General features: G+C 37.5%; 54 protein-coding genes. 34 read left to right on the top strand and 20 right to left on the bottom strand.

Translation table 11 applies throughout. The annotated features are described in order from the left end of the window. Positions 1 to 167, bottom strand: a 167-nt coding sequence (locus SAR02S_RS12740) for a twin-arginine translocation signal domain-containing protein (protein ID WP_041957192.1), incomplete at its 3' end; no start/stop codon positions are given. A gap of 94 nt (positions 168 to 261) precedes the next feature. Then, the gene (mnmG, locus tag SAR02S_RS12735; RefSeq protein ID WP_041960322.1) at positions 262 to 2127 is read right to left on the bottom strand and encodes a tRNA uridine-5-carboxymethylaminomethyl(34) synthesis enzyme MnmG; all 1866 of its coding nucleotides are present in this window, start codon (positions 2125 to 2127) and stop codon (positions 262 to 264) included. 226 nt (positions 2128 to 2353) lie between these two features. Between mnmG and SAR02S_RS12730 the strand changes: the two genes are divergently transcribed. Genes SAR02S_RS12730 through SAR02S_RS12720 form a run of 3 tightly spaced genes read left to right on the top strand, consistent with a single transcriptional unit; the run spans position 2354 to position 4691 of the window. Further along, positions 2354 to 3082, top strand: a complete 729-nt coding sequence (locus SAR02S_RS12730) for a 5-oxoprolinase subunit PxpA (RefSeq protein ID WP_084218520.1) — start codon at positions 2354 to 2356, stop codon at positions 3080 to 3082. Further along, positions 3079 to 3762, top strand: a complete 684-nt coding sequence (gene pxpB / locus SAR02S_RS12725) for a 5-oxoprolinase subunit PxpB (RefSeq protein WP_041960313.1) — start codon at positions 3079 to 3081, stop codon at positions 3760 to 3762. Before SAR02S_RS12730 ends, pxpB begins: the two co-directional genes overlap by 4 nt. Then, positions 3759 to 4691: a 5-oxoprolinase subunit C family protein gene (locus tag SAR02S_RS12720; RefSeq protein ID WP_041960311.1), complete on the top strand. Its 933-nt coding sequence runs from the start codon at positions 3759 to 3761 to the stop codon at positions 4689 to 4691. The genes pxpB and SAR02S_RS12720 overlap by 4 nt, the downstream gene beginning before the upstream one ends. A gap of 23 nt (positions 4692 to 4714) precedes the next feature. Here SAR02S_RS12720 and SAR02S_RS12715 read toward each other — a convergent pair whose 3' ends face one another. Further along, positions 4715 to 6667, bottom strand: a complete 1953-nt coding sequence (locus tag SAR02S_RS12715) for a methyl-accepting chemotaxis protein (protein ID WP_041960309.1) — start codon at positions 6665 to 6667, stop codon at positions 4715 to 4717. Positions 6668 to 6891: 224 nt separating this feature from the next. Between SAR02S_RS12715 and SAR02S_RS12710 the strand changes: the two genes are divergently transcribed. Genes SAR02S_RS12710 through SAR02S_RS12700 form a run of 3 tightly spaced genes read left to right on the top strand, consistent with a single transcriptional unit; the run spans position 6892 to position 8419 of the window. After that, on the top strand, positions 6892 to 7500 hold the full coding sequence (locus tag SAR02S_RS12710) for a riboflavin synthase (RefSeq protein WP_041960307.1): 609 nt from the start codon (positions 6892 to 6894) through the stop codon (positions 7498 to 7500). Then, entirely contained in the window at positions 7500 to 8174 is a 675-nt protein-coding gene (gene pgeF / locus SAR02S_RS12705) for a peptidoglycan editing factor PgeF (RefSeq protein WP_041960305.1), read from the top strand. The genes SAR02S_RS12710 and pgeF overlap by 1 nt, the downstream gene beginning before the upstream one ends. Beyond that, positions 8171 to 8419, top strand: a complete 249-nt coding sequence (locus SAR02S_RS12700; protein WP_041960303.1) for a hypothetical protein — start codon at positions 8171 to 8173, stop codon at positions 8417 to 8419. The genes pgeF and SAR02S_RS12700 overlap by 4 nt, the downstream gene beginning before the upstream one ends. A gap of 1 nt (position 8420) precedes the next feature. Here SAR02S_RS12700 and tpx read toward each other — a convergent pair whose 3' ends face one another. The 3 genes from tpx to SAR02S_RS12685 all read right to left on the bottom strand — a co-directional run bounded on the left by tpx (position 8421) and on the right by SAR02S_RS12685 (position 12808). Continuing rightward, positions 8421 to 8963, bottom strand: coding sequence for a thiol peroxidase (gene tpx, locus SAR02S_RS12695; protein ID WP_041960301.1), 543 nt, complete (start codon positions 8961 to 8963; stop codon positions 8421 to 8423). 70 nt (positions 8964 to 9033) lie between these two features. After that, positions 9034 to 11487, bottom strand: coding sequence for a diguanylate cyclase (locus tag SAR02S_RS12690; protein WP_041960299.1), 2454 nt, complete (start codon positions 11485 to 11487; stop codon positions 9034 to 9036). Positions 11488 to 11569: 82 nt separating this feature from the next. Further along, entirely contained in the window at positions 11570 to 12808 is a 1239-nt protein-coding gene (locus SAR02S_RS12685) for an HD-GYP domain-containing protein (RefSeq protein WP_041960297.1), read from the bottom strand. Between the two features lie 99 nt (positions 12809 to 12907). Here SAR02S_RS12685 and SAR02S_RS12680 point away from each other — a divergent pair, with 99 nt between their 5' ends. Beyond that, positions 12908 to 13804, top strand: coding sequence for a DMT family transporter (locus tag SAR02S_RS12680; protein WP_041960295.1), 897 nt, complete (start codon positions 12908 to 12910; stop codon positions 13802 to 13804). Here the strand turns inward: SAR02S_RS12680 and SAR02S_RS12675 are convergent. Beyond that, positions 13782 to 15212 carry an EAL domain-containing protein gene (locus SAR02S_RS12675; RefSeq protein WP_041960293.1) on the bottom strand — a complete coding sequence of 477 codons (1431 nt, stop codon included), beginning with the start codon at positions 15210 to 15212 and terminating at the stop codon, positions 13782 to 13784. The two genes, SAR02S_RS12680 and SAR02S_RS12675, sit on opposite strands and share 23 nt — an antisense overlap. A 261-nt stretch (positions 15213 to 15473) precedes the next feature. Between SAR02S_RS12675 and SAR02S_RS12670 the strand changes: the two genes are divergently transcribed. Both SAR02S_RS12670 and ccoS read left to right on the top strand, forming a co-directional pair. After that, the gene (locus tag SAR02S_RS12670; RefSeq protein ID WP_041960292.1) at positions 15474 to 17894 is read left to right on the top strand and encodes a heavy metal translocating P-type ATPase; all 2421 of its coding nucleotides are present in this window, start codon (positions 15474 to 15476) and stop codon (positions 17892 to 17894) included. A 2-nt stretch (positions 17895 to 17896) separates the two neighbouring features. Next, complete coding sequence (gene ccoS / locus SAR02S_RS12665) at positions 17897 to 18136, top strand: cbb3-type cytochrome oxidase assembly protein CcoS (protein ID WP_041960290.1); 240 nt, start codon at positions 17897 to 17899, stop codon at positions 18134 to 18136. Between the two features lie 116 nt (positions 18137 to 18252). On the opposite strand, the gene SAR02S_RS12660 is transcribed toward ccoS, so the two are convergent. After that, a complete protein-coding gene (locus SAR02S_RS12660) occupies positions 18253 to 18552 on the bottom strand; it encodes a c-type cytochrome (RefSeq protein ID WP_041960288.1) in 300 nt (99 codons plus the stop codon). Between the two features lie 151 nt (positions 18553 to 18703). Here SAR02S_RS12660 and SAR02S_RS12655 point away from each other — a divergent pair, with 151 nt between their 5' ends. From SAR02S_RS12655 to gmhA, 5 genes are all read left to right on the top strand, one after another. Further along, the gene (locus SAR02S_RS12655) at positions 18704 to 19408 is read left to right on the top strand and encodes a tetratricopeptide repeat protein (protein WP_041960286.1); all 705 of its coding nucleotides are present in this window, start codon (positions 18704 to 18706) and stop codon (positions 19406 to 19408) included. Then, complete coding sequence (gmhB, locus tag SAR02S_RS12650) at positions 19409 to 19918, top strand: D-glycero-beta-D-manno-heptose 1,7-bisphosphate 7-phosphatase (protein ID WP_041960284.1); 510 nt, start codon at positions 19409 to 19411, stop codon at positions 19916 to 19918. It begins immediately after the preceding gene. An 8-nt stretch (positions 19919 to 19926) separates the two neighbouring features. Then, entirely contained in the window at positions 19927 to 20937 is a 1011-nt protein-coding gene (rfaD, locus tag SAR02S_RS12645; RefSeq protein ID WP_041960283.1) for an ADP-glyceromanno-heptose 6-epimerase, read from the top strand. Continuing rightward, complete coding sequence (gene rfaE1 / locus SAR02S_RS12640) at positions 20930 to 22357, top strand: D-glycero-beta-D-manno-heptose-7-phosphate kinase (protein WP_041960281.1); 1428 nt, start codon at positions 20930 to 20932, stop codon at positions 22355 to 22357. The genes rfaD and rfaE1 overlap by 8 nt, the downstream gene beginning before the upstream one ends. 78 nt (positions 22358 to 22435) lie before the next feature. After that, the gene (gene gmhA / locus SAR02S_RS12635; RefSeq protein WP_041960279.1) at positions 22436 to 23008 is read left to right on the top strand and encodes a D-sedoheptulose 7-phosphate isomerase; all 573 of its coding nucleotides are present in this window, start codon (positions 22436 to 22438) and stop codon (positions 23006 to 23008) included. Here the strand turns inward: gmhA and waaF are convergent. From waaF to SAR02S_RS12620, 3 genes are read right to left on the bottom strand one after another with little or no spacing between them, the layout of a single operon-like run. Next, positions 22968 to 23912, bottom strand: a complete 945-nt coding sequence (gene waaF, locus SAR02S_RS12630; RefSeq protein WP_041960277.1) for a lipopolysaccharide heptosyltransferase II — start codon at positions 23910 to 23912, stop codon at positions 22968 to 22970. The two genes, gmhA and waaF, sit on opposite strands and share 41 nt — an antisense overlap. After that, entirely contained in the window at positions 23896 to 24924 is a 1029-nt protein-coding gene (locus tag SAR02S_RS12625) for a glycosyltransferase family 4 protein (RefSeq protein WP_041960275.1), read from the bottom strand. Before SAR02S_RS12625 ends, waaF begins: the two co-directional genes overlap by 17 nt. Next, on the bottom strand, positions 24896 to 26194 hold the full coding sequence (locus SAR02S_RS12620; RefSeq protein ID WP_041960274.1) for an O-antigen ligase family protein: 1299 nt from the start codon (positions 26192 to 26194) through the stop codon (positions 24896 to 24898). Before SAR02S_RS12620 ends, SAR02S_RS12625 begins: the two co-directional genes overlap by 29 nt. A 104-nt stretch (positions 26195 to 26298) precedes the next feature. Between SAR02S_RS12620 and SAR02S_RS12615 the strand changes: the two genes are divergently transcribed. After that, positions 26299 to 27315 (top strand): glycosyltransferase family 9 protein, encoded by a 1017-nt coding sequence (locus SAR02S_RS12615; RefSeq protein WP_052433644.1) that lies wholly within the window; start codon positions 26299 to 26301, stop codon positions 27313 to 27315. On the opposite strand, the gene SAR02S_RS12610 is transcribed toward SAR02S_RS12615, so the two are convergent. Genes SAR02S_RS12610 through waaC form a run of 9 tightly spaced genes read right to left on the bottom strand, consistent with a single transcriptional unit; the run spans position 27260 to position 35838 of the window. Then, the gene (locus SAR02S_RS12610; RefSeq protein ID WP_041960269.1) at positions 27260 to 28366 is read right to left on the bottom strand and encodes a glycosyltransferase family 4 protein; all 1107 of its coding nucleotides are present in this window, start codon (positions 28364 to 28366) and stop codon (positions 27260 to 27262) included. The genes SAR02S_RS12615 and SAR02S_RS12610 overlap by 56 nt on opposite strands. Then, positions 28363 to 29466, bottom strand: coding sequence for a glycosyltransferase family 9 protein (locus tag SAR02S_RS12605; protein WP_052433643.1), 1104 nt, complete (start codon positions 29464 to 29466; stop codon positions 28363 to 28365). The genes SAR02S_RS12610 and SAR02S_RS12605 overlap by 4 nt, the downstream gene beginning before the upstream one ends. Continuing rightward, positions 29463 to 30419: a glycosyltransferase family 9 protein gene (locus SAR02S_RS12600; protein WP_041960268.1), complete on the bottom strand. Its 957-nt coding sequence runs from the start codon at positions 30417 to 30419 to the stop codon at positions 29463 to 29465. Before SAR02S_RS12600 ends, SAR02S_RS12605 begins: the two co-directional genes overlap by 4 nt. Further along, on the bottom strand, positions 30412 to 31173 hold the full coding sequence (locus SAR02S_RS12595) for a polysaccharide deacetylase family protein (protein ID WP_041960266.1): 762 nt from the start codon (positions 31171 to 31173) through the stop codon (positions 30412 to 30414). The genes SAR02S_RS12600 and SAR02S_RS12595 overlap by 8 nt, the downstream gene beginning before the upstream one ends. Beyond that, complete coding sequence (locus tag SAR02S_RS12590; RefSeq protein ID WP_041960264.1) at positions 31170 to 32237, bottom strand: glycosyltransferase family 4 protein; 1068 nt, start codon at positions 32235 to 32237, stop codon at positions 31170 to 31172. Before SAR02S_RS12590 ends, SAR02S_RS12595 begins: the two co-directional genes overlap by 4 nt. Beyond that, complete coding sequence (rfaQ, locus tag SAR02S_RS12585; protein WP_041960262.1) at positions 32230 to 33297, bottom strand: putative lipopolysaccharide heptosyltransferase III; 1068 nt, start codon at positions 33295 to 33297, stop codon at positions 32230 to 32232. The genes SAR02S_RS12590 and rfaQ overlap by 8 nt, the downstream gene beginning before the upstream one ends. Further along, the gene (locus SAR02S_RS12580; RefSeq protein ID WP_041960260.1) at positions 33294 to 33995 is read right to left on the bottom strand and encodes a glycosyltransferase family 2 protein; all 702 of its coding nucleotides are present in this window, start codon (positions 33993 to 33995) and stop codon (positions 33294 to 33296) included. Before SAR02S_RS12580 ends, rfaQ begins: the two co-directional genes overlap by 4 nt. Next, a complete protein-coding gene (locus tag SAR02S_RS12575) occupies positions 33992 to 34882 on the bottom strand; it encodes a lipid A biosynthesis lauroyl acyltransferase (RefSeq protein ID WP_041960258.1) in 891 nt (296 codons plus the stop codon). The genes SAR02S_RS12580 and SAR02S_RS12575 overlap by 4 nt, the downstream gene beginning before the upstream one ends. Then, positions 34876 to 35838, bottom strand: a complete 963-nt coding sequence (waaC, locus tag SAR02S_RS12570; RefSeq protein ID WP_041960256.1) for a lipopolysaccharide heptosyltransferase I — start codon at positions 35836 to 35838, stop codon at positions 34876 to 34878. The genes SAR02S_RS12575 and waaC overlap by 7 nt, the downstream gene beginning before the upstream one ends. Positions 35839 to 35905: 67 nt before the next feature. On the opposite strand from waaC, the gene SAR02S_RS12565 reads away from it, so the two are divergent. The 19 genes from SAR02S_RS12565 to neuB all read left to right on the top strand — a co-directional run bounded on the left by SAR02S_RS12565 (position 35906) and on the right by neuB (position 56825). Beyond that, positions 35906 to 36694: a 3'-5' exonuclease gene (locus SAR02S_RS12565; RefSeq protein ID WP_041960254.1), complete on the top strand. Its 789-nt coding sequence runs from the start codon at positions 35906 to 35908 to the stop codon at positions 36692 to 36694. Beyond that, a complete protein-coding gene (locus SAR02S_RS12560) occupies positions 36691 to 38061 on the top strand; it encodes a phosphomannomutase/phosphoglucomutase (protein ID WP_041960252.1) in 1371 nt (456 codons plus the stop codon). The genes SAR02S_RS12565 and SAR02S_RS12560 overlap by 4 nt, the downstream gene beginning before the upstream one ends. A gap of 1 nt (position 38062) precedes the next feature. Continuing rightward, positions 38063 to 38926, top strand: coding sequence for a glucose-1-phosphate thymidylyltransferase RfbA (gene rfbA / locus SAR02S_RS12555; RefSeq protein WP_041960250.1), 864 nt, complete (start codon positions 38063 to 38065; stop codon positions 38924 to 38926). Beyond that, complete coding sequence (gene rfbB / locus SAR02S_RS12550) at positions 38923 to 39945, top strand: dTDP-glucose 4,6-dehydratase (RefSeq protein ID WP_041960248.1); 1023 nt, start codon at positions 38923 to 38925, stop codon at positions 39943 to 39945. The genes rfbA and rfbB overlap by 4 nt, the downstream gene beginning before the upstream one ends. Beyond that, positions 39946 to 40764 carry a DNA ligase gene (locus SAR02S_RS12545; protein WP_041960246.1) on the top strand — a complete coding sequence of 273 codons (819 nt, stop codon included), beginning with the start codon at positions 39946 to 39948 and terminating at the stop codon, positions 40762 to 40764. It abuts the gene before it with no gap. 12 nt (positions 40765 to 40776) lie between these two features. Then, positions 40777 to 42033, top strand: a complete 1257-nt coding sequence (tviB, locus tag SAR02S_RS12540) for a Vi polysaccharide biosynthesis UDP-N-acetylglucosamine C-6 dehydrogenase TviB (protein ID WP_041960244.1) — start codon at positions 40777 to 40779, stop codon at positions 42031 to 42033. Continuing rightward, on the top strand, positions 42033 to 43202 hold the full coding sequence (locus SAR02S_RS12535) for a nucleotide sugar dehydrogenase (RefSeq protein WP_041960242.1): 1170 nt from the start codon (positions 42033 to 42035) through the stop codon (positions 43200 to 43202). Before tviB ends, SAR02S_RS12535 begins: the two co-directional genes overlap by 1 nt. A 12-nt stretch (positions 43203 to 43214) precedes the next feature. Further along, entirely contained in the window at positions 43215 to 44294 is a 1080-nt protein-coding gene (locus tag SAR02S_RS12530; RefSeq protein WP_041960240.1) for an NAD-dependent epimerase, read from the top strand. Positions 44295 to 44360: 66 nt separating this feature from the next. Further along, a complete protein-coding gene (locus tag SAR02S_RS12525; protein WP_041960238.1) occupies positions 44361 to 46067 on the top strand; it encodes an ABC transporter ATP-binding protein/permease in 1707 nt (568 codons plus the stop codon). Positions 46068 to 46091: 24 nt separating this feature from the next. Further along, a complete protein-coding gene (locus tag SAR02S_RS13310) occupies positions 46092 to 46838 on the top strand; it encodes a CBS domain-containing protein (protein ID WP_052433642.1) in 747 nt (248 codons plus the stop codon). Continuing rightward, the gene (locus SAR02S_RS12515; RefSeq protein ID WP_041960236.1) at positions 46835 to 48739 is read left to right on the top strand and encodes an N-acetylneuraminate synthase family protein; all 1905 of its coding nucleotides are present in this window, start codon (positions 46835 to 46837) and stop codon (positions 48737 to 48739) included. Before SAR02S_RS13310 ends, SAR02S_RS12515 begins: the two co-directional genes overlap by 4 nt. 16 nt (positions 48740 to 48755) lie before the next feature. After that, complete coding sequence (gene gmd / locus SAR02S_RS12510) at positions 48756 to 49790, top strand: GDP-mannose 4,6-dehydratase (RefSeq protein WP_041960234.1); 1035 nt, start codon at positions 48756 to 48758, stop codon at positions 49788 to 49790. A 9-nt stretch (positions 49791 to 49799) separates the two neighbouring features. Beyond that, positions 49800 to 50837 carry a mannose-1-phosphate guanylyltransferase gene (locus SAR02S_RS12505; protein WP_052433641.1) on the top strand — a complete coding sequence of 346 codons (1038 nt, stop codon included), beginning with the start codon at positions 49800 to 49802 and terminating at the stop codon, positions 50835 to 50837. A 92-nt stretch (positions 50838 to 50929) separates the two neighbouring features. Further along, a complete protein-coding gene (locus tag SAR02S_RS12500; RefSeq protein WP_156961482.1) occupies positions 50930 to 51610 on the top strand; it encodes an acylneuraminate cytidylyltransferase family protein in 681 nt (226 codons plus the stop codon). After that, positions 51603 to 53117 carry a hypothetical protein gene (locus SAR02S_RS12495; protein WP_156961481.1) on the top strand — a complete coding sequence of 505 codons (1515 nt, stop codon included), beginning with the start codon at positions 51603 to 51605 and terminating at the stop codon, positions 53115 to 53117. Before SAR02S_RS12500 ends, SAR02S_RS12495 begins: the two co-directional genes overlap by 8 nt. Before the next feature lie 13 nt (positions 53118 to 53130). Beyond that, a complete protein-coding gene (locus tag SAR02S_RS12490) occupies positions 53131 to 54105 on the top strand; it encodes an NAD-dependent epimerase/dehydratase family protein (protein ID WP_041960230.1) in 975 nt (324 codons plus the stop codon). 13 nt (positions 54106 to 54118) lie between these two features. Continuing rightward, positions 54119 to 55258, top strand: a complete 1140-nt coding sequence (locus SAR02S_RS12485) for a LegC family aminotransferase (RefSeq protein WP_041960229.1) — start codon at positions 54119 to 54121, stop codon at positions 55256 to 55258. Beyond that, entirely contained in the window at positions 55255 to 55830 is a 576-nt protein-coding gene (locus SAR02S_RS12480; protein WP_041960228.1) for an acetyltransferase, read from the top strand. Before SAR02S_RS12485 ends, SAR02S_RS12480 begins: the two co-directional genes overlap by 4 nt. Then, complete coding sequence (gene neuB / locus SAR02S_RS12475) at positions 55827 to 56825, top strand: N-acetylneuraminate synthase (RefSeq protein ID WP_041960227.1); 999 nt, start codon at positions 55827 to 55829, stop codon at positions 56823 to 56825. Before SAR02S_RS12480 ends, neuB begins: the two co-directional genes overlap by 4 nt. Positions 56826 to 56887 lie beyond the last annotated feature (62 nt).

Here is a 56887-nt window from a genome sequence, read left to right as displayed (position 1 = left end):
CCCTCTTTCATAGGAGAGAGATCAACGGTGATGAATCCAGCAGATTGTACACTTGGAAGTGGGTCCCAAGTCTTTTTCATAGCGCCAAGGGCTATTACACCACCTGCCGCTGCAAAACCGCCGAATGCCATGCCTATAAAGTCTCTTCTGCTTGTCTCAACAGCCATTCTTTTTCCTTTCGTGTTGTTTAATTTGTGACAATTTTATCGCATCTTATATTAAGAATCTATGACACACGTCAATTATATATTTGTTACAATTTTATTTCTTATTAAAAATTTTAATATACACATGTAAGATATCCAGTGCTGCTGGGGTGATCCCGCTAATTTCACTGGCTGCAAAAAGCGTTGGTGGATTGAAACGTTGTAACTTTTCGACTACTTCGTTACTCAGTCCTGAAATCGAGCTAAAATCCATCATTGGTGGGATTTTAACATTGATCATCTCTTTCATTGTGTCTATTTGGTCTTTTTGCTTTTCAATATAATTTTTATATTTGGCTTCAATCAAAATCTGCTCTTTAGCATCTTCATTAAACGCGCTTACCATAGGTGCTAATTTTTCAAGTTTTTCTACGGTAAATTCTGAACGTGCAACGATCTTTTGAAGCGTGACTTTATCGGTGATCTTCTCTTCACCAATGTTGGCTAAAAAGGCGTTGTTCTCATTCGACGGTGTCAGTGTTGTCGCTTCAAGATAGGCAAGCCCTTCGTTTAAATGCATCTGTTTTTTCACCACGTGTTCATGGGTTTGCTCATCAATTAAACCGATTTTATAACCATATGGCGTGAGTCTTAAATCCGCGTTGTCTTCACGAAGCAATAAACGATACTCGGCACGAGAGGTAAACATACGGTATGGTTCTTTCGTGCCTTTGGTGACCAAATCATCAATCAAAACACCAATATAGGCTTCATCACGTCTTAAAATCAAAGGCTCTTCATCTCTTAAACTCAAAGATGCGTTAATGCCTGCCATCAAACCTTGTGCCGCAGCTTCTTCATAGCCTGTGGTTCCATTGATCTGTCCTGCACAGTAAAGACCTGATATTTTTTTGGTCTCTAATGTATGGTTAAGTTCGGTAGGATCGACATAATCGTACTCAATCGCATAACCAAAGCGAACAATCTTTGCATTTTCCATTCCTTCAACGGAGTGGATCATGCCAAGTTGCGTGTCAGTTGGAAGAGAGGTGCTAAAACCATTGATGTAGTACTCCGTCGCTTCGCGTGTTTGAGGCTCTACAAAGAGATGGTGGCGCTCTTTGTCACGGAAGCGGTTGATTTTATCTTCAATGCTAGGGCAGTAACGTGGCCCAATACCTTCAATTTGCCCTGTAAAAAGAGGAGCACGGTGGAAATTGCTCTCGATGATGGTATGGGTTTCTTCGTTTGTATACGCGATGTAGCAAGGGAGTTGGAATGGTTTAAACGTTGCTCGATCGGTTCTAAAACTAAACGGGATCGGGTTCTCATCTCCTGGTTGTAGCTCCATTTTCGAAAAATCAATTGTTTTTGCATCAATTCTCGCACAGGTACCTGTTTTAAGGCGTCCCATGTTGATGCCCAGTGATTGGATAGAGTCTGAGAGTTTCATGGAAGGAAACTCTCCCACGCGACCTGATTGGTGTTTGTACTCACCAATATGAATCAGACCTTTTAAAAATGTTCCAGTAGTAATAATGATTTTTTGAGCATGGTAGTGGTTACCCATGGCTGTAATAACGCCTGTCACTTTTCCATCTTCCGTAACGATCTCGTCAACAATTTCTTGAGCGACACTGAGATTTTCCGTGTTTAAAACGATGGTACGCATGTAGATGCGGTATCGATCCATATCGATTTGAGCGCGACTGCCTCTAACGGCGGGGCCTTTAGAGAGATTAAGGGTTCGAAATTGAATACCCGCAGCATCGGTTGCAAGTGCCATCTGCCCACCCAGCGCGTCAAGTTCTTTCACCAAATGCCCTTTAGCCAGACCACCAATAGCGGGGTTACAGCTTGCTGCTCCAATTTGCTCTGCTAAAATAGAGATAAGAAGGGTTTTATGCCCAAGTCTTGCGGACGCTAAAGATGCTTCAATACCTGCATGTCCACCACCAATTACAATCACGTCATATTTCATAATACTCATACCTTCATTCATACATAATTCTTATCATTATACTACTAATTGACTGTATATTAAATTGAGAAAATAAAACTAAATGAATGGGTATTGGTGGAAAATAAGGGCACGTTGTATCTTTACATGTAAAGCTTTTTTGCTATTTGGTTATTTATTAGCCTTTTACTTTAATCGAACTGTGATACCATTATTTCAAAATTTTTCTTCCGATTAGGAGAAGGTGATGATCAAATTAAACTGTGATGCAGGTGAGAGTTTTGGTTCATGGAAAATGGGGCTTGATGAAGCCATAATGCCTTATGTGGATATGGCCAATTTTGCGTGTGGGTTTCATGCGGGAGATCCTGTGATTATGGATCGTTCCATTAAGCTTGCACTGAAGCATGGCGTTACCATTGGGGCGCACCCCGCGTATCCTGATTTGGTGGGCTTTGGTAGACGAAGTATGGTTTGCTCTTTGGAAGAGGTTGAGACAATGGTCATTTACCAAATTGGCGCACTTCAAGGCTTTGTGACTGCCAATGGTGCCACACTTTCGTATGTCAAACCGCATGGTGGACTTTACAACGATATGATGAAAGACGAGCGTATTTTTAGAGCCATTGCTTCAGCGGTTGCGCGCTTAAATCCAAAACTTAAATTGATGATTCTCTCGATGGTGGATACTTCCAAGCAAGAAGCTATCGCCAAAGAGCTTGGATTAGAGCTGATCTATGAAGTTTTTGCCGATCGCGCGTATGATGACAGCGGTCTGTTGGTGGCTCGCAGTCAAAAAGGAGCTGTGCTTCACGATGTGGAGGCAGTTATTGAGCGTTTAAAACTGCTTCAAAAAGAGGGCGTTCTTGAGACCATTTCGGGTAAAAAAATCGCACTCAGGGCCGATACCTTGTGTGTACATGGCGATAATGAAGAAGCCGTTAAAATGGTAGAAACCCTTAGGAAAAGCATGTGAGTCGCGTTTATAAAATTGCCTCAGAGTCGTCCGTTATTGTCTATTTTGGAAGCAGTATTGATCCTGCCATTTCGCAAGAGGTACAAAAAGCCTACCTTGCGTTAAAGGCTGAAAAATGTGAAAGTTTTTTTGAAATAATCCCTTCTTATGCATCGTTGATGGTGAGTTATGATCTTATGCAATTTGATTTTGATGGGGTGTGTGCGAAGATCGAGAAGATTATTCATCATGCCGAAGAGATTACAATGAGTGAGCCTAAAATCATTACGATTCCAACGTATTATGGAGTTGAAGTTGGGTTGGATTTACAGCTTTTAGCAGAAGAAAAAAACCTGAGTGTGGAAGAGATTATCGCTTTACATGTAAAAGGGTTGTACAGTGTGTATGCGATTGGTTTTGCTCCTGGCTTTGCATATTTGGGCGAAATTGATGAGCGTTTAGCAACCTCTCGTTTAGCGAGTCCGAGGAAGGCTGTTCCCAAAGGCAGTGTCTCGATTGCTGATCGTCAGACCGCAGTTTATCCAAGCCAAAGCCCTGGTGGTTGGAAAGTTTTAGGGCGTACACCTACGGCGATGTTTGATGCCGCTTATGATGGACTTTCCCTTTTACATGTAGGCGATCACGTGCAATTTGAGCCGATCTCTAAGGCGGAATTTTTAAGACTAGGAGGCGAGCTATGAGTAGAGGCTTTTTAGTCGAAAATGGTGGTGTTCAAAGTTGTATCCAAGATGCGGGACGCAGAGGTTTTAGTGACATCGGTCTTACCCAAAGTGGTGCTATGGATGAGATGGCTTTTGGGTATGCCAACTTTTTAGTCGGTAATGATTTTAATACATCTACCATCGAAATAGCACTGGGAGGCGTAACACTCAAAGCGCAAGAAGAGATGTGCATTGCCATTTGTGGGGCAACGATGCATCCAAAACTGAATGGTCACACCATGAGTTTATGGCAAGTTCATCAGCTCAAAAAGGGCGATGTGCTCTCGTTTGGCTATGCGAGTGAAGGGCAATTTGCGTATCTTGCTGTTGCAGGAGGGTTTCAAACACCTCACCTTTATGGCAGTTTTTCAACGAGTATTAAAGAAGGACTGGGCGGCATTGAAGGAAGAAAGCTCAAAGCGGGTGATCAGCTCCCAACTTCTGGCGCGCGTTGTCCTATGGATAGACGAAAACTTGAAAAACAGCATATACCACACTACCCTGATGAAATAACCCTTCGTTTGGTTAAAGGGTATCAAGAAGAGATGTTCGATAACAAAGCGCAAGAGACATTTTTTAACAGTGTTTACACCTTTAAAGGCGAGGGTGATCGTATGGGGTATCGTTTGAGTGGCGAAAAAGTGGTGCCAAGTACGACGGGCATTTTATCTGAACCAATTTGCTATGGCGCGGTGCAAATTCCAAGTCATGGTGAGCCCATTGTGCTTTTAAAAGAGCGTCAAACCATTGGGGGTTATCCGAAGATTGGTTCCGTGATTGCGGTGGATTGTTTTAAACTAGCGCAGCTTCGAGCAGGTGGACGAGTACGATTTGTCGAGGTGAGTTTAGAGGAAGCTAGAAGAGTCACGCATGCTTTTTATACTTTTTTTGGAGCTAAAGGAGTGTAATAACACTCCTTTAGCAAGGCGTATTAGGTTCTAAAATTTCCTAAGACATGGTTGAGTTTGTCGGTCAAGTCACTGAGGTGTTCGGTTGCACCACTGACTTCTTCCATACTGCGTGTATTGCTAATCGTAATCGTGTTAATCTCTTCGATTTTAGCGACAATGGCATCCACTTTTTTACCCGTTTCTACGTAATCTTTTACCGTGTTTTCACTTGAGACGGTTGCATTGTCCATAATGACGGCTGTTTCATTGATGTTTTTTTCTACCTCAGAAGCAATTTTGGTGAGATTTTCCATACTTCTGGAATTACTGTTCATGTGATCACTAGCATCGTTAATCGCTTGAACGATGACATTGATGGTAGCATTAATCTCTGTTAAACTTTTTTGTGTTCGCTCAGCCAAGTTTCTTACTTCATCGGCGACAACGGCAAAACCTCGTCCATGCTCTCCCGCACGTGCTGCCTCAATGGCGGCATTGAGGGCTAGAAGATTGGTTTGATCTGCGATGTCAGAGATAACCGTTAAAACACCTTTGACTTGGTCAGCGTCATTACTCAGCTGTGAGATTTGACGTGCAAGTTCAACTTCGGTATGTGCGCTTGATTGGACTTGGTCTGCCATTTTGAGAACTTGATTTTTCGCATTGGTCAGTTTAGCGTGTGCTTGTGCGATCTCTTCTTCGGATTTTTTTGCTTTTTGCAATGAATGGGAAAGCTCTTCTTTAATGTTTCGTGACATGGTATTGGTTTCATTGACGATGCTGGATGTCTCTTCGGCTCTTCGTCCCACTTCGAGTGCTGTGGAGTTAAGTTCATTCGCGACAGAAGCATTTTCGTTGCTTGAGGATTTTGCCATACTCACGGTGTTTCGAACTTTTTCGATAAAAAGGTTAAACGCTTTGGATGCAAGTCCTATCTCATCACCACTTAAAACATCCATCTGTTTGGTGAGATCACCATCGCCGCTGGCAAGATTGTCTGCTCGTACTTTAAGTTCTTTTACGGGGTTAATGACAGATTTTTTAAGCGTTAGAACCAGCATGCCCATGATGATCATGGTGATGATACACATAACGATGATCTGTTTGACCAAAACATACTGTGCTTCGTGTACGACTGCTTTAACTGCTTGAATTTCTTTAGCGATTAAGACTTCGCCTGCTCTGGTTCCATCAAATGATTTGAGTTCATCTCTCACAATAAAGTAGGTTGCCGTTGAAAAGCTTTTCCCTTTGGTAGAGAGGTCAAGATCTTTGATCTCGTCAAAGAGTTTCATATCGGTGATCTCTTTCGCTTGTGAAAGAGCGGTGTCTTTCGCTAAAAGTGCATCTTTTGCGCCAGCGCTCAGATTGAGAAGTTTTTTGTCGGTTAAAAAGATAACACTGGCTTTCAAGTCCGTTTTGGCATTTTTAGCAACAGAGTCAAAAGAGTCGATAAATTCAACTGAACCCAAGTAGTCACCCTCTTTGATGATCGGTGCAACACCGCGTAAAGACATGCCAGCTACACCCATTTCAATGGCAGTAAGAGGTTGTTTTGACTCTTTGACTTTTTTGATGGTTTGGCGAAAACTTGAGAGGTCATCACCAAATTTGTTTGGCATCCACTCCCTGAGAAAACTTTTAATATCTTTGGTATGGATGTGGATTTGCGCTTCTTTAAAGTCCGTTTTTTCTTTATAAAGCGTCGTCAGTTCTTTAAGACCTTTAATCGCAATAGCGCGGTCGTTATTCAGTAGAGAGTCTATGACGTAATAGTTGGAAGCAATGGTGATAGCATTGGTGAGTGCTACATCGTATTTTGCCTCTAATTGGTTCTTAACGTAGATCTTTAATGTCTCTTGTTCTTTGCCATAGACATCTTTTTCGATACCTTGAATACTAAGATAGGAGGAAAAAAGAATGAGAATAAACCCTATAATAATGCCTCCAAAAAGAGGAATATAAATTTTCTGTGAAATTGTCCAATGATTCATTATCGCATCTCCCTACACAGTTTTGTATCTGCCTATTATAAGCATTTCAGCTTTAATATGAATACTATCACTAAAAAAAGGGGAAAAAAGGGGGAAAATTGTAAAGTACCCAATGATTCATCTCTTGATGGCTTAAAAAAGAGCGTCAGGATTGCGTATTCACTTATGCAAGATAAACCCTAAAAGCGTTATAATAGAAAAGATAAATAGACAAAAGGTAAAGTATGTTTACAGGGTTGATTCGAGAATTCGCAGAAGTTGCCAGTTATTCCAATAACATTTTGACGCTTCGTGCGACCTATAAACCTAACATTGGCGATAGCATTGCCATCAATGGTGCGTGTTTGACGGTCATAGAGCTTTTTGAGGGTGGTTTTAGTGTGGAACTCTCATTGGAAAGTAGGTCATTACTCGCTGTTGAAAACCTTAAAGGAAAAGTGCATATGGAACCAGCGCTTGCCCTAGGAGATCGCCTTGATGGGCATATGGTGCAAGGGCATGTGGACTGTGTCGGCGTCATAGAGCGTTTCAACCAAAGAGAAAATGGGTTGGATATTGAAGTGAGTATTCCTGAAAAACAGATCACGTTTGTCATTCCTAAAGGCAGCATTACCATTGATGGTGTGAGTTTGACGGTCAATGATGTCAGCAAAAAGAGTTTTCGCTTAACGATTATTCCGCACACGCTTCAAAAAACACTGATCGGAAGTTATAAAGTAGGGCAAAAAGTTAACGTTGAAACCGATATGTTTGCGCGTTATCTCCATCATATGTTTAGCAAAAAAGATGCACTTGATTGGAATAGCGTGGATCGCATTATGGCGACCTATTGATGCAGCATCATTTTACGACACGCTTTGAGGGCGTCAGTCTGGCTCCTTTTGATAGCCTCAATTTAGGATTACATGTAAACGATAATGCTTTACATGTAACGAAAAATCGTGAAATTTTAAAAGAAAAATTGGGTGTTTCCAAACTTGTTTTTATGGATCAAGTGCATAGCGATTGTATTGTGTGTATTGAAACGGGCGATGAAGCACCCACGTGTGACGCGATGATAACCAATGTGCAAGGAATTGGCTTGGCTGTCATGGTCGCAGATTGTATCCCCATACTTTTTTACGATGCCAAACATGAAGCCATTGGCGTTGCGCATGCGGGACGTGTTGGAACGCTTTTACAGGTAGGTCAGAAAACTGCTCTTGCGATGGGTGAGCGTTTTGGTTCACGCATGGAAGAGTTAAAAATTTGGATGGGTCCTTCGATTCATCAATGTTGTTATGAAGTAGGTTTTGAAGCAACAAAAGGGTTTGAAAATTTTTTACATGTAAAAGAGAATAACTACTTTTTGGATTTACAAAGCTACAACCATGCGGCATTTGTAGCACTGGGAATTAAGCCAGAAAATATGGATATATCAGATGTCTGTACATGCTGTGATACGGATTATTTTTCGTACCGAAGAGACAAAATAACAGGACGTTTTGCAGGAGTGATTGCGTTATGATACCTAAAGGATTGTCGCACTACCAAAGTGTGCAAAAAAGTGTTTCAGAGCTTCATAATAGGCATTTTTTAGAAAAAATTATAGATAAAGCCGCACTTTATGATATTGCTTTTTTACAAAACAGAGCTTTGATGGAGATGATTATAGAGCTTCCAGAACAGAATGTTGATGAGGCGACGATGAAAAGAATGCAGAAGCTCCTCTCGTGGCTTTATCAGACACAAGAGGAAGCAAAACTAAGTTAGATTAGCGTGCACCACAGCCACATTTGTGTGATGGAGCGACGGTCTCTTTAAGCGCGCATAATGCCGCTTCGTAATTTGGTTCTTCTGTAATTTCAGGACAGATCTCTTTGTAAACAACTTTACCGCTTTTATCGACGACGAAGATAGCTCTTGCACTGAGTCCTTTAAGTGGACCATCCGCAATTAAAACGCCATAAGCATTTGCTAAAGCTCTTTCTCTAAAATCGCTACCTACTTGAAGGTTTTCAATTCCCTCAGTCGTACAAAAACGTCCCATCGCAAATGGAAGATCCATAGAGGCAACGACAACAGTTGCATCAGGAGTTGCTGCAGCTTTTGTGTTAAATGTACGTGTCTCTTGAGCACAGACTGCTGTGTCTAATGAAGGTACGATAACGATGATTTGAGCTTTATCACTCGCTCCACCGACTTTGATTTCACTTAAGTCTTTTGCTACAAGTGTTACAACGGGTGCGTTATCGCCAACATTTATTTGTGCGCCTGAAAGTGCTACTGGATTACCTTTGAGTTTGGTTGTTGCCATTGTGTGTCCTTTTTAGAAAATATTTGAAAATTATAGCTAACTCGGATAAATAAACTCTTAATTTAAAAAGTTAGAGAATTTGTACTTGATTTCGACCTTTTCGTTTTGCATCATAAAGTGCCTCATCGGAGCGTTTAATGATGTCAAAAACTTCTTTATCACTCTCTTTAAGCGAACTTATACCAATACTGACGGTAATGGCAGGTAAATTTTGAGTATTTCCCGTTGTTCTCTCGATGCACTCACGAATTTTCTCCGCTAAGATTCGAGCACCATCCAGTGAGGTGTTTTGAATGCAAATACAAAACTCTTCGCCGCCAATCCGTCCAAAAATATCGCTTTGTCGAATCATCTCTTTGATGGTTTTACAGAAAAATTTCAACACTTCGTCCCCTTTGGCATGTCCGTAAGTGTCATTAACATGTTTGAAAAAGTCAATGTCTAAGGAAAGAATATGAAGCTCCATAGCGTTGCGTTTTGCCATGTGAAAGTACTGCGTTGCCATGAGTAAAAAATGCCTGCGATTGTCTATTTTTGTGAGTTCATCGGTGTTAGCGAGTTCTTTGAGTTTAGAGTTAAGAAGGCTCAGTTCGTGTGTACGCTGTTGCACTTCTTGTTCGAGTGTTTCATTGAAGTTTTGAATTTCATTGGTACGATCACGGAGCTTTTTATTGAGACGTTGAATGAAAATCATAAAGGCAACGGAGATGAGAAATACGATAAAAAGCCCTAGAAACAGGTATCGGTATTTGAGGATGACGTCAACGAACGTATAGGGTTCTTGCTCATAAGGATAGATGTTAAACTCTTTGAGAATGGCATGTACTTTGGAGTAATCTAGAGGCGTTTTAAGGCGAAACGCTTGCGTTGCTTTAGACGAGGATGAGAGTTTTAAGAGCGTGCTTAGGACTTCATTGGTGAGGTATTCGGAGGTATGCGGTGCTTTGGCTAAAACCCACTCTGGATAGAGCTCGGTACTCGATACAAATGGAAAATTGGGATGTTTTTTGTCCCCTAAAATTTTGACATCACTCAGTTTTAAAATGCCTTCATCTTGCATTTTTTCTAATACATTGGTTCGAATAATTCCTACATCAATACGTCCATCTAAAACAGCTTTGACGACATTGTTATGCGTTTCCCAAAAGGTGGTATTTTGGGTAAGTGAAGGATTATTAAGCTCTTTAATACCTAAAAGATAACCGCCAAAAGAGTGTGGCGAAACCGCCCCTACCTTTTTACCTTTAAGATCACTGTAATTTTCAATCTTGGCATCTGCTTTGCTGAAGATAACACTGCCATACTCACTGTAATAGTGCTCTTTGTAGCGAGGACTAAGTGTTGCAATACGGCTTAATCCATACAACTGTTCAAGTTGGATGGCATTGACAGGGTTGGTGATGACAAATTCTACTTCACCTTTTTCTAGACTTGTTTTCATCTCGTCAAAATTTAAAGGCACAATGCTAAATTGATGGGAAGGAAAGAGGGTGCTTAAGTATTGCGCACTATCACTCCATGTTTTTGGAAACGTATCACTTCCTTCTCGGCTAGATAAAATGCCAATTTTAACTATATCTTTTGCAAAATGAAGAGGATCTACAAAGCCTTGTAAGTCATAGCGATTTTGTAGAATACCACTGATTTTATAGACATTGGCGATCTCTTCAAATTTTTTAGTTTCAATCATCCCAAAAGGTTTATCCTCATCAAAAGCAAGTTTTTTAAGCGTTTCGCCCTCGTAAATGAGAGCTTCAAGGCTTTTATGTTGCGTGTTGTATTTTTCGTAAATAAGCTGAGCCGTTTGCGGGATATGCTCAAAGGCCCATTCCCACCCTTGTTTGGTCGCTGTATAAAAGCGCTTAGCACGTTCTTTATGCAAAGATATTTCACGCTCAGATGTAAAAAGAATGTCGCCATAGAAGTCAAAGCCATGCTCTTTAGGGTTTAAAATGGTATGGGTGATATTGCGCTCATTCAGTAAAAAAGGTTCATTGGAGATATAGCACGCCATTGCATCGACATTATTGTTAATCAGATCATCAAGGTTAAAAGAGGGTTGACGCAAAAAGATATCCTCTATTTTGACACCATGACTCATAAGCATCGATAAAATACTAACTGAGCTAGACTCTTCAATGCTCATCATAATGATACGATTAAAGAGGTCGTCGGGTGTTTTGATAACAGGATTGGTAGAAATAAGAACAGAAGGTGAGTGTTGAAACAGAGCCATCAATGCAACGATAGGTTTTTGGTTATGGCGATCGATAATCAGTGAAGATTTGCCAATGCCGTAAGTGCTTTCACCTGAAATAACACTTTCAACGATATTGGTATTGGGGCGAAATTCTTTGATCGTCACATTAAGATCAAGTTCTTCGTAAAAGCCTTTTTCTTTGGCGATATAAAAGCCCGCTGATTGGAATTGGTGAAGCCATGCAAGCTGTATGGAAATAGGCTCAACGGTATGATGTGCGAAGAGTGTCGTGCAAAAAAAGAGAAAAAAGACAAGTACTCGCATTAGGCTACCACCCCTTTTTGAACACACGCAAATTAATTTTATCACATTCTCTCTCAAAAGGGTGCTACGCTCTTGCACTCTTTTACATGTAAAGCTGTGGATGCAAAGCTTTTTCATAACAATCTTTAAGGTGCATTGCCATTTTATCAACAATCGTTGCATCCAAATTATGATCTTCTACCAGTCTTTCAAGCATTTCATAAGCATCGTCTGCTTTTGGGGGAGTAGAGGCTTGTGTACATTTTTGCTGAATCAAATTTTCAAAGGTATTGGCTGTGGATAAAATACGTGCTTCCAATGGAATTTCCCCAGCGCTAAGTTTAGAAGGGTAGCCTTTGGCATCAAGTGTTTCATGGTGCATGGAGACGATTTTAGCAATAGTCTCAAAGCCTTTGATCTGTTGTAAAATGACTTGTGCATCAAAGCCGTGTCGCCTGATCCTAATGTTGTCTTCATCACTGAGTGAGGTGTTTTTGCAAGCAATGTCATCAGGGATTCTAAGCTTACCCAAATCATGGAAGAGTGCTGCAAGTTCGATCATCTCTTGATCTCGTAGCGAGAGGTCGCATAATTGTGAAAGATAACGTGCTAAAGAGGCTACCCCTAACGTGTGGTGCTGGTGCGTATGCGCTAATTTATCATCAACGACGCCTGCAAACATAAGTGCGATTTTTTTTAAAAGATCGAAAGGTACAGCGCGAATTTCACCTTGATCAATCCAATCTCTGAAATAGTAGTGAATGTATTCGGATTCTAAGTAGTACCAAAACGTATCTGTCTGCGAAATCTCCACAAAAGCTTCCATGAGTTTGGGTGCAAACATAGAGGGTGTGTGCTTTTGAAGAATGGAGCGAATATACTCTTTTTCATGATGGAGGTGTGCTCCAAATTGAGAACGCAAGGCATCGATACGATCGCTTAGATAGATAATATTGGCGTAAAGTTTTGTCTCATCATCAATGTGAGACGTAAAACGTTCCCAGTGCGTATGATGAAGGGCTATAACATCAGCAAAACCACAATAAATGGGGACATTTCTTAAAAGTCGCGCCCCTTTGGTGCAATGCGTTTGGGCATCTTCCCAATCAAGATTGCTCATGATGGTATGATGAACGCCTGTTGAAGAGACGCCACTGTCGTGGAGCATCGCCATAAGCATTATTTTATCCAGTTTTGATTGTCTCCAGCCCAATTTTTTGCCTATTTCACAGGCAATATAAGCTACACGTTTTCCGTGCAGTGTGTCATCGATACCTACATAATCGAGTGCTTCGCAGAGTGCATAGGTAAGCTCTCGTAAATTAAGTTGGTACAGCATCATAAATCTCCTTGAAACTCCATATTCCTATTGAAATTGTATAGCGATTTTGTTGCAATGGCGTTATATTTGTTATAATCACTCCTCAAAAAAAGGATAAAAATGCAAGTCTATGTACTTTTAGTACTGTGTGTGCTCTTTTGGTCTGCCAATTTTGTTATCGGGCGTTTTGTAGCAGGCGTCATTGAGCCGTGGGAAATAGCCTTTTTCAGATGGCTTGGCGTTTTTATCGTAACGCTCCCTTTTTTGCTTTTACATGTAAAGAAAATTTGGCACGCACTCAAAAACCATTTTGGTATTTTAGTTTTGCTCTCAGCCCTTGGTATTGCGTGCTTTAATACACTTTTGTACATTGGGTTACAACAAACGACAGCCACCAATGCGTTGCTGATTAACTCTTCCATTCCTATTATTATTCTTTTTCTCTCGTTTGTGATTCTTAAAACGAGCATTTCTGTGAGGCAGATTGTAGGCATTGTGCTCTCAACACTGGGGGTTGTTTTCTTGGTACTCAAAGGGGATGTGGAGAGTATTCTTACGTTGAGTTTCAATCCAGGCGATTTTTGGGTTATAGCTTCATCTTTGTGTTGGGCAAGTTACAGTGTTTTGGTGAAATTTAGACCGAAGAGTCTCAGTAGTTTTGAGTTTTTCATTACGACGGTAAGCTTGGGCGTTGTAATGCTTTTACCTTTTTATCTGGCGCAAGGTTACACTTTAGCGCGAGAAGTGATGATCGTCACAGAACACACGTGGGTGTTTGCGTATGTGGTTCTTGTGACCTCCATACTTTGCTATTACTTGTGGCACAAGGGGATTGCACAGATTGGGGCGGATAAAACGGGACAATTTACTCATCTCATGCCACTGTTTGGAAGTTTTTTAGCCTATATCTTTTTAGGTGAACGTTTAGAGTGGTACCATTTGGGTGGCATTATAATGATAGGTGGAGGTATTTACCTCTGCTTGTTTGTGAAAACTAAGCTTTGTGCGCGTTCGTAGTAGGAAGGGTGGGTTTTGGTTTGCCAATGTGAAAGCCTTGCGCATAATCAATCCCGATCCCTTTAACACACTGCAATACTTCCTCTGAGTGAACATACTCCGCAATAGTTTTGATGTTAAGCTCTTTAGCAAAGTTCACAATCGTTTTAACAATAATCTTCGTCTCTTCATTGTGGTGAATATTTTTAATGAGACTGCCATCAATCTTGATAAAATCAACTCTTAGTTCAGTGAGGCGTTCAAAGTTGGAGTAGCCTGAGCCAAAATCATCAATGGCAATTTTTGCACCATAAGACTTCACTTGGTCAATAAACTTAGCAATTGCTTCATAATTCTCAATACCATCACTCTCTAAAATCTCAAAAATAACCCATGGGCCTACGTTGAACTCTTCGAGCTTTTCGAGGATGAAGGTTGTGGTGACGATATTGGTCATATCGAGGTAGGAAAGGTTGATGGAAAAGCCACTTGAGGAGATTTGAAAAGTCTCAAACGCTTTTTGAATGAGTGACATCGAGAGTTTTGAGTAGATCTTAGAGTGTTTAGCAACATCTAAAAATTCTGCGGGTAAGTAGTAACTGCCATCCTCTTTTTTGATGCGCATAAGTGTTTCAAACTTCTCAATTTCGTTGGTGCGAAGGTTGAGTATAGGTTGGAAAAAAGGAACCACATAGTCTTTGGCAAGCGCTTCTTTAAGCGTATGGTTCATGGTCATATTGTGATGGTACTCTGCTTCTGTGTGACTACTTTTATCGTAAACAATATACGGGAGGCGTTTGTTTTTCGCCTCTTTACACGCAATGGAAGCGAGCTTTAAAAGGCTTTTTTTACCTTGATGCGCACCGATGGAAAGAGTCGTATCGACTTCGACGTCATCGCAAATGATGCGGTCTTTTGTAATTTTCATCGAGATTTTTTTAAGGTATTTTTTGAGGTTGTATTCGCTAAAAGGGACACGAATCAAAATGGCATAAATGTCAGCTTCAAACTTGTAAAGTGTGGCATCAATCGGCGGGAGATTGTGCGAGAGCCATTCACCGATCACTTTGAGGAATTTGTCGCCAAAGTTATGACCGTAAAAGTTGTTGGTGTTTTGAAAGGAGTCAATATTGATGATAATCAGGGTTGACTCAATGGAAGGGTCAAGGGTTTTGTTGTCCCGTAAAAGTTTAAGACGATTGGGAAGCTTGGTGTTGAGATCGATGTAGAGATTTTTGCGTAGTTCATTTTTCAGTTTTGCATTGCTTTTAAGTAGTTTTGTAACAAAAAAGAGGCTCAAGCTGGTGACAATGGTAAGAAGTATGGAGGCGAGGATGAGAGAGTGATACCAAATGGCAATGTAAATAGGACATAATGCAAGCATCAGGAAAACGCCTGCTTTAACATAGAGCTTTTGAATATTCTCCACTAATTTCCCTTGACCCATGAATACCTACATTTACATGTAGGGGTGGCACTTTAGCACAAAGGTTTTGAAAAAAAAATTAAGCCTACTTTCATATCAGGTTCATCACAAAAAAGTCACGCTATAATAATTTTTAATTGCAAAAAAGTTTCTGCCTCAATAGGAGGCAAGCTTCAGTACCATAGCGGTTAGCGTAGTTTTTCAAGCTTTGCTTGGAAAGCGTGTAAAAAATGAGTTCGCTAAGAACTCTAATGAAAGATTAATATGAGCAAAAAATGTTGCGATCACTGCCATTTAGAATACGATGCTTCTTTGTTACTCCAAGATACAAGTTTTGAAACTCCTCATTTTTTTTGTTGCAAAGGGTGCCAAGGTGTTTTTCATCTTCTAAAGGATGAAGGGCTCGATACATTTTATAAAAAAATGGGAGATGCGACTTTAGATCCTCCCAAAGTAACGATGGATGATACCAGTAGGTTTGATTTGGATGGTTTTATCTCCAAATACGTGAAATCAAATAAAGAGGGTTTTAGTGAGATTGCTTTGGTTATCGAAGGGATTCATTGCAGTGCATGTGTATGGCTGAATGAGAAAGTCCTCTCCAAGCAAGCGGGTATTGTCGAAGTTACCATTAACTACACGAATAATAAAGCAAAGATCGTTTGGGATGGTGACATCCTTAAACTCTCAGAGATTATCGAGACGATTCGAAGTATTGGTTATAACGCTTATCCGTATGACCCTAAAAGTGGCGAAGAGAGAGCTACCGCACAACGCAGGGAGTACTACTCCAAACTTTTAGTAGGAATCTTTGCTACCATGAACGTCATGTGGATTGCGATTGCACAGTATGCGGGCTATTTTACAGGGATGGAAAGCAACATCAAAAGCATTCTTAATTTTGCCGAATTTATTTTGGCTACTCCAACTCTGTTTTACACGGGTTCGGTCTACTTTAAAGGGGCGTATTATGGCATTAAACACCGTTATGTGACGATGGACTTTTTGGTTGCTACGGGAGCAACTCTGACCTATACTTTTTCGATTTATGCGATGTTCTCTAGAAGTGCTGAGGTTTATTTTGATTCGGTAACGATGATTATTACCTTTGTGTTTGCAGGAAAATACTTAGAAGTTTTAACCAAGAAAAAAGCAGTGGATACGTTGGATGCCTTCGGAAGTTCTATGCCGACTGAAGTAACTATCATCAAAGGGGATGAGAAGATTTTAAGCAGTGTGGATTCTGTTGAGATTGGAGAGATCATTGAAGTGCGTGCAGGCGATAAAGTGGCGATTGATGGCGTTATTTTAGAAGGGGAGGGTTCTTTTGATCTCTCGCGTCTGAATGGCGAGTCTATCCCTATTTTATCCCAAAAAGGCGATAAAATTTTGAGTGGCTCGATCTGTTTAGACAGCGTGATTCGCTACCGAGCAACCAATACTTTCTCTTCTTCCATGCTCTCTAAGCTGGTAACGCTCTTAGAAGATGCAATGAATAAAAAGCCTAAGATAGAAAAGCTCGCCAATCAAATTTCAGGGTATTTCTCCCGTACGATTCTCCTGTTAGCGTTTTCAACCTTGCTCTTTTGGTATTATCAAAGTGGCTCGTTTGAGACGGGGTTGATTATTGCGATCTCCGTGATCGTCATTGCGTGCCCGTGCGCTTTAAGTCTTGCAACGCCTGTGGCAACACTGGTGGGGCTTGGATTGGCTGCAAAGCGAGGTATCTTATTTAAAGAGGCGGGGTTTTTGGAGAGCATGGCAAAGTGCAATACGTTGGTTTTAGATAAAACAGGAACGATCACCAAAGGAAAGCCTGAAGTGGTAGCACATGCGTATCTTCACTCGTTTGATAAATCACTGCTTTATGCGCTTGTGAATTCGTCCAATCACCCGATTAGCCAAGGCATTACAAGCTTTTTAAAAGAGAGTGAAAATGCTTTACATGTAAAGCAGCTAGAGCAGATCAAAACGATCGAGGCTAAAGGGGTCAAAGCTGTGTTTGAGGTACATCAGCTTTTAGGTGGAAATGCCAAAATGATGCTAGAGGCTGGTATTGATGTGGTGATGCCTGAAAATTTTGATGCATTCAGCCACTACTTTTTTGCCGTTGATGGTATCTTGGTTGCAACATTTGGTCTTAAAGACAGCCTTAAAGAGGGCGCTCAAGAGAGTATAGCAGCACTTAAAGAGCTTGGTTTGGAGATCATCATGTTAAGCGGTGATCATGTCAGCGTGACGCGTGATATTGCCAACGAGGTAGGCATTGAAGTGTTTGAAGCGGCATTGTTACCGCATGAAAAAGCAGACTACATCGAAATGTTGCGCCAAAAAGGGAAAAAAGTGGTTATGGCAGGTGATGGTATCAACGACACGTTAGCCCTCTCTCAAAGTGAGATTGCGATTTCTATGGGCAGTGGAGCGGATGTTGCGGTGGATGTAAGTGATGTTGTGCTTACCAACGACAGTGTTAAAAGCTTGTATGAGGCTTTTGTGATTTCACGCAAGAGTCTTCGTGTGGTGAAAGAGAATTTGCTCTTTTCGCTCCTTTACAATGTCGTCACGATTCCTTTGGCGATGAGTGGGTATGTTATACCGTTGTTTGCAGCGCTTTCAATGTCACTGAGTTCTTTAGTGGTGGTTGGGAATTCGATGCGTATTAAAAACGTTTTTAAAAGGCCGTAGAGATGGATGGTTGGATTGTTGCGATGATGTTAGGAGCTTCCACACTTTTGGGAGCATTTGGTTTGTGGGCATTGCTTTGGGGGATTCGAAGTGGACAATTCGATGATCATAAAAAATTTTTAGATGGTGCGCAATTTGACAGTGAAGAAGCACTTAATGATGCGGTGATGATGGAACGTAAAAAAGCGGATATTTTAAAACAAAAAGAGAAAAGAGAGACAGGATATGCCCCACCGGATTAATGGGTAGATGATTGATATCAACGGAAGTTAAAATCATGCCTTGAAGAGGTAAGCTTTAGCGCTCCAGTGGCATAACGATGATACAGGAGCTTTGCCCCTGTATCGTGTAGAGTTTTTTATTTATATGAAGCGATTGTTGCAGCGACAGCTTTAAGATCTTCGTCACTCAAACCACTTGCGATTGGTTTCATAACACCTTTCATTGCTGCACCATAACTGCCATCTTTATAGCCATTAACAGAAGCAACGATTTTAGCTGCATCCCAGCCTGCAATGATTTGTGATTTGTTCAATGCTGCTTTAGAAGCTTTCTCTCCATGACAGGAAAAACATTTTGATTGGTAGATTGCTGCTCCATCGGCTGCCATCAAACTAGATACTGCTGCAATTGCTAAAATTGTGCAAACTTTTTTCATACGAAATACCCCTTTTTGAGTTGTGTGTGAAAAATTATAACTAACCATACTTTAACCCTGCTTAGTTTTTGTGAACTACATTCATGTACTATTTTCATTTGTATAAAACTTGGGTATAATCCAGCCAATCTTACATTAAATAGGGGTCAATTTGTTTCGGGGGATTGTCGTATTTTTATCTGTTTTGAGTAGCCTTTTATCTGCAACACACAGTGTATGCGAAGTAGAAAGAACCGACACTCAAAAAGCCAAAGAAGCCATTGAAACGATTTTAGTAACAGAGCCAAGTAATACAGTTTGTTTACTCCAACTGGCCAATATTTATCTCAAACAGGGCAAAATTGCACAAGGGTTTGATATCTTAGTGGATGCCTACTCTATAGATCCGCATAATGTTCAAAATAGCCGCATTGCAACCGTTCTTCCTTTCGCGCTTAAAGTGACAAATCTCAAGCAACAAGCAGCCAAAACAAATGACAAAGATATCTGGAATAAACTAGGGGATGGTTATTTTGAGATGGGCATTTTTAATGAAGCCTCTGTGATGTATAAAAAAAGTCTTTTAGTTGATGAAGAACAACATATGGTGCGCCTCAAACTTGCGCTTGCCCTTCAAAAAAATTCACAAATTTATTCGGCGATTGAAGAGGTTCAAATTGTGTTGATTAAAGAGCCAACACATCTTTATGCAAACTACTACATGGGAAAATTCTTAGCGTATGATCTGCGAAATCGTGAACAATCCAGAAGCTTTTTCCAGCGAGCTAAAAATTCATTGATAGCCCAAAAAGATGCTTTTGGTTATCTTGAATACACCAATTTACTCAGTGATATTACCAAAGAGTTAGGAGAATAGGTGCAAAAAGCACTCTTTTTAGATCGCGATGGGGTGATCAATATTGATAAAGCGTATGTCTATAAAATTGAAGATTTTGAATTTTGCGAAGGTGTTTTTGAGGCGTTAAAACATTTTCAATCCTTAGGGTATCTGCTCATCATCGTCACCAATCAGTCTGGCATTGGGCGAGGGTATTACAGTGAAGAAGACTTTCAAACGTTAATGTCGTGGATGCGTCAAGAACTTTTACATGTAAACATTAAAATTGATGCCGTCTACCGCTGTCCTCATGCTCCTGAAGCAAATTGTGAGTGTCGAAAACCCAAGAGCGGTATGTTTAAAGAGGCGATTAAAGACTTTGGAATTGATGTTTCACGCTCGTGGATGATTGGTGATAAAAAAAGCGACATAGAAGCAGCCCGTGGCGTGGGTATCGAAAATACGATCTTTTTAGGAAATGACCTCGACACAGAGGCTAAATATTGCGTTAATTTTATTTTGGATACAATAAATCTTATCAAAAATTAGGGTTTAGCATGCATTATAGCGAAACGAATTTCAATCAAAAAAGTATTTTAATTACAGGCGGGGCTGGGTTTATTGGTAGTAACCTTGCTTTTTATTTTCAAGAAAATTATCCTACATGTAATGTTGTTGTCTTTGATATTTTTAGAAGTGAAGCTACATTTTCCAATGGCAATCTTAAAAGTTTTGGGCATTTCAAAAACCTTATAGGTTTTAAGGGTGAAGTCATTAGCGGTGATATTAATGATGAAGAGGCTCTAAAAAAACTGAATACGTATCAATTTGATTATATTTTTCATGAAGCCGCCATTTCTGATACAACGGTTTTAGATCAAGGCATTATGGTTAAAACAAATGTTAACGCCTTTAAAAGTATCCTTGAATTGGCTAAAAAAAGCAATGCTGTTGTGATTTATGCCTCAAGTGCCGCAACGTATGGGGATGCTGTTTCACCTCAGAGAGTAGGGCATGAACAACCTCAAAATGTTTATGGCTTTAGCAAACTCTCTATGGATCACTTAGCCCGCGAATTTGCAAAACAAAATCCGTCTATGAGTGTGATTGGGCTACGCTACTTCAATGTTTATGGTCCAAGAGAATACTTCAAAAACACAACGGCTTCCATGGTTTTACAACTTGGGCTTCAAATTTTAAGTGGTAAAACACCACGCCTCTTTAATGGATCTGATAAAATTGTACGTGATTTTATTTACATTGACGATGTTGTTCAAGCCAATATCAAAGCAGCAGCTTCCGGTAAAAGCGGTGTTTACAATGTAGGAACAGGCAATCCAAGAAGTTTTCAAGACATCGCAGACATCTTGCAAAAAGAGCTCGAAACGAACTTAGGAACAGAGTATTTTGACAACCCATACAGTGCATACCAGATGCACACAGAGGCAGATGTTTTTGCAACGCAAAAAGAGTTAGGGTATGAACCACGCATGAGTTTAGAAGAGGGTATTAGGGCATATGTTCCTGAAATTAAGCGAATTTTTAAGAGTGAAGTAAAACATGGATAGATTACGAGCATACCAGCCTTCTATTTTGGTGATTGGCGATTTGATGTTAGATCATTACCTGTGGGGAAAATGCGATCGTATCTCTCCCGAAGCGCCTGTGCAGGTTGTGGATATTCAAAAAGAGAGTACTGTTTTAGGCGGTGCTGGCAATGTGGTTAACAATCTTTTAAGTCTTGGCGCCAAAGTAACTGTTTTAAGTGTTGTAGGAAATGATGATAACGGCAAAGAGCTTCTTTGTATGCTTGAAACTTTGGGGGCAGATGCCAAAGGTATTGTTAAGCAAGAGGGGCGTAAAACAAGTAAAAAAAGTCGTGTTATAGCCTCACATCAGCAAGTGGTCCGCTATGATAGCGAATCCAAAGATGATATCACCGAAGTTTCGGCCGATGCTCTTTTAGCACAATGTGAAGCCTATATTCCTAGAGTAGATGCCATTTTGCTCTCAGATTATGGCAAAGGGGTTTTAACAACAACTTTTACATGTAATGTTATAGCGCTTGCCAAAAAGTATCAAAAGTCCATTTTAGTCGATCCAAAAGGCGATGATTATCGTAAATACAGTGGTGCAATGCTGATTACTCCCAATAAAAAAGAGGCAAGTATCGCTACAAAAATTGCCATTAACGATGATGAAACTCTGCAAAAAGCAGGCACACTTCTTAAAGAGAGTTTGGGATTAGACTATGCCATTATCACGCTCTCCGAAGATGGTATGGCAATTTTTGGTGAACAGTTTCTTAAAATGCCAACCGTTGCGCGTGAAGTGTATGATGTCACGGGTGCTGGCGATACTGTTTTAGCCAGTCTTGGATATGCGCTATCCTGTGGTTTGAGTATGAAAGAAGCCGCTTCTTTTGCCAATGCAGCAGCTGCTGTTGTCGTTGGAAAATTAGGCAGTGCGACTGTCACACTAGACGAAGTAGATGCGTATGAGCATAGCCTAAGAGCTGCTACGGCTGAGAGTAAAATCAAAACCAAAGAAGAGATTCTGCATCTTTTACAAACCAAGAAAAATCAAAAAATTGTCTTTACCAATGGCTGTTTTGACATTTTACATGTAGGGCATGTGAAGTACCTTGAGGTGGCTAAGAGTTTTGGTGATATATTGATTCTTGGGCTTAATTCTGATCATTCGATTAAACGCCTTAAAGGCGAGAGTAGACCTATCAACCCGCTGGAAGATAGAGCGTATGTTTTAGCGAGCTTAGAATCTGTGAGCTTTGTCGTCCCATTTGAAGAAGATACGCCCTTAGAGCTTATCTCTGCCATTAAACCTGACATTTTGGTTAAAGGTGCTGATTATGAAGGGAAAGAGGTTGTTGGAAGCAACATAGCTAAAGAGGTACGATTAGTCCAGTTTGTAGAAGGCAAGAGTACAACAAAGATTATTGAGAGGGTGAGAGATGATAAGCAAAAGTGAATTGCTTCACTTTTGTCAGCTCGGAACCAAAGTCTTTATACGAAGTATGAGCATAGACAAAGGCAAAAGGATAAAATAATGATAGAAATGATAAAGCGTGAGATGTTATCGCATCAAACAGTGATTGCAAAAACCATAGAGAGTTTACAAAGCCATATTTATACGGCATGTGTTATTGCAACAGAAACATTGAAAAATGGCAATAAAATTTTATTGTGCGGTAATGGAGGTAGTGCTGCAGATGCACAACACATTGCAGCAGAGCTGAGTGGACGTTATAAGAGTGAGCGACGAGGACTTGCTGGTATTGCTTTGACAACCGATACTTCTGTTCTTACGGCTGTTGGTAATGATTTTGGCTTTGATCGTATTTTCGATAGACAAGTCGAAGCATTAGCACGTGAAGGTGATTTACTCATTGGTTTTTCAACCAGTGGTCATAGTAAAAATGTGGTACGAGCTCTTAGCCTTGCCCGTAATATAGGGTGTAAAACGATTGGGCTTACAGGTCGTGATGGTGGTGTTATGAGTGAATTTTGTGATATTAATTTAATTGTTCCAAGCGATGATACCCCGCGCATTCAAGAGATGCACATTATGATCGGGCATATTATTTGTCAAGCGATAGATGACGCTCTAACAACGAAATAACTTCTTCTGCTTTTATGCCCCGCATACACTCGTGTGTTTTGATGGGGCACTCCCTTTTCATACAGGGTGCACAGACAAGATCGTGGGAAAGAATAGTGCTGTTAGCATTTTGCCATGGGGCTGTTTCATTATACTTTGTTGGTCCAAAAAGAGCCACTGTAGGGATTTGATACGCAGCCGCTACGTGCATTGGTCCACTGTCATTGGTAACAAAGAGGCTCAGTCCTGCAATGTTTTGTATGAGCTCTTGAATGGTTGTTTTTCCTGCCAAATTGGTTACATTGGTAATCGCATTTTCTTTGAGTTTTTCTTCAACTTCTTTTGCAATATCTACCTCATTGGGACCACCAAAAATGACAATGTCATAGCGGTTCGCAAAGTAAGCCGCCACTTTAGCAAACTCTTCTGGATACCACCGCTTAGCACTTCCATACGTTGCTCCTGGATTGATTCCCAGCGTTGGTTTATCAAAGTGAAAGGGTGTTTGATAGAGCTTTAAAGGGAGTGGTTGTGTCTTTACATGTAAAGATTTTGCTATAAATTGGGTGTACTTTTCGACCTGATGTCCCTTAAATACATTTTTTGTATAGCAAAATTTCTTTTTTGCAGAAACAGACCATAGCAAGAAAGAGGATGTCAATGAGCTTCTAAAACTAATGGCTATATCAAATGAGCCGAGTTGTTGAGCATGTTGATAAAGCCAATAAAATCGTAAAAATGCTTTTTTACTTTCATCGACGATACTACGTGATACGCGAGGGTGCATTTTGAGTGCTTCTGTGGAAACAAAAGAGCCAAACAAGGTTATGTCAGCATTTGGATAGTGCTCTAGTATATTTTCAATAGCAGGCGTTGCCATGATGGCATCTCCAAGCCAAGTGGGGAGTTCAATGAAGATGCGCATGAATGACTTCTAAGGTTTGTGCAACATTGTGCTCAATGCTCAGCTGCGTAGCTTTTTGAGCGTTTTCGTGTTGAATTGAACTGCGCAATGATTTGTCGTTGAGTAAGGTTTCTAAAAAAGGAAGAATCGTCTCATCTGAGGGTGTTCCCATCACAAAGCGTTTCTCTAAAACTTCAGATGCACCATTTTGCGCCGTTGTTATAACAGCATTGGCGTAACTCATCGCTTCTAAGACGACATTTGAAAATGGTTCGTAGCGTGTAGGAAAAAGAAAAATATCACTGCCTTGGTAAAAACGTTCCACATCTCTGCGTGCGCCTGTGAAGGTTACAGAGTCTGCAATTTCCAAAGAGGCACTTAACTGGAGATAATCCTCCATACGCTTCTCTTTTCCAACGATAAATGCATGAAATGGAGTAGTTAGTTTTGAGAGGAGGTGCAACATCTCATTGACTCCCTTGCGTTCAAAGCCACTACCTACATATAAGATAACAGGTAACGAGGGATTTAATCCAAAAGAGTCCATGAGTTTTGCTTTACATGTAACTTTATCAAAAGCTTTGGGAAGTGGTACGCCATTGTGGATGACGGAGATTTTCTCAGAAGAAATAGCATAGGTTTCCATAATCTGTTTTTTGATGAAGTGTGAATTAGCAATGATATGGCGTGCATTATTAAAGCAACGCTTTTCCAAATAGCAATACACTGGATTTAAAAGATTAAAACTGTGCTTTTTGCTTTTTAAAAAGACTTTATGAACACCATCTCCTGCACGGTAAATGTCAGGACACGTGATACGGTCAAGTGAAAAGTAGAATTTATCACCTTTAAAAAAACAAGCTTGTAAGCTAAAAAACAGTGCTTTAATCCAAGACGCTAGAAATTTTGGTGCATAGGAGTGGATGACTTCACATTCGACATCATTTTTTTTAAGCTCAGTCATCAGCCTTGAAAGATAATTTTCAGCACCACCAAAAGGTGTTTTATGCTGACGTAGAAGGTAGATTTTCATGCGTTTCTTTATAGTGAATTCCTAATAAAATTCCATACAAGCAATAAAATAATTTGGCTTCGCTATCCCCGAAGAAACTACCAAACATGATGGATCCAATGAAACCGATGACGCCAAAAAATGTAAAGGTAGCAAATGTTTTATGTAGCGTGCTTTGAGTGTTTCTTACAATGAAATAGGAGATTTTTAAATGCAAATATAGAAAATAGACAAAGAGGATAAGTCCAAACAATCCAAGACCATAGAAAAAACCAAAAAAATCATTGTGTGTTTGTGCATACGCATCAAAAGGAATGTTTTCTGGTTCATGTTTAAAGTTGTTTTGTATTCCTTTTCCATAGACAAAACGGCCATATCCTTGAGGTATAAAAGGTTCTTGTGCTCTATAAAGTATGACAGATTTCCACATGGCAAGTCTTGCTGAAATTGAGTAGTCAATTCCGTATTCTTTCTCAAACTTATCAAATTCAAATGGTTTTAATTCCAAGAGCATTTGTGTTTTAGAGATCGTATTTTTGATGTTGTAGCGGTTTGAAAGGCAGTCTGAAAATTCATAGAAGAGAGCAAAAGCTATCAGAAAAATTCCAATAAAAAGAAATTTTGTTTTTTTATTTTGGATAAAGAGAGTAAAGAAGGCCATTACCATAAAAATAACGGCAACATAGGTTGCTCTTGTATTATTTGCCACAATAGAGAGTAGTGATGTTAAAAAACAGATGGTAGCGATCTTTTTATAGTGTGTAAAAAACAGAGCAATAGAAAAAGCAAGAGCGTACGTTGCCCAGATGCCAAATCTTTCTCCTCCACCATTATCTAAAAGCCCTCCTGCTCTAAAAGGAAATCCGCCATGGGTTATCCATGTGTAAATATTGTAGAGTGTATGAAACGTTAAAGAGAAAAAGAAAATATAAAGGATTTTTTCTAAACTGATGTTATCTTGTCTGAGTGTAAAATAAAAAAAGAGTGCCATTACAATAAAATTCTTCAGCAATTCTTTCTTGATTTCTTTAAGCGTCTCTACGACATCAGGGGTAAACCATAATGAAATCAATGCTAAAACGAGAAAACCACTAAAAATAAAAAGGATCTTTTTTTGTATTAGTATAGCTTTCCATCTAAGATTTTTATATTCAAACAACAAAAAGAAAATAACAAATAAAGCTAACGAAATTGCTTGGACGGATGCCGTGTGTGCAATAGGTAAAAAAAGAATATAAATAAACAAGAATAAAAAATAGTATTTTTCTGTAAAATGACGTAATTTATTCACTAAACCCCTTTAAAGGTTAATATTTGGGATATTTTATACTATATATCATTTTCTTTCCATTAATGTTTCTGGTAAGTTTTTTTCGTACATGTAAAAAGAAAAATTTGGTTATACAAACTGCAAAAATAGGTGATTATGCCAACACGACACCCATGTTCGAGGTTTTAGAAAAAACAGATATTTTAATGGACCACGTCAATCTTCCTTTTGCAAATCATGATGAAAGAATTGAGCAAATATATGTTGTTAACGTGTATAAAAAAAGTATATGGCAAAAAATTCAACTAGCGCTTTTACTTTTTTTCAACAACTATCACACGGTGTATGTTCTCATCCCTAATAGCCTCAATCTTTTTTTAGCAAAGATGTGTTTTTCCAAAAATACAGTGACTCTTTCAACGTATGCGGATAAGTGGTATTTGACACTGTTAAATTCCAATATGAAAACAATAAAACATAGCGTTGAAGATCTTACGATTGATACCTACTTAAAAATGATAGGTGAGGGTTTAGATCGAAATCGGTATTGGAAAATGTTACAAAAACCTCTGGTCATTCCCCAAAACATGCCTCTAAAAAGTAATAAATTTAAAGTGGGTGTGAGTTTAAGTGCTGGGAATAAAATAAAAACGATTGATAGTGAAACATGGAAAAAAGTTTTTGCTATTTTAGATGAGATTGAGTGCGAGGTCTACATTTTTGGGTTAGAAAACGAAAACGTGTATCTTGAAAATTTATCTAAAAATATTCATGCAAAAAATCCAATTATTTCCATGTTAGGGCAAATCCCTCTTCGCGAGCTTCCTTCTCGTATGTCTGTTCTAAATCTCTATATATCTTCAGATACAGGCAATAGTTATATTGCAGATAGCGTCAATGTCCCAACAATCAACTTTGCAGGACCTTGTTTTTGGAGGGAACAAAGACCTATCTATGAGAAGTCGCTCATTGTCCAGTCCAATGCTCCTTGTGCCCCTTATTCATCTGTTTTTAGGGCTTCTTATAAGGGAAAATGTCCTGATTTATATACTATAACACACTCCCAAGAAGAAGCGATAGCCAATTTTATAAAAGCGCTTTATAAAGATTTTTTACAGAGTCAACATAGTGCTGAATGCTAAATGTTTCTATAATGTTTAGATCTTTTTTCTTCTCTTGGATAGGTTTTATGTGATTCAGTAACTCTAAAAGTGCCGTTGGATTTCTCGGTATGATGTAAAAATTGTTTTTATTCTCACAAATATCGTATAGCTCTTTTTCGATAGGTATATCTGAAGCAATAATGCCACAGCCAAGCGATAATCCTTCAAGGACGGCTCTTGGTAAACCCTCATTTTCTGAAAAATTTAGAACATAATCCGAAGAGAGATAAAAATCTTCTATATTGGTAACAAATCCTAAGTCTATAAGGATACCCTTTTGTTTTAAGAGGGTATAGTTTTTAAGTGGTTCTCCCTCAAAAGTACCGTCACCAGCCAAAAGAAGCCTGAGATCTTTGCGTGTGATATCAAGGAATGCTTTAAAGACAAGAGCATGTCCTTTGAGAGACAAAAAATTTGCTGGCATAAGGATGTTTATAGTATCTTGAGGGCTAGAAGAGATTTCCATGGGAGGCATTATGACGGGATTGTAAATAATATTTTGATCGATCGGTAAGATTGCATTATAGTAATTATAGGTTGATTTGGAAACACTGATGGGCGTAAATGAGAGTTGTCTTAATTTTTCCAATTTTTCTGATTCGACAGGCGAATTTTTCCGCAAATGTTGAATAACCTTCATTTTGAGTTGATTCGCAGCTTCTATATAGTAAAGATTTTCACTAAAATGGTTATTTAAATGCACAATATCATAGTTGTTTTTTCGAAGAAGATTACTGGCATATTCAAAATTAATTTTGTATTGTATGGATCTAAGAAGCTTCTTTGAAATAGCTCTGAACAACTCTTTTTTGAATTTTGTTAACTTTTTTTTAGGCTCAGAATAAATGAATTTTGCTCCCATCGCGTGAATTGCTTTGGAGATAGTTGTACCGCTGTACGCATAGTCATATTCAAAATGAACATAGATATCAAGCTCTTGATCTTTAAGTAATTCTTGAAGAAGATATAAGAAACTCTTTGTTCCTCCACCATACTCTTTTCCCGTGTCAATAAAAAGTATTTTTTTCATAGTAAAGTGTACCGATGAATGGTTTCTATAATCTCATCCGGTTCTATCTGTAACATACACTTTTGATAGGTACATCTTTTGGCGACACAGGGAACACACGTTTTAGGTTTTTTGATAAAAGGGTGTATCGGTGTATCGTAGCATGCGTTTGAATTTTTTGGATCTGCTACTGCAAATAACCCTATTGTTGGCGTTTTAAGTGCAGTTGCGATGTGCAAAGGGCCGGTGTCTGGAGTAATAAGTAGATTGAGTTTACCAATAAGTGCCGCTGCTGAGCCTAATGGAAACATGCCTGTACAATCAAAAACATGATCGCTTTGTAACGCTTTTTTGATAGGTTTAGTGAGTTTTTTTTCCGCAGGAGAACCTGTGAGAATTATTTTTATTTTTGGATTGATCTCTAAAAGTTTTTTCCCAAGTTCGATCCATTTATCTTCAAACCACATTCTACTTTTAGTGGACGCACCTACTTGAAAACCAATCAGAATATCATCGTCTGCTATGGCCCTCATGTTAAAAAAAGTATCGACTGTTTGAACCCATTCGGGCTTTAAAAAGAGTTCCAGTGTTGGATTGGAAGCACCAATATTGATATATTCTAATTGCTTTAAGCGATCAAAAATACCATGTTTATCGAGATTTTGAGCAATCTTTGGATTTGAGTGAAAAGAGGCATAGGTATTTTTGTCATTGGGTATTTTGATGACATATTTTGCGCCACATAAAACGGCAAGAGGTGTTGCTTGAGGTTCATTGGAATGGAGGATAAACACAATGTCAGGCTTCTCTTGTTTCAGTGTTTTGAGTGTTTTAAAAAAGGTATTCCATTTTCCATCAAAACTGAGAAAAGTATCGATATGAGGATTTGTTTTAAACAGAGAAAGGTTTGCAGGATTAAAGAGCCCTACTGTTTTTTTTGTAGGGAAAGACTCTTTAAATGCCCTAAATACAGGAGTGTTAAATAAAGTATCTCCAATAGCCGTGTTGGTTAGAAAAGCGACTGTCTGAAATTCAGAAGACTCAATACAGCCATTTATTTTTTTTATTTTTTTATTTTTGATAGCATATTTTACAAAGAGTTCAAAGAGGTCAATTTTCATAGGTTCTCTTGAATTGTTTTGAGTATGGTTGCTATGGAGATATTCTCAGCTCTTTTACTTTCATCTTGCAAGACAAGATGGGCATATCCCCACGGATGCCACTGATTCATATTGGTTTTACCGCTTAATGCTATGGTTTTTGTGCCAAGGGCTGGAGCTAAATGCATTGCCCCTCCGTCAAGTGTTACAAATAATTTAACGTTTGCAATCAGCCCACCAAGGTCATTCAGTGATGAGGTTTTAATAAACTCTGCTTGGGTGTTTTCAGCGAGCCATCGTGCTTGCGCAAAATCAACGGGTTCGGCAGAGATAACAACCTCTTTTCCCTTAAGCGCATCGATAATTTCTTTAAATTTTTCTTTTGGGTATCGGTTTTCTGTGATTCTTGAAGAGATATGAAAAAGGATTGCATTTTGGTATGGTGTGTACTTTTGAATCATTTCTGCTGGAATAAAGTAGCGTGTGCCTTCGCCAGCATAAATCACTCCAAAAGGTTTTAAACACTCAAAACAAAACATAACTTCATGCGTATTTGGATTGGGGATAATATGCGTTGTAAATCCATCTTTACCATTTTTATTTTGGACGCCAATTTTATAGTGTGCTCTGGAAAGTGTTGAAAAAAGCTCTGCTGATTTAGAGTATCCACCTCTGAAAATGACAACAGCATCGTAACCTTCACTTATAATTTGGACTAAAATTTTGAGTTTACCAAAAGCAGCTTTGATCTTTTCAACCAATCCTTTTTTGTGTTTTGGCTTCGTGTAGATATAGGTTTTATTGATAAAAGGATTTTCTTTAATAGCATCTTCATTGTAACTGTTAACCACGATATCTATTTGTGCACTTGGGTATTTTTTACGTAGCGCTTCAATGGCAGGTGTTGTACAGATAAGATCACCTATGTTGTCATTGCGAACAAGAAGAACTTTTTTGTTACTTAAATCAATCATTTTTGATCCTTGCATAAAGTGAGCCTAACATATCATTTGAAAAGATAAACAGTGTTTTTTTGAGCCACTTTGCTCCTTTTTTTACTGCTATTCGTTTGATCTCATCCATTTTACCATCGGGTTTGTTGATGCCTCTTTGAATGGTATAAAGTATTTCAAAACCTTCTTCTTGTGCTTGTTTCATAAGCGTTTCATCGTAAATCCCACGTGGCCAGCATAAGTGCAGATCGTCAAATCCAAGTCTTTTTTGCATCATACGACGTGATTTTTGAAATTCGTCTTTCCATGTGACTGTGTCAAAGCAGTTATCTCTGTGCGTATAGGTGTGCGAATGAAAGTCGAAAACATCTTTCATTGTTTCAATTTCATCCCAATTTAAAATGACTTTTGCAGGATGTTGCGAAACTTCTTTTTTAGCCTCTTTGTGCTTCATGGGCTCAAAATTTTCTTTGCATTCACTCGCTTTTTCAATCCATTCTGTGATTAAAAAGAGGGTCGCTTTTAACCCAAACTCTTTAAGAATAGGGTAGGCATAGATATAATTGTCTCTCCACCCATCATCAAACGTAATAAGAACGGATTTTTTGGGAGGGGTAAATTCACCTTTCTTATAGCGGTAAAATTCATCGCTTGTAAGGGTTGTCCATCCATTTTGGGCTAAAAAAGACATCTGTTCTCTAAACTCATCAACGCTGGAAGTGATGAAAGAGCTTTGAGGTAAAATATGATGGTACATCAAAACAGGAACACTCACTCTGTAGCCTTTTTATAAAGTGCTTCTGTTTCCTGTGTCATTTTAGAGACGGAAAAATGCTCTTCAATAAGTGCTCTAGCGTTGCGTCCAAATTGTTTGCGCAACACTTCATCATTGATGAGTGTCGTCAGGGCATCTGTGAGTTGTGCGATATTTTCTTTTTCAAACAATAAGCCACTCTCTTGATCTTTGATACACTCAGGTATGCCTCCCACATGACTACCAACGCATGGTACACCACATGCAGATGCTTCAAGAATAGCTGTTCCTAGTGCTTCCATATTGGAAGGGAGAACAAAGATATCCAAAGAGGGGAGAAGTTGATCAATATCTTCTCGATGTCCCAGCATAAAAACGTGATGTGTTAACTCTTTTTCTGCAATAAGATTCTTGATATTGTCTTCTTGCGGACCTGAACCAATGATGACGACAACAACCTTTTTATCGGTTTGGATATTCGCAAAAGCTTCAAGAAGATCACGATGTCTTTTTGCCGCACGAAGGACGGCAACGATACCAATCACAATAGTATCTTCCGAAAGATTGAGCTCTTTTTTAATATCTGTTTTCAAGGATGGTGAGAATTTTTGAGTATCAACACCAGTGTAAATAACGGAAAGCTTTTCTTGTTTTACGCCACGTCCGATGAGATAATCTTTAACTTGTGAACTGACGGTTACGACATGATCATTGAGATTGTAAGAGACAGGTGATGTTATAGGTGTTTGGAGATGACGAGTGCGAATCACTTTGGCTTTGGTGAAAAGTCCAGCAAGTGCGCCTATCCAGCCATCTTTCCCCGAATGCGTCGCAATAACATCGATATGATGCTCTTTGACAAGTTTGATGACTTTCCACAGTGCTACAAGATCGTAACTTTTTCGGATGGGAACTTCAAAAAAATCGGCGTTGATCTCGTTTTTTCTTTTTAAAAGTTCGCTATTAGGCTGAACTCCCCAAAAAACTTTAAAGTTGTTTTTGTCTAAAGAATTTACCAGCCTTGCGGTTCTTTTTTCTTGTCCACCCCAGCCTTTGGAGCTTTCGAGTTCTAAAATATTAATCATGAAGCATCTCTTTAATATGGCGTTTGATCGTTTCTATAGCTAACCCTTTTTGCATTAAGCAGTCACTGATTTTACTGCCATTACAGCCATCTTTTCCACAAGGGGCACATTGCCAATTGACTTGGAGAACACGGTGTTTGCCCATTGTTTGAAAACCATTTCTTTGCGTATAACTACTGTGCGAAAGGGCATTATCCCACGGACCCCAGTGAAATGCTCCACTTGGCCCAAAAAAGGCTAAAACAGGCACATCATTGGCGGCTGAGATATGCATAATGGCCGTATCGACACCAATGAACATTTTGGCTTTAGCATTCAGCGCTGCGGTCTCTTTTAGAGAGAGAGTGCCACTCAAATTAATGGGGGAAGTTTTGCAAAATGAGAGAATTTTTTCAATTTTTTTCATTTCTATTTCATCAGGTGAAGCCGTAAGAATGACAGGAGTTTGTAGTTCTTCTTGGCAAAAATCAATGATCTGTGCCATAAGCGCATCATCAATACATTTAAAAAGCCATCTACTGACCGGATGAATATGAATAAAATTCGTATATTCTTTTGTTGTATTTTTTTCTTTTTCGCTCCAAAAAATAGATGCTCTATGCGTTAGTATAGGAAGTCCAAGGGCCACGAGCGGGTCTAGGTTGCATTCGAGTGTATGGCGCATTTGTTGAGGTGGTAAGAAATGGGTAAATGCGCGGTGAAAAAGTCTATTTTTGGAGTGATAGCCTATACGAATGGGAGCATTACTCATAAGTGCTAATTGAGCGCCTCTATCACCCTCTGTGAGGTTAATGACGATATCGTAATGTGTTGTTCGAAGTTTCCATGCAAATGCAAGTTCGGCTTTGAGTCTGTTCCATATGCCAAGGCTTTTGATGAAGGAGCGATTATAGGTGATGACACTATGCAGGGCCGGATGTCCTTCTACCATTGTCTCTGTCCCTTTATTGACAGCAATATCAATCAGGGCATCAGGGTAGTGCGCTTTAAGGTTATCTAACAGTGGTGTCACCAATAATACATCGCCAATGTTGCGAAATTTTAGAATTAAAATTTTCATTTGATGTACTTCCAGAAAGTATATTGAGCATAAAGTTTAGCGATAACATATCCTCGCCAACCTTCTAAAATGCCACCTTTGAGGATAAAAAGTTTAAAAAATGTCCAAGAAGGATTGAGTAATGCTTTGAGAAAATTATGTTTTGCTCCCAATGATGAGTAGCGGTTTTGTTTTGCGATAAATTGCTCTATCGTATCGTATGCGTAATGCAGCATGGGTGATTGTAACTGAGTGGATTCACCGTCTAAAATGACTTTTTCATGCACAGCACTTTCACTGAAGTGTGCACTCTTTCGATCAAAAAGTCGCAATGTTGCATCAGGGTACAATCCCATACGTTTGATAGGTTTGCCAAAGAAATAATTGATACGAGGTACAAAATAGCCTTTACATGTAAAGCTTTTACATGTAAAGATGATTTCCTCTTGAAGCGCTTGCGTGATGACTTCATCACTGTCTAAAACAAACACCCAGTCATGGCGTGCAAGGTCTACCCCTTTTTGCTTTTGAAGCCCAAATCCTAGCCACGGTTGCTGAACAAGGGTAACATTGGGGAAGCTTTGTGCAATCGTAATGGTGTTGTCATGTGAGCCTGAGTCAACCACCACCACTTCATCGGCAAACAGACATGATTTCAGTACTTCTTCAAGATATTTTTCGCTATTAAAGGTAATGATAACAATTGATAATGCAATCATTTGTAGAGTTCTTCATATTGATTTTTCCATCTTCTGTGAAACCAAAACCACTCATCAGGTTTCTGTTCAATCACCTGTTGTGTAATGTTTGCTTGTGCTTGAACACTATCGATGATGGCTTTTTCATCATCATTTTGTGGTGGCAATATTGGTTCATAAAGCGTTATATCAAAGTGTTCATAATCGTTTGTGGTAATAAAAGTAGGGATGATGGTCACATTCATCTTTTTTGAAAATTGTGCTGCTGCTGGGGTATGTCGCGCACTTTTTCCAAAAAAGGAGATAAGAATTCCTTCTTGCTCGGCTGTATTTTGATCGACAAGCAAACCCACATTTTCACCTTTTTGCAAAGCCTTCAGCATACCTCGCATCGCACCTTTTTTCTCTAACAATGTGATATTAAAACGTTGTCTATTTTTTTCTAATATAGCATTCATAGCAACAGAATCGAGCTTTCTGCCGATAATACTCATTGGGCCAAATTTTGCTCCCATCGCTAACGATAAAAGTTCCCAACTTCCATAATGTGCTGTGAGAAAAATAACACCTTGCTTTTTTTGAATCGCATCTTCATAAATATGTTCATTATGAAATGTGATTTTTTTCAGTAAATTTTCTTTAGAAATGGTTTGATTGACAATAAATTCTCTCAGAAGATAGAGTAGATTTTGATAGCATTGTTTAATAATTTCCGTCTTTTGTTTATCACTCATACGATCTTCAAAAGCAAGATCCAAATTGACTTTGGCAATCTTGTTATGTTTCGCATCAATGAGGTATCCTATCGTTGCGAACGTATGAATCAAGATACGCAATAAAGATTTGGGAAGTTTTGTAACGAAGAGTTTAAACAGCCAAAAAGCTGATACATAAAAAGCGTCTAACACGGGAGTAGTTCCTTCGCTAATGCAATAATTTTTAAGGGATCAATCTGCTGAATGCAAAAATTATGTTTATTGATATTTCTTGCATTTATAGCTTTTTCACAATCTATTGTCAAATTTATGGGGGTTGTAACGGTGTTGCGCGCCGAAGGTGTCGGACCAAAAATGGTAATGCTAGGACGCCCTAATGCCCATGCCATATGCGTTGGACCACTATCTGCGCCAATGACTAAATGGCTGTTTTTGACAATGGATTTTAGCTCATCTAAGCTCATTTTAGGAAGCATCTCTGCGTTGGTATGATCGCAGATATACTGTGCATCTTTTTTTTCCTCTTCACTTCCCCATGCAATAAAACTCTTTACATGTAAAGCATTGAAAATGGTCACAAAATGCTCTTTGGGATACACTTTGCTTTGCCACGATGAGCCTGTGATGACAAGAAGCGAGGGTGTGATGTCACTTTTATGCGTTGAAAATAAAAAAGGTTCTTTGGTTTGAATGTCTGGTATATCGATATTGAGAGCTTTACATGTAAGCTTGAGATTGCGCATAATGACATTTTCTTCATAAGGAACATGAAAAGAAGTTTTATAGAAGAATGCAGCCAGCGGTTCTCGAAGACTTTGTTTATCGAAACCAACACAGTTTGGACTTAAAATTCTAGCAACTAGGGCAGATTTGATGAGTCCTTGCAGGTCTAAAACAAGATCATACTGATTTTGTTTTGAGATCATCTTGAGCTTTTGATACTCTTTGAAAAAATGGAGTGTATTGTTTTTAAGATGCAGGGGATAGATGGCATGGATGTGAGGATTGTTTTCCAAAATACCCACAAATTTTTCTTCCACAAACCAATCAATCTGTGCATTTGGGATATTTTTTTTGATATATTGTAAAACAATCATGGCGTGAATAATATCACCCAGTGCGGATAGTTTTACAATCGCAATTTTCATTCCGTATCATCCCTTTTTAAATGAGTTAAGTTATAATTTTAACTAAAAGTGACTTAAAGGCTGTTCAATGATCTGTGTGTTCGATATAGAGACCATCCCTGATACCAAGCTAATTCGAAGCGTCCTAAGCCTTGAAGGAGATGACCTTGAAGTCTCGCTTTTAGCGCAAAAAGAGCAAGAGGAAAAGAGTGGAAGCAGCTTTTTACCGCTCTCTTTTCATAAAATCGTGGCGATTTCAGCCGTCATTGCCGATGATTTTGGCATCTTTCGCAAGGTGAGCAGCATTGAAGGCAACAATGAACACGAGATGATCAAGAACTTTTTAGGCTTCATCAATAAGCACAATCCTAAGCTGGTGAGCTTTAACGGCAGAAGTTTTGATATGCCGCTTTTGATGCTTCGTGCCATGCAATACAACCTTACATGTAACGCTTATTTTGAAGTTGACAATAAAGAGCTGAATAAAAACAAATGGGAAAATTATCGGTCTCGCTATTCAGATCGTTTTCATGTTGATTTGCTCGATCATCTGTGTGAATTTGGGGCGGTGCGAGGTATGAAGTTAGATCATGTCTGCTCAATGGTAGGGCTTCCTGGCAAATACGATGTGCATGGCGATCAGGTTATGGAGCTTTATTATGCAGGGGAAATCGATACCATCAAGGAGTATTGCGAGAGTGATGTGCTGAACACCTATTGGCTATTTTTGAAGTATGAACTACTTAAAGGCAACCTCATTATAGAGGATTATCAGCGTGCATTGGCTACAATGCAGGAAAATTTACGAGTCGAAAAGTCCTATACGGATGTCTTTGGCATCGCAATCGAAGAAGAATTATACAAGGAGAACCATTGAAAACGATATTTAGAGAGTATGACATCAGAGGTATCTACGAAAAAGAGCTTAACGAGCAAACCGTAAAATTAATTGGGTATTTTTTAGGAAAACAGATTGTCAAAGTGGGTAAAACCGTTGCGATTGGCTATGACGCGCGCTCACACTCACCAATTTTGTGCGAGTATCTCACAAGCGGACTTAACAAAGCGGGTTGTAAAGTCTTGACGATGGGGCTGGTTGCAACGCCTGTGAATTACTTTAGTAACTTTCAAGATTTTGATGGCGTAACGCCTAATGCTTCCATTATGATTACCGGTTCTCACAATCCAAGTGAATACAATGGCTTTAAAATTACGATTGATAAAAAACCCTTTTTTGGCGAAGATATTTACGCACTTGGTCGAGAAATTATTGCCAATTATGATACTGAAATCGAAGATGACTTAAGCTCTGCATTTATCAATGCTAAAGAGCGCTATATTGCTTATCTTATCAAAGAGTTTGACCATCTTAAAGGCTTCAACCAACCGTTTGTGTATGACTGTGGTAACGGCGTCGCAGGTGTCGTGGTGCAAGATGTTTTTAAAGCTTTAGACTTTACATGTAAAGGTTTATATACAGACCCAGATGGCACTTTCCCAAATCACCACCCAGACCCAACGGTAGAAAAAAATCTTAAGGATATTAAAAAAGAGCTTGAAGGTGAATATGCCCTTGGCTTTGCTTATGATGGCGATGCCGATAGACTCGCGTTTTTGACGAAGCATAACAATGTCAAAGGTGACATCATGGCGATTCTTTTCTCAAGTGCTATGAAAAATCCAACGGTCATTGGCGAAGTAAAATGTTCCCAAGTCATGTACGATGAGATCAACAAACGTGGCAAGGCGATTATGTACAAAACAGGACATAGTAACCTCAAAGTGATGATCGCTAAAACCAATGCCGATTTTGCAGCCGAAGTGAGCGGTCACCTTTTCTTTAATGATCGTTATTTTGGCTATGATGATGCCATTTACGCAACACTTCGTATGATAGAAATGGTGAAAAATGGTTTGGATGTAGATGCAGAAATCGCTAAACTTCCTGTCGTTTACTCTACCGAAGAGCTTAAAGTTGAGACCAATGAAAACGACAAATTCCCTCTGGTTAACAAAGTCAAAGAGCTTTTGAAAAATCCTCCAAAAGATTTTCCAGCCATTAAAGAAATCGTTGATGTTGACGGTGTAAGGGTTATCTTTAACGATGGTTGGGGATTAGTACGTGCGAGCAATACAACGCCAGTCTTAGTGACTCGTTTTGAGTCAACAAATGCGGATAATGCGAAATTGTATGAGAAAAAACTGAACGAGCTTATAGCAACCGCTAAAGCAGAGCTTCACTAACATGAAAGGGATCATCCTAGCAGGAGGAAGCGGAACAAGGCTTTATCCTGTAACCCAATCGATTAGCAAACAACTGTTGCCAATTTACGATAAACCGATGATCTATTATCCCCTTTCAGTACTGATGCTCGCAGGAATTCGAGAGATACTTATTATCTCGACACCCCATGATATTGGTAAATTTGAAGAGCTTTTGGGTGATGGTTCTCGTTGGGGCATTTCCCTTTCTTATAAAATTCAGCCAAGTCCTGATGGACTTGCGCAAGCGTTTATTTTGGGGGAAGAGTTTATAGGTGATGATAGTGTCTGCTTGATCTTGGGTGATAACATCTTCTATGGTCAAGGCTTTACTCCATTGCTTCAAAGCTCAGCTAAATTGGAAAAAGGTGCGATTGTTTTTGGTTATCAAGTCAAAGATCCACAGCGTTTTGGCGTAGTAGAATTTGATGAAAATCAAAAAGCAATTAGCATTGAAGAAAAACCTAAAAATCCAAAATCAAATTTTGCGGTTACAGGGCTCTATTTTTATGACAATAGCGTCATTGAGATTGCAAAAGCTGTTAAACCTTCAGAGCGAGGTGAACTTGAAATAACATCGGTGAATGAAGCTTATCTCAACCGAGGAAATCTCCAAGTTGAGGTGTTGGGTCGTGGTTTTGCATGGCTTGATACAGGAACACATGATAGTTTAATTGAAGCTGGAATGTTTGTGCAAACTATTGAGAAACGACAAGGGTATAAGATCGCTTGTTTGGAAGAGATCGCTTATAACTATGGCTGGATAAACAAAGAGCAAGTCTTAGAGATCGCAAAGCCTCTTAGTAAAAACGGTTATGGAGAGTATCTAAAGGATTTGGTTAAATGAATAAGAAACATGTTTTAGTGACTGGATGTGCGGGCTTTATTGGCTCTAATTTTGTGCCTTATTTTCTCGAAAAATACCCCGATTATCATCTCGTGAATCTGGATCTTTTAACCTATGCAGGCAATTTAGATAATCTCGTTGAAGTGCAAAACAGTGAACGCTATACGTTTGTTCAAGGCGATATTTGCGATCGAACATTGGTTGAATCGATTTTTGAAGATTATAATATTCAAGGGGTGATTCACTTTGCCGCAGAATCCCATGTTGACAACTCCATTAAAAATCCAGGCGTTTTTATAGAGACCAATGTCAATGGAACGTTTACACTCATTGATGTTGCGTACAAGAATTGGATGGAGAAACCTTTTGTACATTTAGAAGGGTATGAGGAGTGTCGTTTTCATCATATTTCTACCGATGAGGTCTATGGCACATTAGGAGCTACGGGCTTATTCACTGAAATGACCTCTTATGCACCTAACTCTCCTTATTCGGCTTCAAAAGCGGGAAGTGATATGATTGTACGTGCTTATCATCATACGTATGGTATGAACACTGTCATTACGAACTGCTCCAATAATTATGGACCGAAACAACATGATGAAAAACTTATTCCTACGATTATTCGTAAAGCACTTAGTCATCAAAAAATTCCTATTTATGGCGATGGTAAAAATATTCGTGATTGGCTCTATGTCTTAGATCACTGCAAAGGGATAGATCTGGTTTTTCATGAAGGCAACTCGGGTGAAACCTATAATATTGGTGGTAGAAATGAGCGAGACAATCTTTATATCGCCCATAAAATTTGCGAAATACTTGATACTCTAAAACCTAAAAAAACTTCCTACAAAGAGTTAATTACTTTCGTGGAAGATAGAGCAGGGCATGATAGACGTTATGCCATCGATGCCACAAAAATAGAGACAAAATTGGGCTGGGAAGCGGAAGAAAACTTTGAAAGTGGCATTCTTAAAACCATCATTTGGTATCTCGAAAAATATAAGCTAGAAGCGTAGATGAGACGGCTTATTACTCTTTGGTTAATACTTGTAAGCTTAACATTTGCGGCCAAACCTGAGCTGATGTTGCTCAAAGAGTGGGAAGGACAAGATGTTTCTGGGTGGCTTATGAGTGAAAAAATGGATGGGGTAAGAGCGTATTGGGATGGACAAAAGCTCATTTCCAGAGGTGGTTTTGAACTCTCTGCTCCTGCTTGGTTTACGGAAGGTTTTCCTCCTTTTGCTGTGGATGGTGAATTGTGGAGTAAACGAGGCGATTTTGAGAATATTATCTCCATAGTGAAGAAAAAAGAGCCGCATGATGGGTGGAAAAACATTGCTTTTTATGCGTTTGATGTCCCCAGTGAAAATGGAGGTTTAATTCAACGCTTAGTGAAGTTAGAGTATTATCTCAAACTTAATCAAGCGGATTATTTAAGAATTGCCAAACAGATTACATGTGAAAATGAAGAACATCTTAGAAGCTTTTTGAGAGAGATCGAAAAAGGTGGCGGTGAAGGTGTTGTTGTTCGTAATCCTGATTCAAAGTATGTGACAAAACGCGACCCTAATGCTCTCAAATTGAAAAGCTTTCAAGATGCAGAGTGTGAAGTGGTAGAGCATCATAAAGGTGAGGGAAAGTACAAAAATCTTTTTGGCTCACTTACATGTAAAAACGATGAAGGTGTTTTGTTCGATATTGGCACAGGTTTTAACGATCAGGATCGTAAGAATCCCCCTGCGATTGGACAAAAAATTACTTATAAATTTCAAGAGATTACCAAAGGTGGAAAGCCACGTTTTCCTGTTTATTTAAGAATCAAAGAAGAGATATAACAAAGGTCAATAATGGATAAAATAGCAGTAATTGGACTAGGATATGTAGGGCTTCCTTTAGCCGTTGAATTTGCAAAAAAATATTCTGTTGTTGGTTTTGATATTTTTCAAACACGCATCGATGAGCTTAAACGAGGCTATGATCGTACACTTGAACTTACTGAAGCTGAAGTGAAAGAAGCGATTGCTCATAATATGGAATTTACCACCAACCTTGAAACACTTCGTGCCTGCAATATTTTTATTGTTACCGTTCCGACACCCATTGATAAAAACAAGCGTCCAGACTTGACACCTCTTATTAAGGCAAGTGAAACTGTTGGAAAAGTGCTTAAAAAAAATGATATTGTTATTTATGAAAGTACGGTTTATCCAGGTGCTACGGAAGACGATTGTGTTCCTATTCTTGAAAAATTTTCAGGTTTGAAATTTAATATTGATTTTTTCTGCGGTTATTCTCCTGAACGCATTAATCCTGGTGATAAAACGCATACTGTGACTAAAATTCTTAAAGTAACATCAGGCTCAACACCCGCTATTGCGGATAAAGTAGATGCATTATATCGAAGTATTATCACAGCAGGTACCCATAAAGCTTCATGTATTAAAGTGGCAGAAGCCGCTAAAGTTATTGAAAATTCTCAACGTGATATTAATATTGCTTTTATCAATGAACTTTCTATCATCTTTAGTCGTTTGGGGATTGATACTAATGAAGTTTTGGAAGCTGCAGGAACAAAGTGGAATTTTCTTCCTTTCCGCCCAGGTCTTGTTGGCGGCCACTGTATAGGGGTTGATCCTTATTACTTAACACATAAAGCACAAGAAGTAGGTTATAACTCAGAGATTATTTTAGCAGGACGTAGACTCAATGACAATATGGGCATTTACGTTGCCAATCAAGTGATCAAATTGATGATTAAAAAAGGGCATAAAATTGAAGGTTCAAAGGTTTTGATTTTAGGCATTACTTTTAAAGAAAATTGCCCTGATATTCGTAACTCTCGAGTGATTGATGTTATCAGAGAACTTCAAGAATTTGGTGTGCAGATAGCTATCTATGATCCTTGGGCAGATGCAAAAGAGGTCAAGCACGAATATAATTTGGAGTTGTTGGCAGAATTACCAGCCTTGAATACCTATGATGCGCTTGTGCTAGCCGTTTCTCACAAAGAATTTAATACGATAAATATTACGAAAAATGAGCATCAAGTTGTTTATGATATTAAATCATTTTTACCAAAATCATTGGTAGACGCAAGATTATAATGAAAATAGCAATCGTTGGAACAGGTTATGTAGGGCTTTCAAATGGTATTTTGCTGGCACAGAACCATGAAGTAGTTGCCCTTGACATTGTGCCTGAAAAAGTGGCAATGATTAATCAAAAAATTGCTCCGATTGAAGATAAAGAGATCGAGGAGTATCTTAAGAATAAGCCTCTGAATTTTAGAGCAACTCTGGATAAGCATGAAGCCTATAAAGATGCTGAATTTGTTATTATTGCAACTCCTACCGATTATGATATTGACACGAACTATTTTAATACACGCTCAATTGAAAGTGTTGTTAAAGATATTCTTGCGTATAACACTCAAACAACAATGGTTGTAAAATCAACTATTCCTGTTGGGTATATCAAAAAACTTAAAGCCCAGTTTGGTGTTGATAATATTTTCTTTGCCCCTGAATTTTTACGTGAAGGTAAAGCTCTCTATGATAATTTATATCCTTCCCGTATTGTTATTGGCGAAAAAAGTGAACGTGCAACGCGTTTTGCTGAATTACTTGTGGAAGGTGCTATCAAAAAAGAGATTCCTATTGTTTATACGGAATCTACTGAAGCGGAGGCTATAAAGCTTTTTGCTAACACGTATCTTGCTATGCGTGTTGCTTATTTCAATGAACTAGACACGTATGCGCTAAGTCATGGGCTTAACACGAAAGAGATCATTGAAGGGGTTTGTTTAGACCCTCGTATTGGGAATTTTTACAATAATCCATCCTTTGGATACGGTGGATACTGCCTTCCTAAAGATACCAAACAGCTTTTAGCCAATTATGCGGAAGTCCCATCGAACCTTATTGAAGCTATTGTTAAATCCAACACAACCCGAAAAGATTTTATTGCAGACAGTATTATTAAGCAGAATCCAAAAGTTGTTGGTGTGTATCGCTTGGTCATGAAAAGCGGAAGCGATAATTTTCGCAGTTCTGCCATTCAAGGTGTGATGAAGCGTATCAAAGCTAAAGGTATTGAAGTTGTCGTCTATGAACCTGTGATTGAAGCAAATGAGTTTTATAAATCAAGGGTCATTAAAGATTTAGAAGAATTTAAAAAAATAAGTGACATCATTATTGCAAATCGATTGAGTAGTGCTCTTTTGGATGTTGATGACAAAGTTTTTACACGAGACATATTTAACAGTGATTCTTAGGAGCAAAATTTTATGAAAATCCTTATAACAGGAACGGCAGGATTTATTGGAAGCCATTTGGCATTAAAACTTTTAGCCAGAGGCGATGAAGTTGTGGGACTTGATAATATCAATGACTATTACGACCAAAATGTTAAATATGGAAGACTTCAAAGAAGTGGGATTATCAATAGCCTTGAAGAAGGTAAAAGTATTCCTTATGGTGTTTTGCTCAAATCTTCAATACATCCAAACTATCACTTTATAAAAATAAACCTTGAAGATAAAGAAGCAATGATCAAGCTTTTTGAATCTGAAAAGTTTGATGCCGTATGTAATCTTGCTGCGCAAGCAGGAGTACGTTATAGCCTTACCAATCCACAGGCTTATATTGATAGCAATATCATTGGATTTATGAACATATTAGAATGTTGCAGACATTATAATGTTAAAAATCTATGTTATGCCAGTAGTTCGTCTGTGTATGGACTTAATGAAACACTCCCTTTTTCCACAGATCATAACGTCGATCACCCTATTAGTCTTTATGCCGCAAGTAAAAAATCAAATGAACTGATGGCGCACACCTATAGTCATCTCTTTGGTATAGCAACGACTGGCCTTCGTTTCTTTACCGTTTATGGCCCATGGGGAAGACCTGATATGGCTCTGTTCTTATTTACAAAAGCGGCCTTAGAAGGTAAGGCTATTGATGTGTTTAACCATGGTGAGATGTACCGAGATTTTACGTATATTGATGATATTGTTGAGGGAGTTATACGTGTTATTGATAATCCTTCCAAAAGTGATCCAACATGGAATGGAAAAGAGGGTAGAGTTTCTACTTCGTCTGCGCCTTACAAGGTTTATAACATAGGCAATAATAATCCTGTGAAATTAATGGATTTTATCAGTGCAATTGAGAAAAAACTAGGCAAAGAGATTGTGAAAAACTTTTTACCTCTTCAAGCAGGTGATGTACCCGCTACCTATGCTGACGTGAGCGATCTTGTAGCGGATTTAGGCTATCAGCCTGCGACACCAATTCAAGAAGGAATTGATAAATTTATTGATTGGTATGTGGATTTTTTTAAGATACATATAAATTTGTAAGTTGTTGGAATTACGTAATAGTATAAAATATATGATATGTCGTGGTATAAGGTTGTAAGATTAAATATGAAAAATATACTTTCCAAGTTAAAAGATATCTTGACAAAAAAAGACAAAACATACCTCTCAATACTTTTTTTATTTTCTATTTTCATTTCAATAATTGAGACATTGGGGATTTCCGTCATAATGCCTTTTTTATCGGTAGTGATGAATTTTGATACAATTCACAATAACCGCTACTATAGTTATATCTATGATACCTATGGTTTTATGAGTAATATTAATTTTGTAATGGCATTTGGAGGCCTCCTGATTCTCTTCTATATTGCCAGAAGTGCTATCAATATTGTATACACCTACCAGCTAGCAAAATTTTCACAAGGTAGATACCACCTTTTGGCTTATAGACTTTTTGAAAATTATATGGGAATGCCATATAAAAATTTTGTTACCAAAAATTCCTCTACACTTACAAAGTCAATAATAAGTGAAGCATCTGGCTTTACAAATCTCCTTTCTTCATGTGTATTTATGATGAGTGAAGTACTCATCGTTATTTTTATCTATATGATGATGTTATGGGTTGATTATCAAGTGACATTAGCAATGACTGTTGTTTTATGGATTAATGCAGTCATAATGTTGAAAACAGTTTCTGTAAGAATGAAAAAAGAAGGCTTTCGAAGGGCAGAACTTCAACGACTCTTTTATGAGATTATCAATAAGAGCTTTGGAAATTTTAAGATTTTAAAATTAAAATCTAACGATAAAATGGTGCTTGAGGAGTTTGAAAAATCAAGTCATGGCCATGCTCAGGCAAATATTAAATCACAAACACTTCTACAAGTGCCGAGGCTTTTACTAGAAGCAATAGGATTTAGTATTATCATCTCTATTATTATGTATATGATATGGAAAAATCAAGGTAATATTGGAGAAGCTCTCTCTATGTTATCAATGTTTGTTTTATCACTTTATAGGATGCTCCCTTCAGTAAATAGAATTACAACAAGTTATAATATTATTATGTTTAACTATAAAGCATTGGAAATCATTCATAATGATTTGATGTATGATAGTGAAAATTTAGGGGACGAAGAGATTTATTTTAATCACAAAATAGAATTGCAGAATATATGCTTTGAATATGAAAAAAGTAGAATAGTTCTTGATGATATTAGTCTTACAATCATCAAAGGAGAAAAAATTGCCTTTGTTGGTGAAAGCGGTGGTGGGAAAAGTACATTAGTTGATCTAATCATAGGCTTATATAGACCTGTGAATGGTAATATTAAGATTGATAATGTAAATTTAGAATATTCAAATGTCAAATCATGGAGAAGGAAAATAGGCTATATTCCTCAGTCAGTTTATCTCTTTGATGGTACAGTAGGTCAAAACATAGCTTTTTCTGGAGATTATGACAAAGTTAAAGTAGATGAGTGTCTTAAAAAAGCAAAAATATATGATTTTTTACAAACTAAAGAAGGCGCAGATACTCCTGTTGGCGAAGGGGGGATCATGCTTAGCGGTGGCCAAAAACAACGCATTGCTATTGCAAGAGCATTGTATGATGACCCTGAAATATTGGTTCTCGATGAGGCTACTTCTGCACTTGATGATGCAACTGAGATACAAATTATGGACGAGATTTATGATGTTAGCAACAATAAGACACTTATTATTATAGCTCATAGATTAAGTACAATACAGCGATGCGAAAAAATATACACGTTAGTGAATGGCCGTTTGACTTTAAATAGTAAATAAATTTTATAAAAGGTTATGTGATAGATGCTTAAAAATCTTACCATTAGTTGTTATGCTACAGTTATAGAAGCTATCAAGCGAATAGATTTGAATAGGAAGAAGTTTCTTTTAATTGTCGATGATCATAACGCTTTAGTAGGTATTTTAACAGATGGAGATATCAGAAGGTTACTTATTGATGGGCATAATTTAAATAAAGAGATTGCTTACAACCAAGATATCATTAAAATTACTCTTGATGATGATTTTAATACTCTTATAGAGCTTTTTAAATCTGAAAAAATTACCTTTATTCCCATAGTTGACAAGGAGAATAAACTTATCAATGTCATCACCAAAAAGCAATTTCATATTATGTTGTTAAAAGATTATGCTTTTGATTTATTGCAAGTGGCAAATATAGAAGAAGAAGAGCTTGACTATGAAATTGTTTCCAAGCCTTGGGGCTTTTATAAGAGTACGCTTTTAGCACAACATGTACAGTCAAAAGTCGTTACATTGTTTCCCAATGAAGAGTTAAGCCTTCAAAAACATAAGCAAAGAGAAGAGCATTGGATTATCACTAAAGGCTTTGCTGAGATAACTTTAGAGGAGTCTAAATTTCTTGCAGAAACGGGTAGATATATCTATATTCCTACTGGGTGTAAGCATAAAATAAAAAATGTTTCTAATTCTCAAAACCTGATCATTACCGAAGTTCAATTGGGCGAATATTTTGGTGAAGATGATATTATTAGATACGAAGACAAATATGGCAGGATTCAAAAGTGAACTATTATAACAGTGGTAAATTGGATAAAATTTTTAATAACGAAGAGACTAAAAGCTATATTATTGCAGAAATTGGCATTAATCATAATGGCAGTTTCGAAGAGGCTATCAAGCTTATTGACGCTTCTGTATTGGCTGGGGCAGATGCAGTTAAATTTCAGAAAAGAGATTTAGAGGCGATCTATTCAGAAAAGATTTTGAATGATGCCAATAGTGAAGAGTGGAATTTTGAATATCTTATTCCGTTGCTACGGGATTGTGAATTAAGTCATGAAGATTATCGTAAGATTAGAGTGTATTGTAATGAGCAAAAGATTGATTTAATTATTACACCTTTTGATGAAAAGTCTGCAGATTTTGTAGGTGAATTAGGTGTCAGTGGTTTTAAAATTGCTTCTGCTGATATGACCAATATCGAATTAATAAAAAAAGCAAACTCTTATGGTCGACCATTACTTATTTCTACGGGAATGTGGGAAGAAAAAGATATACGAAAATGTGCCATACTGTACAAAAAAAATATGGTTAAATATATGTTTTTACTATCACAATCTACCTATCCAGCACCCTATGAAAATCTAAATTTAAAATTTGTAGATGTTTTGCAAGAGATTTCAGGCTTTGTTGCAGGTTATTCTGGACATGAAAGAGGTGTTTTTATACCAGTAGCATGTGTCGCTATGGGCTTTAAGGTAATTGAAAAACATATTACATTTGATCAAAATCAAGCTGGGCCAGATCATAAAGCTTCTATCCTTCCTGCTGAATTTAAGCAGATGGTTGAAGAGATTAGGTCACTTGAGAGTGCATTGACTTCAAAAAAAGTTGTTAATCAAGCAGAAATTTTAAATAAAGAGGCCTTTGCAAAATCAGCAGTACCGATAAGAGACTTACCTGTAGGACATGTGCTTATTAGAAATGATGTAGTGTTTAAATCACCAGGAAAAGGTATTTTTTCTCATGAGATAGAGGACTATTTTGGGAAAGTTCTTAGAAATGAAGTAAAGAAAGATTGTTATATTAATAGTACAGATTTTGGAGATATTGTCAAAATAGAAGAGTGGGAAAAATTCTCTTTTACCAAAGATTGGGGAATAAAATGTAGATTTCATGATTATGAAAAATACCGCGTTTTAAATAGTCCAATTGTTGAATTTCACTGTTCAGAAACAGATTTAAATGTTGATTTTAGACCTAGTAAGATTTCAAATTCACAAATGATTTTACATGCACCTGAGATTTTCAATAGAAAACTTGTTGATATATGCTCACAAGACAAAGCAATTGTTGACGAATCTCTCGATATTATTCAGAGAAGCATAGAAAAAACTTTAGAATTATCGAAGTATTTCCCAAATGCAAAACCTAAAATGGTAGTTCATCTTGGTGGAATGTTTTTAAATCAAAAAGAGCTTTGTGATACACGATTTTTAACAGAAGAAGCTATAAGAAATTTTGAAAAATTACGTTTTGATAAAGATAAAATAGATATTTTGCCAGAAAACTTGCCTCCTCGTCCTTGGTATTTGGGTGGAGAGTGGTTTCAGCATGGCTTTATGTTAGCAGATGATATGGAGTTATTTTGTAATCATTTTGGTTTTAAGATGACATATGATGTATGTCATGCGCAACTTTATTGCAATTTGTTTAATGTGGATTTAAAAGAATATACTAAAAAAATTATGCCTTTTGTTGGGCATGTTCATATCTCTGATGCTTATGGCAATAATGGAGAAGGTGTCCAAATAGATGAAGGTTGCATAGACTTTGATGGGCTATTCTCAGAGATGGAAAACTATCAATTCTCTTGGGTTTCTGAGATATGGAGTGGGCATTTGCATGAAGGTGCTGGAACGTACGAATGTATGAAGCGATTGAAAAAGTACGCTGGAAAATTATAATATATTAGGATAATTTATGAAAAAAGCAATTGTAACTGGTATTACAGGGCAAGATGGAGCATACCTTAGTCAGCTTCTCCTTAATAAGGGATATGAAGTTTATGGAACTTATAGACGAACCAGTTCTGAAAATTTTTGGAGAATTGAAGAACTTGGAATCAAAGGTCATGAAAATCTAAAATTAGTTGAATATGATTTGACTGATCAAGCCAATTCTATGAGATTGATTGATACTATCCGTCCAGATGAAGTCTACAATCTTGCTGCTCAGAGTTTTGTTGCAGTTTCTTTTGAACAACCTTTGACTACATCGCATATTTCAGGCCTTGGTGCAGTACATTTATTAGAAGCTATTAGGCTTGTTAATCATAAAATTAAATTTTACCAGGCTTCAACATCTGAAATGTTTGGAAAAGTTCAAGAAGTTCCACAAACTGAAAAAACACCCTTTTATCCAAGAAGTCCTTATGGTGTGGCAAAGCTTTATGCCCATTGGATGACTATAAATTATCGTGAATCTTACAATATTTTTGGTGCAAGCGGAATACTTTTTAACCATGAATCTCCACTAAGAGGGAAAGAGTTTGTCACACGAAAAATTACTGATAGTGTTGCAAAAATAAAGCTAGGGTTACAAGATTGTTTAGAATTAGGCAATTTGGACGCAAAAAGAGATTGGGGTTATGCGAAGGATTATGTCGAGGGAATGCATTTGATGCTACAAGCACCAACTCCAGATACCTATATTTTGGCGACCAATAGAACAGAATCAGTCAGAGACTTTTTAACAATGGCGTTTAAGGCTGCTGATATAGCTTTGGATTTTCGTGGAAAAGATGAAAATGAAATCGCAATTGATGTCAAGACTGGCAAAGAAGTTGCTCGAGTAAATCCAAAATTTTATAGACCTGCAGAGGTAGATTTGTTAATAGGCGATGCGTCTAAAGCGAAAAAAGAGTTAAACTGGGAAGCAAAAACGACATTAGAAGAGTTGTGTTACCTTATGGTTGAAGCGGATATGCGAAGAAATAAAGATGGCAACTCTTTTTAGGATGGTATTTTGACCAATATTATTTTATGTGGCGGTAGCGGAACGAGACTTTGGCCTATAAGTCATAGATGTATGCCAAAGCAGTTTATTAAATTTTTTTACAACGAAGAGACACAAAAAACAGAGTCGTTATTTGATAAAACGCTAAAGCGAAATAGGCAAATATGTGATAGTATTTTTCTCGTAGCCAACAAAGAACAACTAGGTATTATCAAAGCTGAATTAGGACAAACGCTGATAGGTAAAATTTTAGTTGAACCAATAGGTCGAAATACGGCACCTGCAATAGCTTTAGCTTGTATGTGTTTGCCCTCTGATGAGATAGTTTTGGTAACTCCCTCAGACCATCTTATCAAAAATGAAAAAGTATATGATGATGTTATCAAAAGAGTCAAAGAATTAGCCACCAATGGAAATTTAGTCACTTTTGGCATTAACCCGCACTATCCAGAAATTGGTTATGGGTATATCGAATCCAATGGTGAAGATGTCGTCTCTTTTAGAGAAAAACCAAGTTTAGAAAAAGCTAAAGAGTATATACAACAGGGGAATTATTATTGGAATAGTGGAATTTTTTGCTTTAAAGCGGGAGTTTTTTTAGAAGAACTTCAAAAATATGCCCCTACAATTTATGAAAGTTCACTTATCGCTTTTGAAGCTAAAGAGATATTACAAGATACTATTTATATCAATGAAGAAAAAATGAGTGCTATTCCTGAAGATAGTATAGATTATGCAGTAATGGAAAAATCGTCTTTGATAAAAGTTGTTTTTGCAGATATGGAATGGTCTGATTTGGGTAGTTTTGAATCTTTGTATAATGAGTTACCAAAAGATAACAATAACAATACTTGTTGTAGTGCACATATTAGTGTTAATGCGCACAATAATTTTATTGCTACAAGTAGCCAAAAACCTATTATTACAATTGATGTTGATGATTTAATTATTGTCGAAAGTAGCAAAGCAGTGTTTGTTTCAAAAAAAGGATCTTCAGGCAAAGTGAAAGAGATCATGGGATTTTTAAAAACTAATGGATTGTATTAAAATGGAGATAAAATAATGAAATGTTACTTATGTCGATCGAAAATAAAAGAAATGAAAAAAGTGATTCTTTGTATTATAAAAGATATACACCTATGAATATAGCATTTATACCAGCAAGATGTGGAAGTAAATCGATCCCTTTTAAAAATATAAAAGATTTTTGTGGCAAACCTCTTTTATATTGGAATATTAAAGCTTTGGTGGAATCAAAGATTATTGATAAGATTGTAGTGGCAACAGATTGCAAAAAGATTAAAGAAATTGTTGAGGGATTTAATTTTTCAAGTGTTGAAGTGTACGACAGAGATGTTGAAAATGCAGTAGATACTTCAAGTACAGAATCTGTAATGTTGGAATTTTTACATAAAAAAACTTTTTCACTAGAGGATAATTTTTTTCTTGTTCAAGCGACCTCTCCGCTAACAACAAGTGAAGATTTTAAATCGGCATTTGAACTGTTTAATGCCGAAAAGGCGGATAGTTTACTCACGTGTGTCAAATTAAAAAAGTTTTTTTGGACACCTGAGGGTATACCTATCAACTATGATTATAAAAATCGCCCTAGAAGGCAAGATTTTGATGGTATTTTGGCAGAAAATGGAGCTTTTTATATCAATAAAGTAGGCAATATTTTAAGGGATAAAAATAGGCTTAGTGGCAAAATAGCAGTTTATGAAATGTCTGAAGAAAATATGTATGAAATAGATGAGCCAAATGATTGGGTAATTTTAGAAGGACTAATGCAACAAAGAGAGAATGTTCATTTTGAATAGACAAGTAGTATATTCGGTTTATGATGAAGTTGAAGAATATTATACTCAGCATCGAAAAGAATTTGAGAAAATTGAAAGTGCTTTAGAAGAAGATTTTTTGCTTCCTCAAAATATTGTAGCAGATACTATAAAAAACTATTTGGTTGCAACTATTAATGATGGTTCTAATAGTTATCTTCTGTCACCAAAAAAATTCAAAAGCTCTCTTTTTTATGGCGTGGTAAGTATATATTTTATGGTAATGTCAATTTTTGGGAAAAGAGTTCATACTCAAAATACATCAGATGTACTTTTTGACAATTGTTTTTCGTATGGTTTCGATGAAAATTACCAAAGGCTATTTAAGCGACTCAAGGGTTATAAGACTGCTATTCTTCTTACGTTTAAAAGTGGTAAAGATAAATTTTCAGATACACAAGAAAAAATTGAAGGACAGGGCTTTTATACCAAGAATAATCTATTTCCAGCCCATGCCAAATATAATCATTATTATTTGGCAAAAAGCTCGAGGCAGATTTTTATGAGTATGTGTAAGAGATTTTTTTTATATTTTAGACTTTGTAATACGTTAGGTTTAGATATTTTACAGCTTATGTTTAGGATGTATCGAGCTATTGCTATATTTGAAATGGATGTTGCTTGTATAAAATCAAAAGTTTTGGTCAGTTTTGATGATAATGGCTATGGTGCTTTGCGTTATTTTATCTATAAAAAAAATATTGATACAATTATGATTCTACAAAATGGGTACAAACAGGGATATATTTCTAATCGTATGGGTGATATGTATCTTTATTCGGATTATTATCTTGGTTTCGGTTTGAAAAATATTGAAATACAAAAGGGTATGGTTTCTCAAAATAAACTTGGCGTAGGATCACTCAAGTTATATAATAGTTTACTCAATATTGATAGATTACAAATCCAAACTAATATTTATGACATATTGTTTGTTGAACAAATATCTGCTTTAGAGTTAGTGGAATATAACACAGAAACTTACTTTAAGTGCATAGATTTTTTATGTCATTTTACTAAAGCTTACCCTCAATATACAATAAGCTATCGGGCAAGATTAGACCGTAAAAACTTGTCTATGTTTGGAGAAAAACTCAATCAAGATGTTTCAAAGATAGATGCTATGCTAAAAGATGCTGGGATTTTTATAGATGATGATATGGAAAAAAATTCGTACGAAGAAGTTTTAAAATCAAATATCATCGTGTTTTATACTTCAACATTAGGTTTTGAAGCACTTGGCATGGGTAAAAAAGTATTGAATTTAAATTTAGATAAAATCATTTCAGGCTTTTCAGTAGAAAATGATTTGGGGACATTAGTTGATGATGAATATGCTCTTTTTGAAGAGAAATTATTGTATTTACTGCATAATAATACGCAAGAAATAAAAGATTATTACAATATACTAAGGATTGCTTATATGAATACAGATGAAGATATAGAGAGTTTAATTTTTAAATTGATAGAACATAATATAAAAATCTAAAAAGAGGAATAGAATGAAAAAAGTTTTAGTAACAGGTGGCGCTGGTTATATTGGTAGCGTATTGGTAAAATTGTTATTAGAAAGAGGTTATTTTGTAAGAGTTCTTGATAATTTGTCTTTTGGTGGAGAGTCTATTGTTGAACTACTCAATAATAATAGCTTTGAGTTTGTAAAAGGTGATATTAGAAATGAAGAAGATTTGAAAATCGCTTTAAAAGATATAGATTATGTTGCTCATTTAGCGTCTATTGTTGGTGATCCAGCATGTGCAGTAAATCCTAGTTTAACAAGAGACATCAATGTAGATGGTGCAAAATTGACTTATGATATTGCTAATAAAATGGGGGTTAAAAGATTTGTCTTTGCTTCAACATGTAGTAATTATGGGAAAATGTCAGATGCAAATGCCTATGTAGATGAAACATCAGAATTAAAACCAGTTTCGCTTTATGCAGAAACAAAAGTGGAATTTGAAAACTATCTTTTGTCTCAAAACCGTAATAATATTACAAAACCAACTTGTTTGAGATTTTCAACAGTGTATGGATTGTCTCCAAGGATTAGATTTGACTTGACTGTTAATGAATTTACCAAAGAGTTAGCTATGGGTAGAGAATTGGTCATTTTTGGAGAACAATTTTGGAGACCTTATTGTCATGTTTTAGATTTGTCGAGAGGTGTTTTAGCTGTTTTTGAAGCTGACCTTGATAAAGTAGAGTTTAATGTATTTAATGTTGGCGATACAAATGAAAATTATCAGAAGCAAATGATTGTTGATGAAATTAAAAAGCAACTGCCAGAAGCTAAAGTAAAATATGTACAAAAAAATGAAGATCCCCGAGATTATCGTGTTTCTTTTGAAAAAATAAAAAATGAATTAGGATTTAAGATTACCAAAACAGTGCCAGATGGTATTCGACAAATTATCCAAGTAGTTAAGAGTGGTTTTCTTGAAAATCCAGATGACCAAAAGTATAAAAACATTTAAATGGATCATATAAATGAATGACAAAATAGTACAATTTATCCAAAATACATTTGCTACAAAAAAGTTTATTCCTCTTCATGAGCCTCGTTTTATAGGGAATGAGAAAAAGTATCTTAACGATTGTATAGACTCTACATTTGTCTCAAGTGTTGGAGCATATGTCGATAGATTCGAAAAAGAATTTGCTTTACATGTAGGAAGTAAGTATGCCATAGCGACGGTAAATGGCACTGCAGCTTTACATGTAAGCTTAGTTTTGATGGGTGTTGGAAAAGATGATGAAGTCATTACGCAGCCTTTAACATTTATCGCTACATGTAATGCTATAACATATTGTGGGGCAACGCCTATTTTCGTAGATGTAGATAGGGATACGATGGGTTTATCTCCTGATGCTTTACATCTATTTTTAAATAAAAATGCCGAAGTAAAAGGGAATCAGTGTATTAATAAAACGACGGGGAAGATCATTAAAGCGTGTGTTCCTATGCACACTTTTGGTCATCCGTGTCGGATAGATGAGATAAAGGCCATTTGTGATGAATGGCATATCGCTTTGGTGGAAGATGCTGCAGAATCGCTTGGAAGTTACTACAAAGGCCAACATACCGGCACTTTTGGTAAAGTAGGTGCATTTAGTTTCAATGGCAATAAAATCATTACCAGTGGTGGTGGCGGTGTTGTCGTAACGGATGATGAAACTCTTGCCAAAAAAGCAAAACATATCACCACTACGGCAAAAGTACCTCATAAATGGGAATTTGTACATGATGAAATAGGCTATAACTATCGTTTGCCAAATTTAAATGCTGCTCTTTTGGTCGCTCAACTTGAGCAATTGGATGGATTTTTAGAAAATAAAAGAGCATTAGCAAAATTATACGAAGAATTTTTTCAAGACTCAAATATAAGCTATGTCAAAGAGCCTAAAAATTCAAAGTCAAATTATTGGCTTAATGCAATTTTGCTTGAAAATAAAGAGCAAAGAGATATGTTTTTAGAATATACCAATAGTAATGGCGTGATGAGTCGTCCTATTTGGACGCTGATGAATAAATTAGAGATGTTTAAAGCGTGCCAGTGTGGTGATTTATCAGAGTCGCTTTGGCTTGAAGAAAGAGTTGTTAATATTCCTAGTTCGGTGAGAGTATGAAAGAAAAAATTATCCTTATTGGTGGTGGTGGACACTGTAACGCAGTTATTGACGTCATTGAGCAAGAGGGAAAATTTGATATTGTCGGAATTATTGATAAAAAAGAGCTTGTAGGTAAAGAGGTTTTAGGTTATAAAATTTTGGGAAGTGATGAGGATTTGGAAGATTTACACAAACAGTATAAGTATGCACTTATCACTGTAGGACAAATCAAATCATCCGAAGTAAGAATCAAGCTTTTTGAAACGTTGAAACGTTTAGGGTACACGTTACCTGTGATTATTTCTCCTTTAGCGTATGTTTCAAAACATTCACGACTTGGAGAAGGTACCATTATTATGCACCATGCTTTGGTCAATGCAAATGCTGTGATAGGAAAAAATTGTATTATTAACAGTAAGGCGTTAATAGAGCATGACGCAATAATTGGAGACTATTGTCATATCTCAACGGGGGCTATTGTTAATGGTGGTGTTCAAGTAAAAGAAACTACTTTTTATGGAAGCAATTCTACATGTAAAGAGTATACGCAAGTGAGCGGTTTTGTAAAAGCAGGGAGTGTGGTTAAATGAGCAAAGTTTTTATCATCGCAGAAGCTGGGGTCAATCATAATGGTAGTTTAGAGTTAGCTAAAAAACTTATTGATGTGGCATGTGTTGCTGGGGCAGATGCTGTGAAGTTTCAAACGTTTAAAGCGGATAGGCTTGTTTCTAAAAGAGCACAAAAAGCTGAGTATCAAAAACAAACAACCGATGGTGCAGAATCTCAATATGACATGATTAAAAAGCTAGAACTTGATTTGGACACGCATAAAAAGCTTATTGCTTATTGCAATCAAAAAAATATCATGTTTTTATCAACACCTTTTGACCATGATAGCATTGATTTACTTGATAGTTTGGGAATTGAAATCTTTAAAATTCCAAGTGGAGAAATCACCAATCTTCCTTATCTGCGAGCTATTGGGAAACTTCAAAAAAAAATTATTCTTTCCACAGGTATGGCAGATATAGGTGAGATTGAGGATGCATTAGATGTGCTCATCAATGCTGGAACTAAAAAAGAGCATATTACGATCTTACATGCGAATACCGAATATCCAACACCTATGGAAGATGTCAATCTTCTTGCCATGCAAACGATAGCTCAAGCTTTTAAAGTTGATATTGGTTATTCTGACCATACCAATGGCATAGAAGTTCCTATTGCGGCGGTGGCAATGGGTGCCTCGATTATAGAAAAACACTTTACACTTGATAAGACCATGGAAGGACCTGACCATAAAGCTTCGCTAGACCCAGATGAGCTAGAATCCATGATAAAAGCGATACGAAATATTGAAATTGCTTTAGGAAACGGGCTCAAAAAACCGAGTAAGAGTGAGATAAAAAATATGCCAATTGCACGTAAATCTATCATTACGTGTAAAGCTATTGTCAAAGGTGAACGTTTTTGTGAAGAAAATATCACCATTAAACGTCCAGGGGATGGTTTAAGCCCTATGCGATGGGATGAGATTATCGGGACAATTGCGACAAGAGATTATGCTGAAGATGAGTTGGTATAGGATTGTTAGTTAATTGTAAATGTAATTTATTTTTCGGAGTTTACTAACGTGTTATTTAATAA

Source organism: Sulfurospirillum arsenophilum NBRC 109478 (assembly GCF_000813345.1).
GTDB classification, from domain to species: domain Bacteria; phylum Campylobacterota; class Campylobacteria; order Campylobacterales; family Sulfurospirillaceae; genus Sulfurospirillum; species Sulfurospirillum arsenophilum.
This window is presented reverse-complemented; position numbering and strand designations above follow the sequence as displayed.

Excerpts from the sequence above, each read along its gene's own strand:
- mnmG (WP_041960322.1), bottom strand. The coding sequence starts at position 2,127 with ATGAAATATGACGTGATTGTAATTGGTGGTGGACATGCAGGTATTGAA.
- SAR02S_RS12730 (WP_084218520.1), top strand. The coding sequence starts at position 2,354 with ATGATCAAATTAAACTGTGATGCAGGTGAGAGTTTTGGTTCATGGAAA.
- SAR02S_RS12720 (WP_041960311.1), top strand. The coding sequence starts at position 3,759 with ATGAGTAGAGGCTTTTTAGTCGAAAATGGTGGTGTTCAAAGTTGTATC.
- SAR02S_RS12715 (WP_041960309.1), bottom strand. The coding sequence starts at position 6,667 with ATGAATCATTGGACAATTTCACAGAAAATTTATATTCCTCTTTTTGGA.
- SAR02S_RS12710 (WP_041960307.1), top strand. The coding sequence starts at position 6,892 with ATGTTTACAGGGTTGATTCGAGAATTCGCAGAAGTTGCCAGTTATTCC.
- pgeF (WP_041960305.1), top strand. The coding sequence starts at position 7,500 with ATGCAGCATCATTTTACGACACGCTTTGAGGGCGTCAGTCTGGCTCCT.
- SAR02S_RS12700 (WP_041960303.1), top strand. The coding sequence starts at position 8,171 with ATGATACCTAAAGGATTGTCGCACTACCAAAGTGTGCAAAAAAGTGTT.
- tpx (WP_041960301.1), bottom strand. The coding sequence starts at position 8,963 with ATGGCAACAACCAAACTCAAAGGTAATCCAGTAGCACTTTCAGGCGCA.
- SAR02S_RS12690 (WP_041960299.1), bottom strand. The coding sequence starts at position 11,487 with ATGCGAGTACTTGTCTTTTTTCTCTTTTTTTGCACGACACTCTTCGCA.
- SAR02S_RS12685 (WP_041960297.1), bottom strand. The coding sequence starts at position 12,808 with ATGATGCTGTACCAACTTAATTTACGAGAGCTTACCTATGCACTCTGC.
- SAR02S_RS12680 (WP_041960295.1), top strand. The coding sequence starts at position 12,908 with ATGCAAGTCTATGTACTTTTAGTACTGTGTGTGCTCTTTTGGTCTGCC.
- SAR02S_RS12670 (WP_041960292.1), top strand. The coding sequence starts at position 15,474 with ATGAGCAAAAAATGTTGCGATCACTGCCATTTAGAATACGATGCTTCT.
- ccoS (WP_041960290.1), top strand. The coding sequence starts at position 17,897 with ATGGATGGTTGGATTGTTGCGATGATGTTAGGAGCTTCCACACTTTTG.
- SAR02S_RS12660 (WP_041960288.1), bottom strand. The coding sequence starts at position 18,552 with ATGAAAAAAGTTTGCACAATTTTAGCAATTGCAGCAGTATCTAGTTTG.
- rfaD (WP_041960283.1), top strand. The coding sequence starts at position 19,927 with ATGCATTATAGCGAAACGAATTTCAATCAAAAAAGTATTTTAATTACA.
- rfaE1 (WP_041960281.1), top strand. The coding sequence starts at position 20,930 with ATGGATAGATTACGAGCATACCAGCCTTCTATTTTGGTGATTGGCGAT.
- gmhA (WP_041960279.1), top strand. The coding sequence starts at position 22,436 with ATGATAGAAATGATAAAGCGTGAGATGTTATCGCATCAAACAGTGATT.
- waaF (WP_041960277.1), bottom strand. The coding sequence starts at position 23,912 with ATGCGCATCTTCATTGAACTCCCCACTTGGCTTGGAGATGCCATCATG.
- SAR02S_RS12625 (WP_041960275.1), bottom strand. The coding sequence starts at position 24,924 with ATGAAAATCTACCTTCTACGTCAGCATAAAACACCTTTTGGTGGTGCT.
- SAR02S_RS12610 (WP_041960269.1), bottom strand. The coding sequence starts at position 28,366 with ATGAAAAAAATACTTTTTATTGACACGGGAAAAGAGTATGGTGGAGGA.
- SAR02S_RS12605 (WP_052433643.1), bottom strand. The coding sequence starts at position 29,466 with ATGAAAATTGACCTCTTTGAACTCTTTGTAAAATATGCTATCAAAAAT.
- SAR02S_RS12600 (WP_041960268.1), bottom strand. The coding sequence starts at position 30,419 with ATGATTGATTTAAGTAACAAAAAAGTTCTTCTTGTTCGCAATGACAAC.
- SAR02S_RS12590 (WP_041960264.1), bottom strand. The coding sequence starts at position 32,237 with ATGATTAATATTTTAGAACTCGAAAGCTCCAAAGGCTGGGGTGGACAA.
- rfaQ (WP_041960262.1), bottom strand. The coding sequence starts at position 33,297 with ATGAAAATTTTAATTCTAAAATTTCGCAACATTGGCGATGTATTATTG.
- SAR02S_RS12580 (WP_041960260.1), bottom strand. The coding sequence starts at position 33,995 with ATGATTGCATTATCAATTGTTATCATTACCTTTAATAGCGAAAAATAT.
- waaC (WP_041960256.1), bottom strand. The coding sequence starts at position 35,838 with ATGAAAATTGCGATTGTAAAACTATCCGCACTGGGTGATATTATTCAC.
- SAR02S_RS12565 (WP_041960254.1), top strand. The coding sequence starts at position 35,906 with ATGATCTGTGTGTTCGATATAGAGACCATCCCTGATACCAAGCTAATT.
- rfbA (WP_041960250.1), top strand. The coding sequence starts at position 38,063 with ATGAAAGGGATCATCCTAGCAGGAGGAAGCGGAACAAGGCTTTATCCT.
- rfbB (WP_041960248.1), top strand. The coding sequence starts at position 38,923 with ATGAATAAGAAACATGTTTTAGTGACTGGATGTGCGGGCTTTATTGGC.
- SAR02S_RS12545 (WP_041960246.1), top strand. The coding sequence starts at position 39,946 with ATGAGACGGCTTATTACTCTTTGGTTAATACTTGTAAGCTTAACATTT.
- tviB (WP_041960244.1), top strand. The coding sequence starts at position 40,777 with ATGGATAAAATAGCAGTAATTGGACTAGGATATGTAGGGCTTCCTTTA.
- SAR02S_RS12535 (WP_041960242.1), top strand. The coding sequence starts at position 42,033 with ATGAAAATAGCAATCGTTGGAACAGGTTATGTAGGGCTTTCAAATGGT.
- SAR02S_RS12530 (WP_041960240.1), top strand. The coding sequence starts at position 43,215 with ATGAAAATCCTTATAACAGGAACGGCAGGATTTATTGGAAGCCATTTG.
- SAR02S_RS12525 (WP_041960238.1), top strand. The coding sequence starts at position 44,361 with ATGAAAAATATACTTTCCAAGTTAAAAGATATCTTGACAAAAAAAGAC.
- SAR02S_RS13310 (WP_052433642.1), top strand. The coding sequence starts at position 46,092 with ATGCTTAAAAATCTTACCATTAGTTGTTATGCTACAGTTATAGAAGCT.
- gmd (WP_041960234.1), top strand. The coding sequence starts at position 48,756 with ATGAAAAAAGCAATTGTAACTGGTATTACAGGGCAAGATGGAGCATAC.
- SAR02S_RS12500 (WP_156961482.1), top strand. The coding sequence starts at position 50,930 with ATGAATATAGCATTTATACCAGCAAGATGTGGAAGTAAATCGATCCCT.
- SAR02S_RS12490 (WP_041960230.1), top strand. The coding sequence starts at position 53,131 with ATGAAAAAAGTTTTAGTAACAGGTGGCGCTGGTTATATTGGTAGCGTA.
- SAR02S_RS12485 (WP_041960229.1), top strand. The coding sequence starts at position 54,119 with ATGAATGACAAAATAGTACAATTTATCCAAAATACATTTGCTACAAAA.
- SAR02S_RS12480 (WP_041960228.1), top strand. The coding sequence starts at position 55,255 with ATGAAAGAAAAAATTATCCTTATTGGTGGTGGTGGACACTGTAACGCA.
- neuB (WP_041960227.1), top strand. The coding sequence starts at position 55,827 with ATGAGCAAAGTTTTTATCATCGCAGAAGCTGGGGTCAATCATAATGGT.